The 56,534-nt window shown below is 55.5% G+C and carries 57 protein-coding genes (1 of these 57 running past the window's edge); 30 read left to right on the top strand and 27 right to left on the bottom strand.

Annotated features, from left to right (window positions below; translation table 11 throughout):
- Positions 1 to 1,050 carry the 5' portion of a macrolide transporter subunit MacA gene (macA, locus tag RDN66_RS18715; protein WP_202216147.1) on the bottom strand. It extends 66 nt beyond the left edge of the window, so 1,050 of the gene's 1,116 nt are visible here — the first part of the coding sequence; its start codon is at positions 1,048 to 1,050; the stop codon falls past the left edge of the window.
- A 161-nt stretch (positions 1,051 to 1,211) separates the two neighbouring features.
- On the opposite strand from macA, the gene RDN66_RS18710 reads away from it, so the two are divergent.
- Positions 1,212 to 2,162, top strand: a complete 951-nt coding sequence (locus RDN66_RS18710) for a VirK/YbjX family protein (RefSeq protein WP_035894676.1) — start codon at positions 1,212 to 1,214, stop codon at positions 2,160 to 2,162.
- On the opposite strand, the gene RDN66_RS18705 is transcribed toward RDN66_RS18710, so the two are convergent.
- Positions 2,159 to 3,817, bottom strand: coding sequence for an ATP-dependent endonuclease (locus RDN66_RS18705; RefSeq protein ID WP_308538103.1), 1,659 nt, complete (start codon positions 3,815 to 3,817; stop codon positions 2,159 to 2,161). The genes RDN66_RS18710 and RDN66_RS18705 overlap by 4 nt on opposite strands.
- A gap of 377 nt (positions 3,818 to 4,194) precedes the next feature.
- Here RDN66_RS18705 and aqpZ point away from each other — a divergent pair, with 377 nt between their 5' ends.
- From aqpZ to RDN66_RS18680, 5 genes are all read left to right on the top strand, one after another.
- The gene (aqpZ, locus tag RDN66_RS18700) at positions 4,195 to 4,887 is read left to right on the top strand and encodes an aquaporin Z (protein ID WP_035894674.1); all 693 of its coding nucleotides are present in this window, start codon (positions 4,195 to 4,197) and stop codon (positions 4,885 to 4,887) included.
- 189 nt (positions 4,888 to 5,076) lie between these two features.
- Entirely contained in the window at positions 5,077 to 5,976 is a 900-nt protein-coding gene (locus RDN66_RS18695) for a lysine exporter LysO family protein (protein WP_202216149.1), read from the top strand.
- Between the two features lie 145 nt (positions 5,977 to 6,121).
- On the top strand, positions 6,122 to 7,774 hold the full coding sequence (gene hcp / locus RDN66_RS18690) for a hydroxylamine reductase (RefSeq protein WP_035894671.1): 1,653 nt from the start codon (positions 6,122 to 6,124) through the stop codon (positions 7,772 to 7,774).
- 10 nt (positions 7,775 to 7,784) lie between these two features.
- The gene (hcr, locus tag RDN66_RS18685; RefSeq protein ID WP_035894670.1) at positions 7,785 to 8,753 is read left to right on the top strand and encodes an NADH oxidoreductase; all 969 of its coding nucleotides are present in this window, start codon (positions 7,785 to 7,787) and stop codon (positions 8,751 to 8,753) included.
- Positions 8,754 to 8,946: 193 nt separating this feature from the next.
- On the top strand, positions 8,947 to 10,563 hold the full coding sequence (locus RDN66_RS18680; protein ID WP_202216150.1) for an FAD-NAD(P)-binding protein: 1,617 nt from the start codon (positions 8,947 to 8,949) through the stop codon (positions 10,561 to 10,563).
- A 59-nt stretch (positions 10,564 to 10,622) separates the two neighbouring features.
- On the opposite strand, the gene RDN66_RS18675 is transcribed toward RDN66_RS18680, so the two are convergent.
- A complete protein-coding gene (locus RDN66_RS18675; protein WP_035894668.1) occupies positions 10,623 to 11,057 on the bottom strand; it encodes a DoxX family protein in 435 nt (144 codons plus the stop codon).
- A 152-nt stretch (positions 11,058 to 11,209) separates the two neighbouring features.
- Here RDN66_RS18675 and poxB point away from each other — a divergent pair, with 152 nt between their 5' ends.
- The 4 genes from poxB to RDN66_RS18655 all read left to right on the top strand — a co-directional run bounded on the left by poxB (position 11,210) and on the right by RDN66_RS18655 (position 16,521).
- Positions 11,210 to 12,928: a ubiquinone-dependent pyruvate dehydrogenase gene (gene poxB / locus RDN66_RS18670; protein ID WP_202216151.1), complete on the top strand. Its 1,719-nt coding sequence runs from the start codon at positions 11,210 to 11,212 to the stop codon at positions 12,926 to 12,928.
- A 37-nt stretch (positions 12,929 to 12,965) separates the two neighbouring features.
- Entirely contained in the window at positions 12,966 to 13,967 is a 1,002-nt protein-coding gene (gene ltaE, locus RDN66_RS18665; RefSeq protein ID WP_308538102.1) for a low-specificity L-threonine aldolase, read from the top strand.
- A gap of 10 nt (positions 13,968 to 13,977) precedes the next feature.
- A complete protein-coding gene (locus RDN66_RS18660; RefSeq protein ID WP_035894665.1) occupies positions 13,978 to 15,420 on the top strand; it encodes a DUF2867 domain-containing protein in 1,443 nt (480 codons plus the stop codon).
- Between the two features lie 87 nt (positions 15,421 to 15,507).
- Entirely contained in the window at positions 15,508 to 16,521 is a 1,014-nt protein-coding gene (locus RDN66_RS18655) for an NAD(P)-dependent oxidoreductase (RefSeq protein ID WP_035894678.1), read from the top strand.
- Positions 16,522 to 16,524: 3 nt separating this feature from the next.
- Here the strand turns inward: RDN66_RS18655 and RDN66_RS18650 are convergent, their stop codons facing one another.
- Together RDN66_RS18650 and RDN66_RS18645 are read right to left on the bottom strand one after the other, a co-directional pair.
- Positions 16,525 to 17,361 (bottom strand): N-acetylmuramoyl-L-alanine amidase, encoded by an 837-nt coding sequence (locus RDN66_RS18650; protein WP_035894664.1) that lies wholly within the window; start codon positions 17,359 to 17,361, stop codon positions 16,525 to 16,527.
- Positions 17,358 to 17,681: a heavy metal-binding domain-containing protein gene (locus RDN66_RS18645; protein ID WP_035894663.1), complete on the bottom strand. Its 324-nt coding sequence runs from the start codon at positions 17,679 to 17,681 to the stop codon at positions 17,358 to 17,360. The genes RDN66_RS18650 and RDN66_RS18645 overlap by 4 nt, the downstream gene beginning before the upstream one ends.
- Before the next feature lie 170 nt (positions 17,682 to 17,851).
- Between RDN66_RS18645 and RDN66_RS18640 the strand changes: the two genes are divergently transcribed.
- The 6 genes from RDN66_RS18640 (at position 17,852) to artJ (ending at position 22,454) form a co-directional block, all read left to right on the top strand.
- Positions 17,852 to 18,367, top strand: coding sequence for a lipoprotein (locus RDN66_RS18640; RefSeq protein ID WP_202216153.1), 516 nt, complete (start codon positions 17,852 to 17,854; stop codon positions 18,365 to 18,367).
- Between the two features lie 311 nt (positions 18,368 to 18,678).
- A complete protein-coding gene (artP, locus tag RDN66_RS18635; RefSeq protein WP_035894661.1) occupies positions 18,679 to 19,407 on the top strand; it encodes an arginine ABC transporter ATP-binding protein ArtP in 729 nt (242 codons plus the stop codon).
- Between the two features lie 17 nt (positions 19,408 to 19,424).
- A complete protein-coding gene (artI, locus tag RDN66_RS18630; protein WP_035894660.1) occupies positions 19,425 to 20,156 on the top strand; it encodes an arginine ABC transporter substrate-binding protein ArtI in 732 nt (243 codons plus the stop codon).
- Positions 20,157 to 20,162: 6 nt separating this feature from the next.
- Entirely contained in the window at positions 20,163 to 20,879 is a 717-nt protein-coding gene (artQ, locus tag RDN66_RS18625) for an arginine ABC transporter permease ArtQ (RefSeq protein WP_035894658.1), read from the top strand.
- On the top strand, positions 20,879 to 21,547 hold the full coding sequence (gene artM, locus RDN66_RS18620) for an arginine ABC transporter permease ArtM (RefSeq protein ID WP_035894657.1): 669 nt from the start codon (positions 20,879 to 20,881) through the stop codon (positions 21,545 to 21,547). The genes artQ and artM overlap by 1 nt, the downstream gene beginning before the upstream one ends.
- A gap of 175 nt (positions 21,548 to 21,722) precedes the next feature.
- Positions 21,723 to 22,454, top strand: coding sequence for an arginine ABC transporter substrate-binding protein ArtJ (gene artJ / locus RDN66_RS18615; protein WP_202216154.1), 732 nt, complete (start codon positions 21,723 to 21,725; stop codon positions 22,452 to 22,454).
- Between the two features lie 82 nt (positions 22,455 to 22,536).
- Here the strand turns inward: artJ and rlmC are convergent, their stop codons facing one another.
- The 10 genes from rlmC to RDN66_RS18565 form a co-directional block, all read right to left on the bottom strand.
- Positions 22,537 to 23,664: a 23S rRNA (uracil(747)-C(5))-methyltransferase RlmC gene (rlmC, locus tag RDN66_RS18610; protein WP_202216155.1), complete on the bottom strand. Its 1,128-nt coding sequence runs from the start codon at positions 23,662 to 23,664 to the stop codon at positions 22,537 to 22,539.
- 42 nt (positions 23,665 to 23,706) lie between these two features.
- Positions 23,707 to 24,192, bottom strand: coding sequence for a YbjO family protein (locus tag RDN66_RS18605; RefSeq protein ID WP_035894654.1), 486 nt, complete (start codon positions 24,190 to 24,192; stop codon positions 23,707 to 23,709).
- Between the two features lie 60 nt (positions 24,193 to 24,252).
- On the bottom strand, positions 24,253 to 25,098 hold the full coding sequence (gene potI, locus RDN66_RS18600) for a putrescine ABC transporter permease PotI (protein WP_035894653.1): 846 nt from the start codon (positions 25,096 to 25,098) through the stop codon (positions 24,253 to 24,255).
- A complete protein-coding gene (gene potH / locus RDN66_RS18595; RefSeq protein ID WP_308538101.1) occupies positions 25,095 to 26,048 on the bottom strand; it encodes a putrescine ABC transporter permease PotH in 954 nt (317 codons plus the stop codon). The genes potI and potH overlap by 4 nt, the downstream gene beginning before the upstream one ends.
- A 10-nt stretch (positions 26,049 to 26,058) precedes the next feature.
- Complete coding sequence (gene potG / locus RDN66_RS18590; RefSeq protein WP_156105150.1) at positions 26,059 to 27,192, bottom strand: putrescine ABC transporter ATP-binding subunit PotG; 1,134 nt, start codon at positions 27,190 to 27,192, stop codon at positions 26,059 to 26,061.
- A gap of 141 nt (positions 27,193 to 27,333) precedes the next feature.
- A complete protein-coding gene (potF, locus tag RDN66_RS18585; protein WP_035894649.1) occupies positions 27,334 to 28,446 on the bottom strand; it encodes a spermidine/putrescine ABC transporter substrate-binding protein PotF in 1,113 nt (370 codons plus the stop codon).
- Positions 28,447 to 28,852: 406 nt separating this feature from the next.
- Entirely contained in the window at positions 28,853 to 29,332 is a 480-nt protein-coding gene (locus RDN66_RS18580) for a YbjN domain-containing protein (RefSeq protein ID WP_035894648.1), read from the bottom strand.
- 128 nt (positions 29,333 to 29,460) lie between these two features.
- Positions 29,461 to 30,363 (bottom strand): 30S ribosomal protein S6--L-glutamate ligase, encoded by a 903-nt coding sequence (gene rimK / locus RDN66_RS18575; RefSeq protein ID WP_115074617.1) that lies wholly within the window; start codon positions 30,361 to 30,363, stop codon positions 29,461 to 29,463.
- A 96-nt stretch (positions 30,364 to 30,459) separates the two neighbouring features.
- Positions 30,460 to 31,182, bottom strand: a complete 723-nt coding sequence (nfsA, locus tag RDN66_RS18570; protein ID WP_202216158.1) for an oxygen-insensitive NADPH nitroreductase — start codon at positions 31,180 to 31,182, stop codon at positions 30,460 to 30,462.
- On the bottom strand, positions 31,166 to 31,444 hold the full coding sequence (locus RDN66_RS18565) for a DUF1418 family protein (protein WP_115074616.1): 279 nt from the start codon (positions 31,442 to 31,444) through the stop codon (positions 31,166 to 31,168). Before RDN66_RS18565 ends, nfsA begins: the two co-directional genes overlap by 17 nt.
- Before the next feature lie 210 nt (positions 31,445 to 31,654).
- Here RDN66_RS18565 and RDN66_RS18560 point away from each other — a divergent pair, with 210 nt between their 5' ends.
- Positions 31,655 to 31,918 carry a GrxA family glutaredoxin gene (locus RDN66_RS18560; protein ID WP_035894505.1) on the top strand — a complete coding sequence of 88 codons (264 nt, stop codon included), beginning with the start codon at positions 31,655 to 31,657 and terminating at the stop codon, positions 31,916 to 31,918.
- Between the two features lie 21 nt (positions 31,919 to 31,939).
- Here RDN66_RS18560 and RDN66_RS18555 read toward each other — a convergent pair whose 3' ends face one another.
- Positions 31,940 to 32,326 carry an inner membrane protein YbjM gene (locus RDN66_RS18555; protein ID WP_035894510.1) on the bottom strand — a complete coding sequence of 129 codons (387 nt, stop codon included), beginning with the start codon at positions 32,324 to 32,326 and terminating at the stop codon, positions 31,940 to 31,942.
- 385 nt (positions 32,327 to 32,711) lie between these two features.
- On the opposite strand from RDN66_RS18555, the gene RDN66_RS18550 reads away from it, so the two are divergent.
- Positions 32,712 to 34,400, top strand: coding sequence for an aspartate:alanine antiporter (locus RDN66_RS18550; protein WP_202216159.1), 1,689 nt, complete (start codon positions 32,712 to 32,714; stop codon positions 34,398 to 34,400).
- A 233-nt stretch (positions 34,401 to 34,633) separates the two neighbouring features.
- Here the strand turns inward: RDN66_RS18550 and RDN66_RS18545 are convergent, their stop codons facing one another.
- Together RDN66_RS18545 and RDN66_RS18540 are read right to left on the bottom strand one after the other, a co-directional pair.
- The gene (locus RDN66_RS18545) at positions 34,634 to 35,017 is read right to left on the bottom strand and encodes a GFA family protein (RefSeq protein WP_202216160.1); all 384 of its coding nucleotides are present in this window, start codon (positions 35,015 to 35,017) and stop codon (positions 34,634 to 34,636) included.
- A 43-nt stretch (positions 35,018 to 35,060) separates the two neighbouring features.
- Entirely contained in the window at positions 35,061 to 35,609 is a 549-nt protein-coding gene (locus RDN66_RS18540) for a TetR/AcrR family transcriptional regulator (protein ID WP_035894502.1), read from the bottom strand.
- 81 nt (positions 35,610 to 35,690) lie between these two features.
- Between RDN66_RS18540 and RDN66_RS18535 the strand changes: the two genes are divergently transcribed.
- Positions 35,691 to 36,893, top strand: a complete 1,203-nt coding sequence (locus RDN66_RS18535) for an MFS transporter (RefSeq protein WP_035894501.1) — start codon at positions 35,691 to 35,693, stop codon at positions 36,891 to 36,893.
- Positions 36,893 to 37,705 carry a Cof-type HAD-IIB family hydrolase gene (locus RDN66_RS18530; RefSeq protein ID WP_202216161.1) on the top strand — a complete coding sequence of 271 codons (813 nt, stop codon included), beginning with the start codon at positions 36,893 to 36,895 and terminating at the stop codon, positions 37,703 to 37,705. The genes RDN66_RS18535 and RDN66_RS18530 overlap by 1 nt, the downstream gene beginning before the upstream one ends.
- 86 nt (positions 37,706 to 37,791) lie before the next feature.
- On the opposite strand, the gene RDN66_RS18525 is transcribed toward RDN66_RS18530, so the two are convergent.
- Positions 37,792 to 39,024: an MFS transporter gene (locus tag RDN66_RS18525; RefSeq protein ID WP_308538100.1), complete on the bottom strand. Its 1,233-nt coding sequence runs from the start codon at positions 39,022 to 39,024 to the stop codon at positions 37,792 to 37,794.
- 272 nt (positions 39,025 to 39,296) lie between these two features.
- On the opposite strand from RDN66_RS18525, the gene ybjG reads away from it, so the two are divergent.
- Together ybjG and deoR are read left to right on the top strand one after the other, a co-directional pair.
- Complete coding sequence (ybjG, locus tag RDN66_RS18520) at positions 39,297 to 39,905, top strand: undecaprenyl-diphosphate phosphatase (protein WP_202216163.1); 609 nt, start codon at positions 39,297 to 39,299, stop codon at positions 39,903 to 39,905.
- 70 nt (positions 39,906 to 39,975) lie between these two features.
- Entirely contained in the window at positions 39,976 to 40,734 is a 759-nt protein-coding gene (deoR, locus tag RDN66_RS18515; RefSeq protein WP_202216164.1) for a DNA-binding transcriptional repressor DeoR, read from the top strand.
- 7 nt (positions 40,735 to 40,741) lie between these two features.
- Here the strand turns inward: deoR and dacC are convergent, their stop codons facing one another.
- The gene (gene dacC / locus RDN66_RS18510) at positions 40,742 to 41,944 is read right to left on the bottom strand and encodes a serine-type D-Ala-D-Ala carboxypeptidase (RefSeq protein ID WP_035894507.1); all 1,203 of its coding nucleotides are present in this window, start codon (positions 41,942 to 41,944) and stop codon (positions 40,742 to 40,744) included.
- Positions 41,945 to 42,175: 231 nt separating this feature from the next.
- Between dacC and RDN66_RS18505 the strand changes: the two genes are divergently transcribed.
- On the top strand, positions 42,176 to 42,796 hold the full coding sequence (locus RDN66_RS18505; RefSeq protein ID WP_035894497.1) for a glutathione S-transferase family protein: 621 nt from the start codon (positions 42,176 to 42,178) through the stop codon (positions 42,794 to 42,796).
- Positions 42,797 to 42,801: 5 nt separating this feature from the next.
- On the opposite strand, the gene RDN66_RS18500 is transcribed toward RDN66_RS18505, so the two are convergent.
- On the bottom strand, positions 42,802 to 43,812 hold the full coding sequence (locus RDN66_RS18500; RefSeq protein WP_270502049.1) for a LacI family DNA-binding transcriptional regulator: 1,011 nt from the start codon (positions 43,810 to 43,812) through the stop codon (positions 42,802 to 42,804).
- A 143-nt stretch (positions 43,813 to 43,955) separates the two neighbouring features.
- Here RDN66_RS18500 and RDN66_RS18495 point away from each other — a divergent pair, with 143 nt between their 5' ends.
- Both RDN66_RS18495 and RDN66_RS18490 read left to right on the top strand, forming a co-directional pair.
- The gene (locus RDN66_RS18495; RefSeq protein WP_202216166.1) at positions 43,956 to 45,035 is read left to right on the top strand and encodes a cellulase family glycosylhydrolase; all 1,080 of its coding nucleotides are present in this window, start codon (positions 43,956 to 43,958) and stop codon (positions 45,033 to 45,035) included.
- A gap of 24 nt (positions 45,036 to 45,059) precedes the next feature.
- Positions 45,060 to 46,346, top strand: coding sequence for an ABC transporter substrate-binding protein (locus tag RDN66_RS18490; protein WP_202216167.1), 1,287 nt, complete (start codon positions 45,060 to 45,062; stop codon positions 46,344 to 46,346).
- 41 nt (positions 46,347 to 46,387) lie between these two features.
- Here RDN66_RS18490 and RDN66_RS18485 read toward each other — a convergent pair whose 3' ends face one another.
- Positions 46,388 to 46,771, bottom strand: coding sequence for a biofilm formation regulator BssR (locus RDN66_RS18485; protein WP_035894492.1), 384 nt, complete (start codon positions 46,769 to 46,771; stop codon positions 46,388 to 46,390).
- 296 nt (positions 46,772 to 47,067) lie between these two features.
- On the opposite strand from RDN66_RS18485, the gene RDN66_RS18480 reads away from it, so the two are divergent.
- Genes RDN66_RS18480 through RDN66_RS18470 form a run of 3 tightly spaced genes read left to right on the top strand, consistent with a single transcriptional unit; the run spans position 47,068 to position 47,775 of the window.
- Positions 47,068 to 47,307: a type II toxin-antitoxin system RelE/ParE family toxin gene (locus tag RDN66_RS18480; RefSeq protein WP_308538099.1), complete on the top strand. Its 240-nt coding sequence runs from the start codon at positions 47,068 to 47,070 to the stop codon at positions 47,305 to 47,307.
- Positions 47,198 to 47,449, top strand: a complete 252-nt coding sequence (locus tag RDN66_RS18475; protein WP_308538109.1) for a type II toxin-antitoxin system RelE/ParE family toxin — start codon at positions 47,198 to 47,200, stop codon at positions 47,447 to 47,449. Before RDN66_RS18480 ends, RDN66_RS18475 begins: the two co-directional genes overlap by 110 nt.
- A complete protein-coding gene (locus RDN66_RS18470) occupies positions 47,446 to 47,775 on the top strand; it encodes a DNA-binding transcriptional regulator (protein ID WP_202216168.1) in 330 nt (109 codons plus the stop codon). The genes RDN66_RS18475 and RDN66_RS18470 overlap by 4 nt, the downstream gene beginning before the upstream one ends.
- A gap of 49 nt (positions 47,776 to 47,824) precedes the next feature.
- Here RDN66_RS18470 and gsiD read toward each other — a convergent pair whose 3' ends face one another.
- From gsiD to iaaA, 5 genes are read right to left on the bottom strand one after another with little or no spacing between them, the layout of a single operon-like run.
- Complete coding sequence (gene gsiD, locus RDN66_RS18465; protein WP_035894491.1) at positions 47,825 to 48,736, bottom strand: glutathione ABC transporter permease GsiD; 912 nt, start codon at positions 48,734 to 48,736, stop codon at positions 47,825 to 47,827.
- A gap of 1 nt (position 48,737) precedes the next feature.
- Positions 48,738 to 49,658 (bottom strand): glutathione ABC transporter permease GsiC, encoded by a 921-nt coding sequence (gene gsiC / locus RDN66_RS18460; RefSeq protein ID WP_123651360.1) that lies wholly within the window; start codon positions 49,656 to 49,658, stop codon positions 48,738 to 48,740.
- 52 nt (positions 49,659 to 49,710) lie between these two features.
- Positions 49,711 to 51,249, bottom strand: coding sequence for a glutathione ABC transporter substrate-binding protein GsiB (gene gsiB / locus RDN66_RS18455; protein ID WP_202216169.1), 1,539 nt, complete (start codon positions 51,247 to 51,249; stop codon positions 49,711 to 49,713).
- A 23-nt stretch (positions 51,250 to 51,272) separates the two neighbouring features.
- On the bottom strand, positions 51,273 to 53,132 hold the full coding sequence (gene gsiA, locus RDN66_RS18450) for a glutathione ABC transporter ATP-binding protein GsiA (protein WP_202216170.1): 1,860 nt from the start codon (positions 53,130 to 53,132) through the stop codon (positions 51,273 to 51,275).
- An 11-nt stretch (positions 53,133 to 53,143) separates the two neighbouring features.
- Entirely contained in the window at positions 53,144 to 54,085 is a 942-nt protein-coding gene (gene iaaA / locus RDN66_RS18445; RefSeq protein ID WP_035894487.1) for a beta-aspartyl-peptidase, read from the bottom strand.
- Positions 54,086 to 54,388: 303 nt separating this feature from the next.
- Between iaaA and moeA the strand changes: the two genes are divergently transcribed.
- Both moeA and moeB read left to right on the top strand, forming a co-directional pair.
- Positions 54,389 to 55,624 carry a molybdopterin molybdotransferase MoeA gene (gene moeA, locus RDN66_RS18440; protein ID WP_202216171.1) on the top strand — a complete coding sequence of 412 codons (1,236 nt, stop codon included), beginning with the start codon at positions 54,389 to 54,391 and terminating at the stop codon, positions 55,622 to 55,624.
- Positions 55,624 to 56,385: a molybdopterin-synthase adenylyltransferase MoeB gene (moeB, locus tag RDN66_RS18435; RefSeq protein ID WP_202216172.1), complete on the top strand. Its 762-nt coding sequence runs from the start codon at positions 55,624 to 55,626 to the stop codon at positions 56,383 to 56,385. Before moeA ends, moeB begins: the two co-directional genes overlap by 1 nt.
- The last annotated feature ends 149 nt before the right edge of the window (positions 56,386 to 56,534 follow it).

Raw genomic sequence — 56,534 nt, 5'->3', positions numbered from 1 at the left:
AATTTCAACGTCGGTGTCATTACGCGCGCCAATGACCACCTCACGCGTTTTCACTTCGCCATTACGCAGCAGGCGCACGTTATAGCGGTTTTCACCGACGCTATCGCCGAGTGCGGAAAGCGGGATAGTCAGTACATCGTTTACGCCACTCAGTTGGATATGCACCTGAGCCGTCATATCAAGACGCAGCACCGCCTGCGGGTTAGGGACTTCAAAACGGGCATAATAGAAGATGGCGTCGTTGACCTTTTCCGGGGTAGGCAGAATATCTTTTAGCGTGCCCTCATAGCGGGTCATTGGGTCGCCAAGTACCGTAAACCAGGCTTTCTGACCCGGTTTGAGATGAATAACGTCAGCTTCGGACACCTGAGCTTTAACCAACATCGTACGGAGATCCGCCAGCGTCAGAATATTAGGAGCCTGCTGGGCCGCGATAACCGTCTGTCCCTGTAAGGTGGTAATCTGCGTCACTTCGCCCGCCATCGGCGCCACAATGCGCGTGTAATCGAGGTTGGTTTTTGCGGTATCAAGAGAAGCCTGGTTACGCTTAATCTGCGCGTCAATCGTGCCTATTTGCGCCTTTTTAACCGCCATTTCGGTGGCTGCGGTATCGAGATCCTGACGTGAAACCGCCTGGGTTTTTGCCAGCTGCTGCTGACGTGAAAAGGTCACGCTTGCCAGCTTCCATTCGGCTTCCGCTTGCTGGCGCTGCGCCCGCAGCTCCATCAACGTCGCTTCCACCTCTTTTATCTGGTTCTGCGCCTGCTCCGGGTCGATAACCCCCAATAGCTGGTCTTTCACCACTTTGTCGCCGATATTCACCGACAGCGTTTTCAACTGACCGCTCACCTGCGCGCCGACGTCCACTTTGCGCAGCGCATCGAGTTTACCGGTGGCCAATACGCTTTGTTCAAGAGAGCCCTTGCGAACAATCAACGTCTGGTAGTTGGGTAATGGCGCATTCAGCGTTTTCCAGACCGCTACCATAGCGATAACCACGACGATAGCCGCGATCGCATAGCGTTTTTTAAACTTTCCCTTGATGTTCATAAAAATCCTGAATTCCCCAGTGTATTCGACAGAATGTAAAAGCAAGCGTAAACCAAAGATAAACAACTTCTAAAGAAACCTAAGATTTATCTGATGATTGAGATTCGGTTTAATTTTCCAATTGTAAACTTTTTAAAAGTTTATAACTCAGGTCGTCAGCTATGTCTCAGCTCAGTGATAATTCGCTCACCCCAACTCGTTCATTTACCAGCCTTGGCCTATTTTTCAGCCTATTGAGTGGACAATGGCGCCCAGGGGAACACTGGCACCAACGCAGCTTTCGGCGGAAGTTTATGCTGCGCTCTCTATTAATGCCACGATTAAGCCGTGACTTAATGCGTGAGCTTTCACAGTGGCCGAATCTTAGCGCCGTGATGGCCCGTCAGCCGCGCCTTCCTGTTCGGCTGCATCGCCCCTACCTGGCGATGAATTTTGATCGCCATATGGTGCTGGATGCCCTGCGTTATCACTATAAGCTGTTATCAGAGACAATGTCCCCAGAAGAGTTTGGGACCTATCTGAATTCGCAGTATTTACCGCTCGCCAAAGTCGAGGGGAAAAACGGTGAGATATTCAGCTTTGAAATGACCATGGAAATTAACCTGGACAAAGAAGGCGAGAGTACGCTCATTGTCCGTAACAACGACGGTGAAACGCTAGCGGAAATGACCTTCACCGTCCTCAACTACAATGCTAAGCGGACGCTGTTTATCGGCGGGTTACAGGGAGGCAGACGCGACCTTCCTCATGAAGCCATTCAGGAGGCCACCAAGGCTTGTCACGGATTGTTCCCTAAACGCGTGGTCATGGAAGCTGTGTGCCAATTTGCCAAGCGTCTGCAGGTTGAGCAGATCCTTGCCGTCAGCAATGAAAAACATATTTTCCGCAGCGAACGTTACCACGATAAGAACAAAAAAGTTCTCTCAGATTATGATGTGTTCTGGGAAGCCGTCGGGGGGATCTGCGATGAAGAGGGATACTTCCATATCCCTCTTGAGATACCTCGCAAGGATATTGCGGATATCGCCAGCAAAAAACGTGCGGAATACCGTCGTCGCTATGCGCTACTGGATGAAATCCAGCAGCAGATTCAGTTCACCGCTCAGCGTTAATCCGCTTTCCCGCGCGCCAGCCAGACGACGCGGGAAAACATTTTCTTCAGCAGCGGCGGCACGGCTTCGGTTCCGCGTCGGCCTGCCTCCATTGCCACCTCAATCGCCAGATCCGGCTTCGACGATCGGTGAATCGCCTTGGTAATCACCCGCCGCATATTCATCGGAATATTTTCCGGCAACTGCGCTACGCGATGATAAACGCTGGAAAACCCTTGTTTGTACATGAAGTGTTCCATATCCAGCGCCGGTAGCGTGGTCAGATGATGGTGCTCCTGGTCCCGGTCGTTGTTCACTAAACTGCGCACGGTCGCCGCATACTTTTTCCCCGCTTCATCGCCATCGACCAGCACGTGCCACTCGATACCCATTCGGCTGGCAAACTTAATCAGCGGTTTTAATCCCGACTGGGCAAACTCAATAACCTTCACCCCTTCAGCATCAAAGTGGTGGCCGCACTGACGCGCGAGTTCGTTGATGACCCAGGTTTCAGTCTCCCCTTCTACCAGCAACCAGCAGCGGGCAAACAGAGAGGAAGCACGATTAAAGCGGATATGGAAAGAGATACGTCGGCTGTCTTCGGCGTTCATGCCTTCCGGACCTAAGCGCCAGGCGGATACGCGAGAGGATTCGCGCACCAGCCGACAGACGTACTGCATCGGCGTCAGTGACAGGAGTTCGCCTGAGTTAGTGGTGGCAATACGCTGCAAAGGCAGCAGGTTCAGCAGGCTCCAGGCGACGGATAGCATAATCGGGTGCAGTCGCGTTTCCGGGTCCTCCACCAGCAGCAGCGGCCGGGCATCTTTGTCCAGCCTGACCGTCCCTTTCGCCTGAAGCAGAGTAGAAAACATGCCCAGCAGAATCACCCGGTGATTACGCGCACCGGGCTTGTCTATCATTCGGTTAATCAGATCAAGATAGCGCCAGCTCCGCTGTTCATCATGGGAACGACGGCGCATTAAGCGCTGAATTGCCGGGCCGGAACCCTGCTCAGAAAAGTAGTGTTCCAGCAGTTGCCCCATTGCCGAGAGGCCCTGACGGATTTGCCCGTCGCTCAAGTTTTGCGGGCTGGTGACCAGTTCGCGTGACAGAAAATCCAGCTGGCGGGCGGTAATTTCCACATCCGGGACGTTTGGCACCGTACCATTACGAATGCGCCGCATAAAACGGGCATCGCGCAGGCGCAGCACCGGCATCAGGCGAATTAACTCGCGAGCACAGGCATCGATATCATCAAGCTCCAGCGCCTGGCCGTCACAGTCAATAAAACTGCGCAGGGTCAACACGCTGCCGTCTGCGCCAAGCTCACCCTCAAGACGATAGAAAATTCGCTGGTAGCCATCGGGACATAACGACCAGCAACCAGATAACCCTCGGTAACGTCGCCCACGATAACGACCGGGTTCGTTCTCGCGAAAGGTCAGAATAATATGCAGATGGTGTTCGCGCCCCTGGATATCCCCCGGAGGGAACCAGAAATCATTACGGACGAAGTGGTAAAGCCCTTCATGCGGGGAAAGCAGCAGCGTTAATGCATCCAGCAGGCTCGATTTACCCCAGGCATTTTCGCCGATTAAGACATTATTTTGCTCCAGCATTAACGACAAACGGTTAATGCCGCGAAATCCTGCAATCTCGGTGCGTTCAAGAAGCATAACTCCTCCGTAACACAGGGCGCGCCTGCACTCCTTTCATCTTCGCAGTATAGCGGGATGCAGTGTCGTTGACACCCGCTTACCGCCCCACTTTCAGACGGAGTGATGCTTTATTAACCTCTAAAAGTAATAAAGTGCGCTCTCAATCACTCTTCACGATTATTCCGAAAATAATCCACTACACTCTAATTCAATGAATGGATTGTCTAAGGATTAACACCACATTGTTTTGCATCAAAGTTCGCGTATTTATTTAACTGGTTAAGGGATGACGTTAGTTTTTAAAATAACGCTGACTATACCTGCCGCTCATTTAAGGTCGGTATAAATTCAGTCGTCATCCTTTATGACGATGATATTTTTGATTCGAGGTGGTTATGTTTAGAAAATTGGCAGCAGAGTGCTTTGGCACCTTCTGGCTAGTATTTGGTGGTTGCGGTAGCGCGGTTTTGGCTGCGGCATTCCCAGAGTTAGGGATTGGCTTTGCGGGTGTTGCGCTGGCGTTCGGTTTAACCGTTCTCACCATGGCTTTTGCCGTAGGGCACATTTCTGGCGGTCATTTTAACCCGGCAGTGACGCTGGGCCTTTGGGCGGGCGGTCGTTTCCCGGCTAAGGATGTTATCGGTTATATTATTGCTCAGGTTGTTGGCGGGATTATCGCCGCGGCTATTCTGTACCTCATCGCCAGCGGTAAAGCCGGCTTTGATGCAGCAGCCAGCGGTTTTGCGTCTAACGGCTATGGCGAACACTCACCAGGCGGCTACTCCATGCTGTCTGCTATCGTGATTGAAATTGTGCTGACCTGTGGCTTCCTGCTGGTTATCCACGGTGCAACCGACAAAAATGCGCCTGCTGGTTTTGCGCCAATTGCTATCGGTCTGGCGCTGACCCTGATCCACCTGATCAGCATTCCTGTGACGAACACCTCCGTTAACCCGGCGCGTAGTACCGCTGTGGCTATCTTCCAGGGCGGCTGGGCACTGCACCAGCTGTGGCTCTTCTGGGTAATGCCAATTATTGGCGGTATCCTGGGTGGCCTGATTTATCGCACTCTGCTGGAAAAAAAATAAGTAGCCTGTAGGCCTGATAAGCGTAGAGCCATCAGGCAGCGACAGACACATTGCCGGATGGCGGCGTTGCCTTATCCGGCCTACAAAGACCCGCTCCGCCGGGTCTTTCTTTTTTCGTGGCTTTACTCAGAATGGGGTTTTCGGTAGTGTCTGTGCGCTATTTCAAAACTGCAAGGAACTGAGTCAGTCATGTTATCGGGATTGCTAATCATTCTGGTGCCGCTAATTATCGGCTACCTCATCCCCCTTACCCATCGCAGCGCACTGCAAATAATCAACCGTCTGCTGAGCTGGATTGTTTACCTTATTCTCTTTTTCATGGGGATCAGCCTGGCATTCCTGGATAATCTGGCCGAAAACCTGTTAGCCATTTTCCACTATTCTGCTATTAGTATTGTGGTTATTTTATTGTGCAATACGCTGGCGCTTTTCTGGCTTGAAAAAGCCCTGCCTTGGGGACATCCTCACCACCAGGAAAAATTACCATCGCGTTTAGCCATGGCGCTGGAATCATTAAAGCTATGCTTTGTGGTTATTGCCGGTTTTGCGGTTGGACTCAGCGGATTCTCTTTTTTACAGCACGCGACCGATGCCAGCGAATATACCCTTATCTTCCTGCTGTTCCTTGTAGGTATTCAGCTAAGAAATAGTGGTATGACATTACGGCAGATAATTCTCAACCGCCGCGGCATGGTCATTGCGCTGGTTGTCGTCGCCAGCTCGATGGTAGCCGGAGTGATTAACGCTTTTCTGCTCGGGTTACCGATTAAAACCGGGATGGCGATGGCGTCCGGATTCGGCTGGTATTCGCTTTCAGGTATTCTTCTGACTGATGCTTATGGCCCGGTCATCGGCAGCGCCACCTTCTTTAACGATCTGGCGCGCGAACTACTCGCCATCATGTTAATTCCAGGATTGGTTCGCCGAAGCCGCTCCACCGCGCTGGGGCTTTGCGGCGCAACCTCAATGGACTTTACCCTACCGGTGCTGCAGCGCTCTGGCGGCGTCGAAATGGTGCCTCCCGCTATTGTCCACGGCTTCCTGCTGAGCCTGCTGGTTCCTCTGATGATGGCCTTCTTCACCGCCTGATACCTCTATGGCGGTAGCGCTCGCTGCCGCCAAAATTGCGCTAAATCAACCTCCCTGTAAGTTGCACTAAAAATGCCTTTTCAAGGCTTAGCACCAGGCTTACCCTTAAACATGTATATTAAATATAACTTTAAAAGGTGTAACCATGTTTTGTGTGCAATGTGAACAAACCATCCGTACTCCGGCAGGGAACGGCTGCTCTTATGCACAGGGTATGTGCGGTAAGACCGCTGAAACATCCGATCTGCAGGATTTGCTGATTGCGGCCCTGCAGGGTCTGTCCGCATGGGCGATTAAAGCCCGCGAATACGGCATCATCAGCCACGATGTCGATAACTTCGCCCCGCGCGCGTTCTTCTCTACCCTGACTAACGTTAACTTCGATTCCCCGCGCATTGTCGGCTATGCCCGTGAAGCGATCGCCCTGCGTGAAGCGCTGAAAGCGCAGTGCCTGGCCGTAGACGCCAACGCCACCGTTGATAACCCAATGGCTGACCTGCAGCTGGCGAGCGACGATCTGGGTGCCCTGCAGCAGCAGGCCGCTGAGTTCACGCCAAACAAAGATAAAGCCGCTATCGGCGAAAATATTATGGGCCTGCGTCTGCTGTGCCTGTACGGCCTGAAAGGTGCGGCTGCCTATATGGAGCACGCCCACGTACTCGGCCAGTACGACAACGACATCTACGCGCAGTACCACAAAATTATGGCGTGGCTGGGTACCTGGCCTTCCGACATGAACGCTCTGCTGGAGTGCTCAATGGAAATCGGCCAGATGAACTTCAAAGTGATGAGCATTCTGGACGCGGGTGAAACCACCAAATACGGTCACCCAACGCCAACTCAGGTCAACGTGAAAGCGACCGAAGGCAAATGCATCCTGATCTCCGGCCACGATCTCAAAGATCTCTACAATCTGCTGGAGCAAACCGAAGGCACCGGCGTTAACGTCTATACCCACGGTGAAATGCTGCCAGCACACGGCTACCCTGAGCTGCGTAAATTCAAACATCTGATCGGTAACTACGGCAGCGGCTGGCAGAACCAGCAGGTGGAATTCGCCCGCTTCCCTGGCCCAATCGTGATGACCTCTAACTGCATCATCGACCCAACCGTGGGCGCCTACGACGACCGTATCTGGACCCGTAGCATCGTCGGTTGGCCGGGCGTGAGCCACCTCGAAGGCGACAACTTCGGTCCGGTTATCGCTCAAGCGCAGCAGATGGCAGGCTTCCCATACAGCGAAATCCCGCACCTGATCACCGTCGGTTTTGGCCGTCAGACCCTGCTGGGCGCTGCGGATACCCTGATTGACCTGGTGAGCCGCGAAAAACTGCGTCACATCTTCCTGGTCGGCGGCTGCGACGGCGCACGCGGTGAACGTAACTACTTCACCGATTTCGCCACCAGCGTACCGGACGACTGCCTGATCCTGACCCTGGCGTGCGGTAAATACCGTTTCAACAAGCTGGAGTTTGGCGATATCGAAGGCCTGCCGCGTCTGGTCGATGCCGGTCAGTGTAACGATGCTTACTCAGCCATCATCCTGGCGGTCACGCTGGCAGAAAAACTGGGCTGCGGCGTGAACGACCTGCCACTGTCTCTGGTGCTCTCCTGGTTCGAACAGAAGGCGATTGTTATTCTGCTGACCCTGCTCTCTCTGGGCGTGAAAAACATCGTCACTGGCCCAACCGCACCAGGCTTCTTCACGCCGGACCTGCTGGCAGTGCTCAACGAGAAGTTCGGTCTGCGTTCCGTGACCACCGTTGAAGAAGATATGAAGCAGCTGCTGAGCGCGTAAGGAGTACAGAATGACCATGCCAACAAATCAGTGCCCGTGGCGGATGCAGGTTCACCATATCCATCAGGAAACGCCGGACGTCTGGACAATTTCGTTGCTCTGTCACGATTATTATCCTTACCACGCCGGGCAGTACGCACTGGTCAGCGTGCGCAACTCAGCGGATACGCTGCGTGCCTACACCCTCTCTTCGACCCCGGGCGTCAGCGAGTACATTACGCTGACCGTCCGCCGTATTGACGACGGTGCCGGTTCACAGTGGCTGACCCGCGACGTGAAGCGCGGCGACTATATCTGGCTGTCCGATGCGATGGGTGAATTTACCTGTGAAGATAAAGCCGACGACAAATTCCTGATGCTGGCCGCTGGCTGCGGCGTTACGCCGATTATGTCGATGCGCCGCTGGTTGGCGAAGTACCGTCCAGAGGTCGATGTGCAGGTTATTTTTAACGTGCGCTCACCGCAGGATGTGATTTTTGCCGAGGAATGGCGGCAGTATCCGGTCACGCTGGTTGCAGAAAACAACGCCACGCACGGCTTCGTTTCTGGCCGTCTGAGCACCGAACTGCTGAAAAGCGTACCGGACCTCACCTCTCGTACCGTGATGACCTGTGGCCCTGCGCCATACATGGATATGGTCGAGAAAGAGGTGAAGGCGCTTGGCGTAACGCGCTTCTTTAAAGAGAAATTCTTCACACCGGTGGCTGATGCTGCAACGAGTGGCCTGAAGTTCACCAAGCTGCAACCGGCGAAAGAGTTCTACGCGCCGGTGGGCACCACGCTGCTGGACGCGCTGGAAAGCAACAAAGTGCCGGTAGTGGCTGCATGCCGCGCGGGTGTTTGCGGCTGCTGCAAAACCAAAGTGGTTTCCGGCGAGTATACGGTCACCAGCACCATGACGTTAACCGAGGCGGAAATCGCCGATGGTTACGTGCTGGCGTGCTCCTGTCATCCGCAGGGCGATCTGGTACTGGCGTAAACTGCGCTATGATGTAAAAAAGCCATCCGGTAAAAACGGATGGCTTTTTTTTTGCTTGTGAGAAAAGGATAGTGATTTGCGTGTTGTGTATATTGAGAAGGTTGTCTGCAATGTGTGCATGAAGCAGATATAAATTATTCACAAACGAGTCAATACCCCCGACCCTCCGTCAAGCGTTTCAAAAAGGAGCCCCATGAAAAAAGTCGCTATCGTCGGCGTCGGCCCCACCGGGATCTACACCTTTCATGCGCTGGTAGAACGTGGTGAACCGCTGGCAGTACTGCTCTATGAGAAAGCCGAACAGGCGGGCGTCGGTATGCCCTACAACAACGAAAACAACTCTGAACATATGCTGGCAAACATCGCCAGTATTGAGATCCCCCCCATTGAAATCACCTATCTGACGTGGCTACAAAACCAAAGCGATGATTACCTCGCGCAATTTGGCGTAGAACGTACCGCTCTCCACGAGCGACAGTTTTTGCCACGCGTGATCCTCGGCGACTATTATCACGATCGCTTTTTAGCCCTTGTCGACAAGGCTCAGGGATTGGGCTTTGAGGTTTCCGTAAATGAATCCAGCGAAGTCACCGATCTACGTGCGAACCCGGAAGGGGTCTCACTGTGGATAAACCACTCATCGCAGCCCGTTGATGTCGATTTTGCCGCCGTCGCCACCGGCCATCTGTGGCCTGGAACGAGTCCGTCGCCACGTCAATATTTCCCCAGCCCGTGGACCGGCCTGATGGACGCGCAAATTAACGCCTGTCGGGTAGGCATTCTGGGCACCTCCCTAAGCGCTATCGACGCGGCGGTCGCCGTGGTGTGCCAACATGGAAGCTTCATTACCGATACGGATGGCGCAATTCGCTTTACACGCAAACCGGGCAGCCAAAACCTGAAGCTGACCCTGATGTCTCGCACCGGTGTGCTGCCAGAGGCTGATTTTTACTGTCCTCTTCCCTATGAGCCGCTGACTATCGCCACCGTAGACACCATTGAGCGCACTATTGCACAAGGTCAAAACGGACTCCTGGACCGCATCTTTGAACTTATCGTGAAGCAGTTGCAGGAAGCGGCTCCGCAATGGAGCGAGCAAATATGCCTCGAAGCGCTCACCGCCGATACGTTCTCTGACGCCTGTTTTGCCGACCGCATTCACCACGATCCATTTGACTGGGCGAGGCTTAACCTGCAGGAAGTTGAGCGCAACAAACAGCAGCAGCACACCGTGGCATGGCGCTATACCCTGCTGCGGCTACATGAGGTTATCGAAGATATCGTGCCGTATCTCGATGAGACTGACCGCGCACGGTTCAAACGCGGGCTATCGCGGGTGTTCATCGATAACTATGCTGCCATTCCTTCTGAGTCCATTCGTCGGGTGCTGGCGCTGCACGATGCCGGGCTGATTGAGATAGTGGCGTTAGGGGCAGATTATGAACGCAAGAATGATCGGGACAAGACGGTTATTTCTCACGGCAACCAGCGCCATGAATTTGATGTGTTTATTGATGCTCGTGGGCAGAACGCATTGAAAAGCAAAGATATCCCTTTCCCCACCTTGCGCAACCAGCTTCTCGCCTGTGGTGATGACATCCCGGATATCGGCGAAGATTATACGCTGCAAGCGCCGGAGGATGCCCGTGGACGCATTGCCTTCGGTGGGCTGCCGTGGTTAATGCACGACCGTCCGTTTATTCAGGGCCTGGTGGTCAGCGCGGAGATTGGCGCAGCAATGAGCAATGCGCTGATGCAACATGCGGTCAGACGACGGAAAAAACGGTGGTTGAGTGATGAAGATGATTAACGTTGTTTTTTAGACAGAGGCGAGCGAACTCGCCTCTGCATGATGTTTTTAAAGAGCGGCTACTGCCAGGCTGACTTCCCGCCCAGCGCATATTTCCCCGCGCCGAGAAACGCAATTGCCAGCGCCGCAACGAAGAAGTACACCAGGCTCTCAATTGCCCATGCACCGGTTTTATCCAGCGCACCGGTCTCACCCAACCCGACCATCAGCCATGCGACCACCATGGTAAACGCTAACACCAGCGCCGCCGGGCGCGTCAGCACGCCGAGGATCAGCAAGATAGGCGCCACCACCTCACCCACCAGCACGCCATAGGCGATAAAGCCCGGCAGCCCTTTTGCCACCAGCATGGCGCTGATGCCATCAACCCCGCCAAACAGCTTGTGCAGCCCGTGGAACAGCATCAGCCCCCCCACGACAAAACGCAGTAATAATTTGCCGAAATCTTCGTGCGACAACGCGCGGTTTACTGCCTGGAGCAATTTTATAATCATTTTAATTTTTCCCTGTTTATCCCTGTAGAACATCTACGGTACTGCTTCTCATTTACTAAATATACCCGCCGAAAATAAGGGTATATTTCCAGCGAAACGACGAGTTTCATCTAAACTTGTAACCGGTATCACAATTCCGGAGATGGAAAACCATGAAACAAACCGTAGCCAACTACATTGCGAAAACATTAGAACAAGCAGGAGTGAAACGAATCTGGGGCGTGACGGGCGATTCGCTCAACGGCCTTAGTGACAGCCTGAACCGAATGGGCACCATTGAGTGGATGCCGACACGACATGAAGAGGTGGCCGCTTTCGCCGCTGGCGCGGAGGCACAGCTCACCGGCGAACTGGCTGTATGTGCCGGTTCCTGCGGGCCGGGAAACCTGCACCTCATCAACGGACTTTTTGACTGCCACCGCAACCACGTACCGGTGCTTGCCATTGCCGCGCATATTCCGTCGAGTGAAATCGGCAGCGGCTACTTCCAGGAAACCCATCCACAGGAGCTGTTCCGCGAATGCAGCCACTACTGTGAACTGGTGTCTACGCCGGAACAAATCCCGCAGGTGCTGGCCATTGCGATGCGCAAAGCGGTGCTGAACCGCGGCGTGTCTGTGGTGGTTCTGCCTGGCGATGTCGCGCTGAAGGCCGCGCCAGAAAGCGCCAGCACAAACTGGTACCCAGCGCCTCATCCTATCGTCACACCGCCACAAAGCGAGCTGGAGAAGCTGGCCGAGAAGCTCAAGTCTTCGCGTAATATTACCCTGCTGTGCGGCAGCGGTTGTGCGGGAGCGCATGAAGAGCTGACCGCATTTGCCGGTAAGCTCAAGTCCCCTATCGTTCACGCGCTGCGTGGCAAAGAGCACGTGGAATATGACAACCCGTATGATGTCGGCATGACCGGGCTTATCGGTTTCTCATCCGGTTTCCACGCCATGATGAACGCCGACACGCTGATCCTGCTCGGTACCCAGTTCCCCTACCGCCCGTTCTACCCGACCGAAAGCACCATCATCCAGATAGACATTAACCCGGCCAGCATCGGCGCGCACAGCAAAGTGGATATGGCGTTAGTGGGCGATGTGAAAGCCACGCTGGCGGCGCTGCTGCCGCTGTTAGAAGAGAAAAGCGATCGTAGCTTCCTCGATAAAGCGCTGGAGCACTATCACAGCGCGCGCAAAGGATTAGACGATTTAGCCAAGCCGAGCGATAAGGTCATCCACCCGCAGTATCTGGCGCAGCAAATCAGCCACTTTGCCGCTGAAGATGCCATCTTCACCTGCGACGTGGGCACGCCAACCGTATGGGCCGCGCGCTACCTGCAAATGAACGGCAAACGCCGCCTTCTCGGGTCGTTTAACCACGGCTCCATGGCTAACGCGATGCCGCAGGCGCTAGGCGCGCAAGCTACTGAACCCGGACGTCAGGTCGTGGCGATGTGCGGCGATGGCGGTTTCAGCATGCTGATGGGCGATTTCCTCTCGGTCGTGCAAATGAAGCTGCCGGTGAAAATTGTGGTCTTTAACAACAGCATACTGGGCTTTGTGGCGATGGAGATGAAAGCCGGGGGTTATCTCACCGACGGTACGGAGCTTGGCGACACCAACTTTGCCCGCATTGCTGAAGCCTGCGGGATAACCGGTATTCGCGTCGAGAAATCCGATGACATCGATGCCGCCCTGCAACGCGCCTTCAGCATCGATGGTCCGGTGCTGGTCGACGTGGTTGTCGCGAAAGAAGAACTGGCAATTCCACCGCAGGTTAAACTTGAGCAGGCCAAAGGTTTCAGCCTGTATATGCTGCGTGCCATCATTAACGGACGCGGGGATGAAGTAATCGAACTGGCGAAAACCAACTGGCTCAGGTAAAAATGGAGGCATTATTCTGAGTTAAAAAGGAAATGCCGTGATCGACCTACGCAGTGATACCGTAACCCGCCCGACGCGCGCCATGCTGGAAGAGATGATGGCCGCGCCGGTCGGTGACGACGTTTATGGCGACGACCCTACCGTTAACGCCCTTCAACAATACGCCGCCGAGCTTTCTGGCAAAGAGGCGGCGCTGTTTCTCCCTACCGGCACCCAGGCCAACCTGGTTGCCCTGCTAAGCCATTGCGAGCGCGGCGAAGAGTATATCGTCGGCCAGGGTGCGCATAACTATCTCTACGAGGCAGGCGGCGCGGCGGTGCTGGGTAGCATTCAGCCGCAGCCGATTGATGCCGCTTCAGACGGTACGCTGCCGCTCGATAAAGTCGCGGCAAAAATTAAAGCCGACGATATCCACTTTGCGCGTACCAAACTCCTGAGCATCGAAAACACCCACAACGGTAAAGTGCTGCCGCAGGCCTACCTGAAAGAGGCGTGGGAATTTACCCGCGAGCGTGGCCTGGCTCTTCACGTAGACGGCGCACGTATCTTCAACGCCCTGGTCAGCTACGGCTGCGAGCTGAAAGACATTGCCCAATACTGCGATTCTTTCACCATTTGTCTTTCAAAAGGCCTCGGCACGCCGGTCGGTTCACTGCTGGTCGGCAACCATGACTACATCAAACGTGCTAACCGCTGGCGCAAAATGACCGGCGGCGGTATGCGTCAGGCAGGTATTCTGGCAGCCGCCGGGCTGTATGCGCTGAAAAATAACGTTGCGCGCCTGCAAGACGACCACGACAACGCCGCATGGCTTGCCGCGCAGCTGCGTGAAATTGGCGCAGATGTTATGCGCCACGACACCAACATGCTGTTTGTGCGCGTCGGCGACGCTCACGCCGCAGCGCTGGGCGAGTTTATGAAAGCACGCGGCGTATTGCTTAACGCCTCGCCTATCGTGCGCCTGGTCACTCATCTGGACGTTAATCGTCAGCAGCTCGAAGACGTTGTCTCACACTGGAAAGCCTTTTTAGCCCGTTAAGGAGGCTGACGTGCCACGTACTATTCTGGTTTTTGGTGCCAGCGGCTATATCGGCCAGCACCTGGTGTCTGAATTAAGCCAGCGCGGGTATACCGTGCGGGCGGTGGCACGTCGCATTGAGCGGCTGCAAAAGCTACAGCTTCCGGGCGTGACCTGCTATTCGGTCGACCTGGAAAAAACCACCGATGTCGCACGACTGCTCAACGGCGTCGATACCGTCTACTACCTGGTGCACGGTATGGGCGAGAGTAAGGACTTTATTAAGCACGAGCGCCGCGTGGCGGAAAACGTACGCGACGCGCTTCTAATAACCCCGGTAAAACAGCTGATCTTCTTAAGCTCGCTGCAAGCACCGGAGCATGAACAGTCACCGCACCTGCGCGCTCGCCAGCTCACGGCGGATATTCTGCGCAGCGCAGAAGTCCCTGTCAGCGAACTTCGGGCCGGGATCATCGTCGGCGCGGGCTCTGCCGCTTTTGAGGTGATGCGCGACATGGTCTATAACCTACCGGTGCTCACCCCACCGCGCTGGGTGCGTTCACGCACGACCCCTATCGCACTGGAAAACTTGCTGTTCTACCTGGTCGAACTGTTAAACCATCCGTCACCAGAACACCGTGTATTTGAAGCCGCAGGCCCGGAAGAACTGACCTATCAGCAGCAGTTTGAACATTTCATGGCGGTCAGCGGTCGCCATCGGCCGCTTATCCCCATTCCGCTGCCCACCAGTTGGATCTCGGTATGGTTCTTAAATGTGATTACGTCCGTGCCACCCACAATCGCCAAAGCGCTGATCCAGGGACTGAAGCACGATCTGCTCGCGGACGATCGCACGCTACGTGCGCTGATCCCTCAGCAACTGATCCCCTTCGATGAAGCGGTTCGTCGCACACTGGAAGAAGAAAAAAAGCTCGCCAACTCCAGCGACTGGGGTTACGACGCGCAGGCTTTTGCGCGCTGGCGGCCCGAGTACGGTTTTTTTGCCAAGCAGGCCGGTTTTACGGTTCAAACATCGGCAAGCCTTTCTGCGCTGTGGCAGGTGGTAAACCGTCTGGGCGGTAAAGAGGGCTACTTCTTCGGAAACGTGCTGTGGAAAACGCGCGCGGCGATGGACCTGCTGGTCGGACACCGACTCGCCAAAGGCCGCCCGGAACGAGCGATGTTGCAGGTGGGTGATACCGTCGACAGCTGGAAGGTCATCATCGTAGAACCTGAAAAAGCGCTCACTTTACTGTTCGGCATGAAAGCACCCGGCCTCGGTCGTCTAAGCTTTACCATGGTCGATAAAGGCACGCATCGTGAACTTGACGTACGCGCCTGGTGGCATCCGCACGGTATGCCAGGATTACTCTACTGGCTGTTGATGATCCCGGCGCATCTGTTTATCTTCCGGGGAATGGCGCGGCGTATTACCCGTCTGGCAGAAGAAGCGACAGGAAAAAGTGCGCAATAACCCTTTTTCGTCTTAGTTTCCCATTGCATACAAGTGAAATAAACGGAAGAATGCGCACGAAACTCTTTTTTAACACTGTGGATGATTATGAAGGTACTGGTCACCGGCGCCACCAGCGGGTTAGGCAGAAACGCGGTTGAATATCTGCGTAGCAGAGGCATCAGCGTCAGAGCGAGCGGTCGCAACGAAGCGATGGGCAAACTGCTGGAGAAAATGGGCGCGGAGTTCGTCCATGCTGACCTGACTGAACTGGTTTCCTCCCAGGCAAAAGTGATGCTGGCGGGCGTTGACACGCTGTGGCACTGCTCCAGCTTCACCTCACCGTGGGGCACCCAGGCCGCCTTCGACTTAGCCAACGTTCGTGCCACCCGCCGTCTTGGCGAATGGGCCGTCGCGTGGGGCGTACGCAACTTCATCCACATCTCTTCGCCGTCGCTGTACTTTGACTACCATCACCATCGCGATATTACCGAAGATTTCCGCCCTCACCGTTTCGCCAACGAGTTTGCCCGCAGCAAAGCGGCAAGCGAAGAGGTGATCCAGCTGCTGGCACAGGCCAACCCGAATACCCGCTTCACTATTCTTCGTCCGCAGAGCGTCTTTGGTCCCCACGATAAAGTGTTTATTCCGCGTCTGGCGCAGATGATGCACCACTACGGCAGCGTGCTGTTGCCGCGCGGCGGCCATGCGATGGTGGATATGACCTACTACGAGAATGCGGTTCACGCCATGTGGCTCGCCAGCCAGCCGCGCTGTGACGACCTGCCTTCCGGCCGCGCCTACAACATCACCAACGGTGAACCGCGCACCCTGCGCAGCATCGTAGAGCGTTTGATTGACGAACTGGATATCCCCTGCCGCATCCGCTCAGTCCCTTATCCAATGCTGGATATGATTGCCCGCAGCATGGAGCGCTTTGGTGATAAAAAAGCGAAAGAACCTTCGCTCACCCACTACGGCGTTTCAAAGCTGAACTTCGATTTTACGCTGGATATCAGCCGCGCTCGCGAAGAGCTGGGCTATGAACCCATTGTCTCATTAGACGACGGTATTGTGCGTACCGCCGCCTGGCTGGAAGATCACGGTAAACTGCCGCGCTAGGGCTTAGCCCTGGCCGTATTTCTCCAACAGCGCCTCAGCAATCGCCAGGCTTTCTGCGTCGGCAACGCCGTCATAGCGCGTCGGGCGGAAGTGCATCTGGAAGGCGGCAATTACCCTGATTTGCTGCATTCTGGTCATCCCCGGTTTCACCTCATAACCATATCGCGCCAGCAGGTCGAGCAGATTATTCGTCGCCACCGGCGCGTTAGGTGAGCGCCCGTTCAGGTAGAACGCCACCCGATTTTCATCCGGCCATGCGCCAATCCCCTGCTGCGCCAGCGACTTCCAGGGGAACAGCGGCCCCGGATCGTCTTTACGCTGCGGCGCAATGTCGGAGTGAGCAACCACGTTCTGCGGCTCAATGTTGTAGCGCTTGATGATATCTTTCGCCAGCGGCACCAGCGCCTGGATCTGCGCCGGTTCAAACGGCGTGAAGAACTTGGCGCCGTCGGCTTTCTGCCAGCCGCGGTTCTCAAGCTCAATGCCGATAGAAGTATCGTTGATGCGCGTTGCGCCGCGCCAGAAGCTGATGCCCGCATGCCAGGCGAGCTTCGACTCGGGCACCAGTTGCCAGATTTTCGGCTTGCCGTGCAGCAGCGGTGGTACTGCCGGAATCAGGTAATGCACGCTCACCTGCTGGCCGATTAACGTCGCGAGCGAGACATCAAAATCATCCGCCGTGTAATGAATCACCAGCTCTTTAACGCGCGGATACGCCTGCGGCGATGACTGGCTGGTATCCAGCACATAATTTTGCTTTTCAACGACGGCCTTTTTGTCTTCTCCAGCACAGCCCGCCAGCACCATTGCCAGCACCACCACGGTGAGTAAGCGTTTCATCGGCGCGTTTTGACCGCCGTACCGCTCACGCTCACCATTAGCATACTGCTGTCTTTGCCGACGGTTTCATAATCAATATCAATCCCGACCACCGCATCGGCACCCAGCGCTTTGGCCTGCTCGCCCATCTCCTTGAACGCAATTTCTCGCGCCGAACGCAGCTCTTTTTCATAAGCACCAGAACGGCCGCCGACGATGTCACGAATGCCGGCAAAAAAATCGCGGAAAATATTGGCCCCTAAAATCGCCTCGCCGGTGACCACACCGCAGTATTCAGTAATCGGTTGCCCTTCAAGGGTGGGGGTCGTAGAAAATTGCATGGACTGCTCCTTCGTTAACGTTCAATGCCTTAGCTCTCTGCGCTAAACGCATTATCGGACCGATACGCTATGCTTGAAAAGGGAATACTCCATTATCGTATACATAAATCGCGCCCGCTGCATGGCGGCATATGGGCGATGAATGTTGAGACTGCTAACAAGGAATCACTATGCGTTACACCAACCTTGCACTTCTTCTTCCCGCAGCACTGCTATTAAGCGCCTGTACCACCGTAACCCCGGCCTACAAAGATACCGGAACCCGTATGGGACAGTGCGTAGAGGGCGGGCCAGACGCCGTCGCTCAGAAGTTTTACGACTACCAGATACAGCACCACAGCACTGATTTCACCGCCCTTCGCCCTTACCTGAGCGACGGTCTGGCGAAACTACTGAGCGATAGCAGTCAGGATCCCGACAAACGTGCGTTGCTACAGTCTAACCCGTTCTCCAGCAGCGCAACGACGCCTGGCAGCGCTGACGTGGCTAGCGCATCGACCATCCCGAATACCGACGCCCGTAATATCCCGCTGCGCGTTGAGTTAAAACAGGGGACTCAGAGCTGGAAAGATGAAGTGCTGATGATCCGCGAAGGCAGCTGCTGGGCCGTTGATGACGTGCGCTACCTTGGCAACAATACCCACGCACCGGCAGGTACTTTGCGTCAATCTCTTGAAAAACGTTAATAAATTGTAACGTAATTCTGTCAAATGCCTTATCCCGGCAAAATGTCTGGCATTCCCCGTGGAATGCCGACATTTATACCCCGCGCCCACCCCGACCGTTATTTTGTGCTAACTTTAAAAGAAAAGTTGGTTTATATTTAAGTTTTAACGCACAAATATTGCATAACTATTCTGTCAAAGGTACTATTTGCGGCCTCAATTGCTGATAATTCTCTATGGGCTGATACCTTCAGCGGAGAAATCCAAAAACGACAGCAGAGCATGCACCTGGCCTTTCCAGGGCGAGAACAACACATTCGTGACGGGTATCAATGAGCATTAAATTAGACGGCATTAACTGCTTTTATGGCGCGCATCAAGCGCTGTTCGACATCACGCTGCAATGCCCTGAGGGCGAAACGCTGGTACTGCTTGGCCCAAGTGGTGCAGGTAAAAGCTCACTCCTGCGCGTGCTGAATCTGCTGGAAATGCCGAAATCCGGTACTCTGGCGATTGCGGGTAACCACTTCGATTTTGCTAAAACCCCGTCAGACAAAGCCATTCGCGAACTGCGTCAAAACGTGGGCATGGTTTTCCAGCAGTACAATCTCTGGCCTCACCTGACAGTAGTACAAAACCTGATTGAAGCACCGTGCCGCGTGCTGGGCTTGAGCAAAGACCAGGCGATGGCGCGTGCGGAAAAACTGCTGGAGCGTTTACGCCTCAAGCCGTTCAGCGACCGTTATCCGCTGCACCTTTCCGGCGGCCAACAGCAGCGCGTAGCCATTGCACGTGCGCTGATGATGGAGCCGCAGGTTCTGCTGTTTGATGAACCAACCGCCGCCCTTGACCCGGAAATCACCGCCCAGATAGTCAGCATCATTCATGAACTGGCTGAAACCAACATTACCCAGGTTATCGTCACCCACGAAGTGGAAGTGGCGCGTAAAACGGCCAGCCGCGTGGTGTACATGGAAAACGGTTATATCGTCGAACAAGGCGATGCAAGCTGCTTTAACAGCCCACAGACTGATGCATTTAGAAGTTATCTTTCTCACTGAGATTCAGGACAATGACGATGAAAAAAGTACTGATTGCCGCGCTGCTTGCTAGCGTCAGCCTCTCCGCTGCCGCCGCTCAAACTATCCGTTTCGCGACCGAAGCTTCTTACCCTCCGTTTGAATCCATGGATGCCAACAATAAGATCGTCGGCTTCGATGTGGATCTGGCTAACGCCCTTTGTAAAGAGATCGACGCGACCTGTACCTTCAGCAACCAGTCTTTCGATAGCCTGATCCCAAGCCTGAAATTCCGTCGTATTGACGCGGTCATGGCCGGTATGGATATCACCCCTGAGCGTGAAAAGCAGGTACTGTTCACCACTCCGTACTACGACAACTCCGCGTTGTTCGTTGGCGTGAAGGGTAAATTCACCAGCATCGACCAGCTGAAAGGCAAAAAAGTCGGCGTGCAGAACGGTACCACGCACCAGAAATTCATCATGGATAAACATCCGGAAATCACTACCGTCCCTTACGACAGCTATCAGAACGCCAAGCTGGATCTGCAAAACGGGCGTATTGATGCGGTCTTTGGTGACACCGCTGTCGTTACCGAATGGCTGAAAGCCAACGACAAGCTGGCCGCCGTCGGCGATAAAGTGACCGATAAAGGCTACTTCGGTACCGGCCTGGGTATTGCTGTCCGTCAGGGCAACACCGAGCTGCAGCAGAAATTCAACGCTGCGCTGGAAAAAGTGAAGAAAGATGGCACTTACGAAACCATCTACGCTAAATGGTTCCAGAAGTAAGACTTGATGAACGAAATGTTTCCTTTAGCAAGCGCCGCCGGCATGACCGTCGGCCTTGCCGTTTGTGCACTGATAATCGGTCTCGCGCTGGCGATGTTCTTTGCGGTATGGGAGTCAGTTAAATGGCGCCCTATCGCATGGCTCGGCTCCGCGCTGGTTACCGTGCTGCGCGGCCTGCCGGAAATTCTGGTGGTGCTGTTTATCTACTTCGGCTCTTCGCAGCTGCTGCTGACGCTGTCCGACGGTTTTAATATCAACCTCGGTTTCGTACAGATTCCCGTGCAGATGCAGATCGAAAACTTCGACGTCAGCCCGTTCCTGTGCGGCGTCATTGCCCTCTCCCTGCTCTACTCCGCCTACGCTTCGCAGACCCTGCGCGGCGCGCTGAAAGCGGTGCCAGCGGGTCAGTGGGAGTCCGGCCAGGCGCTGGGGATGTCGAAAAGCGCAATCTTCTTCCGTCTGGTTATGCCGCAGATGTGGCGACACGCGCTGCCGGGCCTCGGCAACCAGTGGCTGGTACTGCTGAAAGATACCGCGCTGGTATCGCTGATTAGCGTGAACGATCTGATGCTGCAAACCAAGAGTATCGCCACCCGCACCCAGGAGCCGTTTACCTGGTATATCGTGGCGGCGGCTATCTACCTGGTGATTACGCTACTCAGCCAGTACATTCTCAAACGCATTGACCTGCGTACCACTCGCTTTGAACGGAGACCAGGCTGATGCTCGAGTATTTACCGGAACTGATGAAAGGGCTGCACACCAGCCTGACGCTGACCGTGGCCTCCATCCTGGTGGCGCTGGTGCTTGCGCTGATTTTCACCATCATCCTGACGCTGAAAACGCCGGTGCTGGTATGGGTGGTTCGCGGCTACATTACGCTGTTCACCGGTACGCCACTGCTGGTGCAAATCTTCCTCATCTACTACGGCCCGGGCCAGTTCCCGACGCTGCAGAACTATCCGGTGCTATGGCACCTGCTCTCTGAGCCGTGGCTGTGCGCGCTGATTGCTCTGTCGCTGAACAGCGCCGCCTACACCACTCAGCTGTTCTTCGGAGCCATTCGAGCCATTCCGGAAGGCCAGTGGCAGTCCTGTAACGCGCTGGGGATGAGTAAGAAAGATACGCTGGCCATTCTGCTGCCCTACGCCTTTAAACGCGCGCTCTCTTCCTATTCCAACGAAGTGGTGCTGGTGTTTAAGAGTACGTCTCTGGCCTACACCATCACGCTGATGGAAGTCATGGGCCACGGTCAGCTGCTCTACGGGCGCACCTACGACGTGATGGTTTTCGGCGCTGCCGGGCTGGTTTATCTGGTCGTTAACGGCCTGCTGACGCTGATGATGCGTTTAATCGAGCGCAAAGCGTTGGCCTTCGAGCGTCGCGACTAGCTTCTGCATAAACTGCGTTTGCAAAAAACGGATAAGCCATTGGCCTATCCGTTTTTTTTCGCAAGCCATAAAATATTTAATCAAATATATTGCATATAAATTCACAAGGTGGCATTGTAGCTCCATGCCACACGCAGGGCAGCACCCAATAAGCGAGACAGACAGGAGCTCATCCATGAAAAAATTAGTATTGGCCGCCTTACTTGCCACCGTCGCCGTAGGCGCCCAGGCCGCAGATAAAATTAGTTTTGGCGTTTCCGCCACCTACCCGCCATTTGAATCCATGGATGCCAACAACCAGATTGTCGGCTTTGATATCGATCTCGCTAACGCGCTCTGTAAGCAGATGCAGGCTGAATGTACGTTCACCAACCATGCGTTCGATAGCCTGATCCCGGCGCTGAAATTTAAGAAATACGACGCAGTTATCTCCGGTATGGATATCACTCCTGAGCGTAGCAAACAGGTTGCCTTTACCGATGCCTACTACGCTAACTCGGCGCTGGTGATTGCTAAAAAAGGCGAGTTCAAAACCTTTGACGATCTGAAGGGTAAACGTATCGGGATGGAAAACGGCACGACCCACCAGAAATACCTGATGGATAAGCACCCGGAAGTGAAAACCGTGGCCTATGACAGCTACCAGAACGCGATTATCGACCTGAAAAATGGCCGTATCGACGGCGTGTTTGGTGATACCGCGGTGGTGAACGAATGGCTGAAAACCAACCCGCAGCTGGGTGCCGCCACTGAGAAAGTGACCGACCCACAGTACTTCGGCATTGGTCTGGGGATTGCGGTACGTCCAGACAACAAAGCGCTGCTGGAAAAACTGAACGGCGCGCTGAAAGCGATTAAAGCTGACGGTACCTATCAGAAGATTAACGATAAGTGGTTTGCTGAATAATCAGCCGTTCCCAGGGTCGCTAACGCTCGCCCGGGCTACATAAAGCTCATCCGTAGCCCGGCCAAGCTAAGCGCCGCCGGGGCTATCTCCGCACCAACAGCGTCAATACCTCGTAATGCGCCGTGTGCGGGAACATATCAAACAGCTGCACCTTCTCTACGCGATACCCTGCCAAATGGGCAAAATCCTTCGCCATCGTCTGCGCATTACAGCTGGAATAGATAATGAATTCCGGTGCCATCTCGCTTAAATAGTCACACAGCGCCTTGCCAATGCCGCGACGCGGCGGATTGACCAGCACCAGTTGAGGAATATCAGCCTGAGCGGTAGCAAACTGGGTCGAGTCCAGCGCCTGGAAATGAAGCTTTTCCAAGCCCAGCGCCGCCGCCGACTGCTTAGCACAGGCGATAGCTTCCGGCGCAATTTCAATACCGGTCAGCGTCATTTCCGGCGTAGCGCAGTGCAGACCAAAACCACCCACGCCGCAGAACAGATCCCACATATGGTTAACCGGCAGCGCCCTCACCCAATCGCGCGCGGTCGCATACAGCGCGCTCGCCACCGTCGGGTTGGTCTGGAAGAAGCTCTGCGGACGGATCCACAGCGGCACGTCGTTAAAGCTTTCCGCCAGCGCCTGTTGCTCGGTAAAGAAAATTTCCTGCTCGCCTTCCATAATCGCCATATGTACCGGCTGGATATTGGCGGTAATCACCTTTAACTGCGGCAACTGCGCCTGTAGCCACGGCAGCGCCGCGCGAAGCTGGTCCAGCTTGGCTTGTGAGCGCAGAACGAAACGCAGCATCATGCCGCCGTCCAGCTGGCTTTCGGTAAGCAGCAGATATTTAAGCTCGCCGCGCTTGCGCGCCACGTTATAAGGCGTTAAACCCGCACGGGCAATAAACGGCTTCAGCGCGGCAAAGACCGGAGCAAACGCATCAGGATAAAGCGGGCAGTCGGTTAAGTCTTCCGGCGTACCGTCGCGGTGCAGCATGCCGAGTAGCGGGCGTTCTACGCTACCGCTGACCACCATTTTGGCTTTATTACGAAAACCCTGTTCCGGGCCGGATACCGGTGCGCACCAAGCGTTAACGGAAAAATCCACCAGCAAACTCTGGAGATCGGCCATTTTGGCCGTAAGCTGCTCGTCTATCGGCTGCTCAATCCACTGACAGGAACGGCAACGATGGGCATCATAAAGTGCGCACTGCATAGAAAGACCTTGAGAAAATCGGGGGCGTGGATTGTATCACCGTTATTGTAAGCGGAAAAATCGTCGGGAGGCTGCGGGCACAAAAAGCAGGCATAAAACCAGCAGGTCCGGCATTTTTTGCATTACCAGCGAGCGGAAAATCTCCCGCTTTGATTCGCCCGCGATGCTGAACAGCTCGGGATAACCATAACCCAAGGATGCGGCCCACAGATAGCTGGCAGCAATCACCTGCGTCAACAGATAGACCCAGCGCGCCCAGTTACGCCCTTTTACGAGCGAAAACGCGCAGCCTATCTCAACAAAAACCAGCACCAGGCTACTGAGAAAAACCAGCGTCAGCGTCCAGGTTTGTACGCTGCGATGAATAAACTCGCCAATGCCGTGTAGCCCGAGCAGGTTGATTATCATAATCAGGTCGAGACAGCGGATTAAAATAATGGCGAGCGCCGCCACCTGCACCACTGCAGGAACATTCAGGCGAGCATGCGAACGGCTTCGAGTAAACAGATCCAATGTATTGCCTTCCATGAAAACGATGCCGCGAACGCTCGCGGCATCGACTACATATCCGTATCGATTTTAAGAGGATTATCCGCGTCTTGCACGTTGGATATCGCGTACCCGTTGTTTTTCTGCGCGCGCCATCAGATACCAGGCGATAAATCCGACAATTCCGACTACGCCGAGGATAAGCGTTGCCAGCGCGTTAATCTCCGGATTCACCCCCATACGCACGCTGGAGAAGACCAGCATCGGCAGCGTTGTCGCCCCCGGGCCCGAGACAAAGCTAGCAATCACCAGATCGTCGAGCGACAGCGTGAAGGCAAGCAGCCAGCCAGAGACCACGGCGGGCATGATCATCGGCAGCGTAATGATGAAAAAGACCTTCAGCGGCGTCGCACCAAGATCCATCGCCGCCTCTTCAATCGAACGGTCAAGTTCACGCAGGCGCGAGGAGATCACCACCGCCACGTAAGCCGTACAGAAGGTCACATGCGCCAGCCAGATGGTCAGCATGCCACGGTCGGCAGGCCAGCCAATCGCGTGACCCAGCGCAACAAATAGCAGCAGCAGCGACAGCCCGGTGATGACATCTGGCATAACCAGCGGCGCCGTTATCATAAAGGCAAAGCCAGTGGACCCGCGGAAACGGCCAAAGCGCACCATCACCACGGCAGCAATGGTACCGAGGATGGCCGCCATGGTCGCCGCACAGGCCGCAATCGTCAGGCTGAGCCCCACGGCGCTCATCATTGCATCATCGCGGAACAGCTCGCCGTACCAGCGCGTCGACCAACCCGCCCAGACGGTGACCAGCTTCGAGCTGTTAAACGAATAGACCACCAGCATCAGCATCGGTGCATAGAGGAAGGTAAAGCCAATCACCAGGATCAGAATGCGCCACGGCGATCTTACGACAGGCAGGTTGTTCATCCGTGGTCTCCCATCTGTTTTTGCTGATGTTTATGGAACCACATGATCGGCACGATCAGCAGCAACAGCATGACAATCGCCACCGCCGAGGCTACCGGCCAGTCGCGGTTGTTAAAGAACTCCTGCCACAGCACGCGGCCGATCATAATGCTGTCCGGGCCGCCCAGCAGTTCCGGAATCACAAACTCCCCAACCGCCGGGATAAATACCAGCATCGACCCGGCAATAATCCCGCCTTTGGTGAGCGGCACAATTACGCTGAAGAAAGTTTTCAGCGGGCGAGCGCCCAGATCCAGAGAGGCTTCCACCAGCGAATAGTCGATGCGAGTCAGCGCGGTATAGATTGGCAGCACCATAAACGGCAGATAGGCGTACACAATGCCAATATAAACCGCCAGGTTGGTATGCAAAATCGTCAGCGGCTGATCGATAACGCCTAACCACATCAGGAAGTTATTCAGAATGCCGTTATTTTTCAGGATCCCCATCCACGCATAAACGCGGATTAAGAACGAGGTCCATGACGGCAGAATCACCAGCAGCAGCAAAATATTGCGCGTTGACGGTTTACTGTGCGCCACCGCCCACGCCAATGGGTAGCCGAGCAGCAAACAGCAGAGAGTCGAGATCCCCGCCACCTGCAATGATTGCAGATAGGCCTCAAAGTAAAGCGGATCGTCGGTAAGCTGCAGGAAGTTACCGAAGTTCAGCGCAACGGTGAGCTGACCGTCGGCCCACTCCATCAGATCGGTATACGGCGGGATCGCGCGCGCCATCTCCGCCAGGCTGATTTTAAAAACAATCAGGAATGGCAGCAGGAACAGCAAAATCAGCCACACGTACGGCATAGCGATAACCAGCTTGCGCCCGTGTTTCATATTGATGCGCGCCAGCCACAGCACGAAGCCGCCCGGTTTACGCGGGCCGGCCGGTGGTTCAAACGTACTCATAGCCCCCTCCTTAAACCGTCAACACCACGCAGCTATCGGCATCCCAGCACAGACGCACCTCGTCACCCCAGGTGGGTAATCCTTTCTGGTAGCGATGGGCGTTCTGCAACTGGGCGCTGATCATCTGCCCGCTCTGGAGCCGCACGTGGTAAATGGAGAGATCGCCCAGATAGGCAATATGCACCACTTCGCCGACAGCAAAGTTATAACCGTCCGCAGGCGGCTCTTCGCAGAGCATGATTTTTTCCGGGCGCAGCGCAACGTACACCGGCACGTTGTCGACAACTGAGGCATCCGGGTCCACTTTCAGCGGGTGAACCAGCCCCGGAGAGTCAATCACCAGACCATCGTCCTCGCGCGACTTCAGCAGCCCCTCGAAGACGTTGACCGAGCCGATAAACTCAGCGCTGTAGCGTGTGGTTGGGTGCTCGTAAATCTCTTCCGGCTCGCCAATCTGCACAAACTTACCGCGGTTCATAATGGCGATACGCCCGGCCATGGTCATCGCCTCTTCCTGGTCATGGGTCACCATCACGCAGGTCACGCCGACGCGCTCCAGAATATCGACCACTTCCAGCTGCATACGGTCGCGCAGCTTTTTGTCCAGCGCGCCCATTGGCTCATCCAGCAGTAGCAGCTTAGGGCGTTTCGCCAGACTGCGGGCCAGTGCCACGCGCTGACGCTGTCCGCCGGAAAGCTGATGCGGTTTACGCTTGGCAAATTCCTGCATATGCACCAGCGCCAGCATTTCAGCAACGCGGGCGGTAATTTCAGCTTTCGGCAGTTTGTCCTGCTTGAGACCGAAAGCGATATTCTGCTCCACCGTCATATGCGGGAAAAGCGCATAGGACTGGAACATCATGTTAATCGGGCGCAGATAAGGCGGCACGTGCGCCAGGTCGACGCCGTCCAGCATAATCTGCCCGGCAGTAGGCTGCTCAAAGCCCGCCAGCATACGCAGCAGGGTTGATTTACCACAGCCGGAAGCGCCCAGCAGCGCAAAAATTTCGCCTTTATAAATGGTGAGGTTAACGTCGTCTACGGCGTGCTGGCCGTCGAAAGATTTGGTCAGGTTACGGATTTCCAGCAGCGGGGTAAGCGCTTTGCGGGTTTTCGCCTGTGGGCGGGGAATAGCGTCGTTCAATCTGGTGCTCTCCGGCAAAATACAAATATCGATATGACCCGGTTGTCATATCAACCTCTGGACACCGACCGTAGAGCCGGTGTCCAGATTGGGGCAGATGCACTGCCCCGGTGCATATTCATCACATAATGAGTGAATGAATTATTTCCCGCTTTTCACTTTGGTCCACGCACGCGTTCTTACGCGGTCGATTTTTGGATCCTGGACCTTCAGCGTAAACAGCTTGGAGAAGACATCCGCTGGCGGATAAATTGCCGGGTTGTCACGAATTTCAGCGCTCACCAACGGCGTTGACGCTTTGTTGCCGTTCGCATAAAACACGTGGTCGCTGATATGAGCAATCACATCCGGACGCATCAGATAGTTAAGGAACTGGTAGGCTTCGTCTTTATTCTTCGCATCGGCTGGCATCGCAAAGACATCAAAGAACGCCAGTGCGCCCTCTTTCGGAATGAAGTAGGAAACATTCACGCCATTTTTCGCTTCTTTCGCGCGATTTGCCGCCTGCCACACATCACCGGCCCAGCCGATAGCGACGCAGATATCGCCGTTTGCCAGGTCGTTAATGTACTGAGAAGAGTGGAAGTAGCGAATGTTAGGACGCAGTTTCAGCAGCAGATCGGTCGCCGGGCCGGTGTAGTCATCGGCCTTGGTGCTGTTCGGATCTTTGCCTAAGTAGTTAAGCACGGTCGCGAAGATTTCTTCTGGTGCATCGAGGAAAGAGACGCCGCAGCTTTTCAGCTTCTCCAGGTTTTCCGGCTTCATCACCAGATCCCAGCTGTTCAGCGGCACATCTTTGCCCAGTACGGCTTTGACCTTGTCGACGTTATAGCCGATACCGGTCGTCGCCCACAGGTAAGGCATCGCGTATTTGTTGTCCGGGTCGTGTTTAGCCACCAGCTTCAGCACGTCGGGGTCGAGGTTTTTCCAGTTTGGCAGTTTGCTCTTATCGAGCGGCTGGAACACACCGGCGGTGAGCTGACGCTCCAGGAAGCTTGCCGACGGTACCACCAGGTCAAAACCGGTGCTGCCCGCCATCAGTTTGCCTTCCAGCACTTCGTTGGAATCAAACACGTCATAGACAACTTTAATCCCGGTCTCTTTTTCAAAATTCGCTACGGTGTCCGGCGCGATATAGTCAGACCAGTTATAGATATGCAGCGTTTTTTGTTCCGCAGCGAGCACGCTTGCCGAGGCGACCATCAGCGCCCCTGTCACCAGACCTGTTAACCATTTTTTATTTAAGGCGGCCATATCTCTTATCCTTCTTATCGCCCGTTAACAAACGGGCCAAATATACGCAATTTAGAGTATGCAGAAATCATGCATATTTTTTCGTACTGCATGAAAGAGAAGAGACCGGGCTCCCCTGCAGTCATTGCTCGCTTTATCAATGCAAGAACCTCGCCAACAAAGGAAATTGCCAGCAATAAATAGGGGGGGCATCGATATGTCGCAAGAATAACTGTAGCCCGCACCGGAGGCTATAGGTCAGTGTAAAAAACGCCTTTTATCAATTTTTTATGCAAGATCACTCTATCTGATAAGCCAAAAGGGGCAATCAGGTAGTGAATGAATCTTTAAAAATAGGTTAAATGCAGAATAAAAGCAGGTAATACGCAGCCACTATGGCAGTGACTGCGTTAATTCACGGGGATGGTTAGTGAAGAAAATGGTATTGAATATCTTCCGGCGGCTGCTCTTCGTCTTCCGGCTTATAGAGCAGCTGATGCGCGTTTGCCTCGAGGATCACCATCGACACCTGCTCTTCGCTCTGCGTCGCGAACGCGGCGAACTGTTCGAAAGTCACCCCTACGCCGACGGATAAAGACTGGCAAACCACCAGCTTTGGCAGATTATCATCCTGCATATCGAGAAACGCCTTCACCGTCAGCGAACTGGCGTTGATAGCGGAGAGATCGGCCCCCAGCGCCAGCAGCGCGGATGGCTTGACCTCAGCCAGCGCCGAGAAAAGCACGACGTTATCAATGAGATCAATTTTGGCATCGAAGACGCCTTCAAAATTTTGCATATGCGGCAGGTGCAGCGCCTGACAGGTGTCGCACTCAAAAAAGCTCATGCCCATTTCGTCGAGCCACTGACGTAACGTATCCAGACTCGGGACGACGAGAGAATCCATATTGCCTATGACCTCATGCGGTAAAGTAAAACATTCCAGACAAACAAATGACCGGGCAGCAGCCCGGTATCAGTACGAGAGTAGCGCATAGCTTACGCAAAAAAGGTGTCACATACCATGAAAGCGCGCTATCCGCCGATTTTCAGACAAAAACCAGGGTGTGCCTGACGCTCAATCCATTCGATCATTTTTCCGGCAATATCGATGCCGGTGGTGGTCTCAACCCCTTCCAGCCCCGGCGATGCATTGACTTCCATTACCAGCGGGCCGCGGTTGGCGCGCAGAATATCTACCCCTGCGACATCCAGGCCGAGCGTTTGCGCCGCCTTAATGGCTATCGTCCGTTCAGCCGGCGTGATCTCGGCGACTGTCGCCACGCCACCACGGTGCAGGTTAGAGCGAAAATCGCCTGATTTCGCCCGGCGTTCAATCGAGGCGACCACTTCATTGCCAACCACCAGGCAGCGAATGTCGCGCCCTTTGGCCTCTTCGATATACTCCTGCACCAGGATATGCGCGTTCAGCCCACGAAACGCATCAATCACGCTTTCCGCCGCCTGCCGCGTTTCGGCAAGTACCACGCCAATCCCCTGAGTGCCTTCTACCAGTTTGACCACCAGCGGCGCACCGCCGACCATATCGATAAGGTCGCTGGTGTCATCCGGTGAATGGGCAATGCCGGTCACCGGCAGGTCGATGCCCTGACGCGCCAGAAGCTGCAGCGAGCGCAGCTTATCGCGAGCGCGGGTAATCGCTACCGATTCATTGAGCGGGTAGCTGCCCAGCATCTCGAACTGACGCAGGGTTGCCATGCCGTAGTAGGTAATCGCCGAGCCAATCCGCGGGATCACCGCGTCGTAGTGCGGTAATTGTCGACCTTTGTAGTGAATCGACGATGCTGCCGGGTCGACGTTCATGTAGCAAGACAGCGGGTCCAGCACTTCAACAATATGGCCGCGACGCTGGGCGGCTTCGCGCAGACGCTTACACGAAAAGAGCGTTCCATCCCGGGACAATATGGCAATTTTCACCCTTTACCTCTCCAAAAATGCCGCTAAAAAAACCGGCGTATCATACGCTTTTCGCATTCACGGGGGATTGAGCCCTGACACAGATTCAGTAATGAATCAGCGCGTAGCAAACCCCTGCTGGTGCAGGTAATCAAGAATAAACGGGCGACTTTCTTTGATAAGCGTACGGCGAATATGGTCGCTCCAGGTATCACGGCGCGCGTTGGTGCTGCGCGATAAATAGTACTGCGCAAGTTCTTCGTCGTACTGCGCCAGCACTTCAGGGTCCATCGGCTGATAGTGATTTTCATGCACCACCAGCGCGGCGGGCAGGCGCGGCTTGAGATCCGGATGGCTGGCAGGCCAGCCAAGGCACAGGCCAAATAGCGGCAGTACATGCTTTGGCAGCTTCAGCAGTTCGGTCACCTGCGCAATATTGTTGCGCAGGCCGCCAATATAGACGCCGCCTAATCCCAGCGATTCCGCAGCGGTCAGCGCGTTTTGCGCCATCAGCGAGGTATCCACCACGCCAAGCAGCAACTGCTCCGCCAGGCCCAACTGCGCCTCAGGGCAAATCTGCAGATGGCGGTTAAAATCGGCGCAAAACACCCAGAACTCAGCGGCCTGGGCAACGTGCTCCTGCCCGCCGGTCAGAGCAACCAGCTGTTTGCGCTTGTCGCTATCGGTGATGCGAATAATCGAGCTGCATTGTAAAAAGCTGGAGCTAGAGGTGGCCTGGGCGCTGGCGATAATCGCGCTGCGCTGTTCGTCGCTTATCGGCTCGCCGGTAAACTGACGAATTGAGCGATGGTTAAGCAGAACCTCAATGGTCGGAGTCATCTTTTTTTTCCTTATCTCGCGGCAGGCCAGGATTCATCAGCTGTGGCGCAACGGCACGGGCTACTCCCCAAAAGAGCACGCCAGCCGCAGGCAGCATCAGCGCAATTCCGATAAAGATCATCACCACCGCAGCCAGTTGGCTGGCAAACGGCGCGGGCAGGGTGATGTACTGATTGAGCGATAGCCACGCCACCGCCAGTACAACCATGCCAATGGTCTCCAGAATTAAAACGCTTTTGGGTAGTGCTCCAAGCGAACGCATGCTTCTCCTCCTGTGAATCCTTAGCGCATTTTGATTACTTATTTACGACGAGTATAACGGCAAGCCGATGAAAAATATTTACCCAAACATAGCCAGAATGAATCAGAACAACAGGTAGAACCTTCTTTTCCCTACGCGCTGCACGCGGCATGATAAGTGCCATTCGCCGACAGGCACGTTGATTATTCCGCTCGTTTGAGGAGAGACACTATGTTTACCGTAATTTTTGGTCGTCCAGGCTGCCCTTACTGCGTTCGTGCAAAAGAGCTGGCGGAAAAACTGACCCAGGAGCGTGATGATTTCAACTACCGTTACGTCGATATCCACGCGGAAGGCATCACCAAAGCCGACCTGGAAAAAACCGTCGGTAAACCCGTTGAAACCGTGCCACAGATTTTTGTCGATCAGAAACACATTGGCGGGTGCACAGACTTTGAAGCCTGGGCAAAAGAAAATCTTGGACTGTTTGCCTGATAGCATCATCAACGCCCGCGCTTATAGCGGGCGTTTGTTTATCCGGCGTTTGTCGTGCAGCAGTGAACTGATAAACAGATAGCACAGCGCGCCGAGCGCGCACCAGAACACCGCGCTAAACAACCATGCCAGCTCCTGCCAGAACGAACGATCGCTGCTGAAAAAAAGACGCGTCAGGACAAGACAGAGCGGCGCGGCAAGAATAGCGCCAACCAGCGGACGCAACACGCGACGACGCGAAGAAAGAAAGCTTGAAACCACGCCCGGAATAATAAAAAACAGCAGCCCCAGCTCAGGACTTCCGCTCGCGCGAAACGCACCCTTCACGTTCAGAACCAGTGAAAAAAAGACCACTATAAAGAGTAAGAAGCAGCAAATAACCCCTGCCCAACCGCGTTCAGATTTCACACGCATCTCCTGAAAATATCTCTATCAAACCCCAGACTTCGCCCTTACGGACACCCAGTCAGATAAAGTTGTTGGCCTTCCCTGCCAAAACTTCGCTACATTTTATCTATCAGTACTTTTGGAGCGTTCTCGCGGGCAAAAAATAACGTGCGCCCGATGATTCGCTCTCTGACCGTCGCGATGCAGACTGATAGATCATATGTAATGTGTATTTAAAGCGATTGTTGCTAGCCGTAGCTATCAGGAACGATTAAACTACTGACCGCTATTTTCTGGTTATTCTTCGGGTTCCGGATAGCAAAACGCATACCCTAGCCCGTGGTAAACAGTAGACCAAATAACCATTCCTTTCAACACGTTACTGGTAAACGATAAGTTAGACTCCGTGAATATAAACGTCGCAGATTTGTTAAACGGGAATTACATCCTGTTATTATTCGTGGTATTAGCGCTGGGGCTTTGTCTTGGCAAATTACGTCTGGGCTCCATCCAACTCGGTAATTCCATTGGCGTTTTAGTGGTTTCTCTCCTATTAGGGCAGCAACACTTCAGTATTAACACCGATGCGCTGAATCTGGGCTTTATGCTGTTTATTTTCTGCGTTGGTGTCGAAGCCGGGCCGAACTTTTTTTCTATTTTCTTCCGCGACGGCAAAAATTATCTGATGCTCGGTCTGGTGATGGTCGGCAGCGCACTGCTGATTGCATTAGGCCTTGGTAAGCTATTTGGCTGGGACATCGGCCTGACGGCCGGTATGCTCGCCGGTTCAATGACCTCCACCCCGGTGCTGGTCGGCGCGGGCGATACGCTACGCCACTCCGGAATGGAAGCCAGCCTGCTGGCGCAAGCGCAGGATCATTTAAGCCTAGGCTACGCCCTAACCTACCTGATTGGTCTCGTGAGCCTGATTGTCGCGGCCCGTTACATGCCAAAACTCCAGCATCAGGATCTGCAAACCAGCGCCCAGCAAATCGCCCGCGAGCGCGGTCTGGACACCGACACCAATCGTAAAGTCTATCTGCCGGTTATCCGCGCCTACCGCGTAGGCCCAGAACTGGTGGCGTGGGCCGACGGTAAAAACTTACGCGAGCTTGGCATCTATCGCCAGACCGGCTGCTACATCGAGCGTATCCGCCGTAACGGCATTCTCGCCAACCCTGACGGTGACGCCGTGCTACAAATGGGCGATGAAATTTCGCTGGTAGGCTACCCGGACGCGCACGCGCGCCTCGACCCAAGCTTCCGTAACGGCAAAGAGGTGTTCGACCGTGACCTGCTGGACATGCGCATCGTCACCGAAGAGATTGTGGTTAAAAACCACAATGCCGTAGGCCGCCGCCTGGCGCAGCTGAAGCTGACCGACCACGGTTGCTTCCTTAACCGCGTGATCCGCAGCCAGATTGAAATGCCAATCGATGACAACATCGTGCTGAACAAAGGCGATGTGCTGCAGGTGAGCGGCGACGCCCGCCGCGTGAAAACCGTTGCCGACCGTATCGGCTTCGTCTCCATTCACAGCCAGGTCACTGACCTGCTGGCCTTCTGCGCCTTCTTTATCGTCGGCCTGATGATCGGCATGATCACCTTCCAGTTCAGCAACTTTAACTTCGGCATCGGCAACGCCGCCGGTCTGCTGTTTGCCGGTATCATGCTCGGCTTCCTGCGTGCCAACCACCCGACCTTCGGCTATATCCCGCAGGGCGCGCTGAATATGGTGAAAGAGTTCGGCCTGATGGTCTTTATGGCTGGCGTCGGCTTAAGCGCGGGCGGCGGCATCGGTAAGAGTCTCGGCGTGGTCGGCGGTCAGATGCTGGTCGCCGGTCTGCTAGTCAGCCTGATCCCGGTAGTGATTTGCTTCCTGTTCGGCGCCTACGTGCTGCGCATGAACCGCGCGCTGCTGTTCGGTGCCATCATGGGCGCACGCACCTGCGCTCCGGCAATGGAAATCATCAGCGATACCGCGCGCAGCAACATTCCCGCGCTGGGCTACGCGGGTACCTACGCCATCGCCAACGTGCTGCTAACCCTTGCCGGTACGCTTATTATCATCATCTGGCCAGGGCTAGGCGGCTAGCCCTGCGCCGGGGAAACAAAGAAAAGAAAAATATTTTTGCGCAACGCAGAACTTTTCATCAGGGTGCGAGTCTTAATTAGTGCCACTGCTTTTCTTTGATGTCCCCATTTTGTGGAGCCCATCAACCCCGCCATCTTTGGTTCAAGGTTGATGGGTTTTTTGTTGCCTGAAATTCACGTTCCCTCTAAAAATCAATCCATTACACTCATCAACATCACGACTATCACCAAGCGTCACGCATCCGCAAACAGCGCCCGCCACCACTGCGGCTTCATATCTTCAAACGAGTGAGAAGCAGGCGCAAACCGTGCATCCTGATTCTGGTCGAAAACGCCGCTCAGCAGCGCGATAATCGGGCCATCGTCAATCGCCCCCAGCGAGCTGCCGCAGCGCGGGCAGAAGGCGCGGCTGGAATCTTCAGAAGAGCGCCAGACCGCAGGCTTTCCCCCCTCGCCGTTCCACTGTACATCGCCTTTGGCAAACTCCAGCCAGATAACCGACTGGGCGCCGGTATGCTTCTGGCATAAATCGCAGGAACAGCTGTGGGAAGCGCCGGGATTAGTGGCGATAAAAGTGATATGGCCGCACAGGCAGCCGCCGGAAAGCAGGGTTGTCATCGCGAGATCTCCGTTTTGCATTCTCGCTAAGCGTACACGCTTTTCAGGTGCTCTCCCCTGCTATCCGCCCTACCATTTTTCGAATAGTGTTGCGATCGAGCGGCTGGCGGTCGGTGACAAAATGCAGCGTCATTCCTTCGATAAAAGCATCCAGCGCGCGGGCGGTCGCCGGGTCGAACCACTGCTCCAGCGTCTGCTGGCTGCGCTGCATCCAGCGTTGCATCACCGCTTTCATGGCCGGTGAACTGCTCGCCAACGCATAGAACTGGTACATCAGCGTCATATTTTTCGGCGTCGTCACCTGGCTGCTGAAGATAAGCTCCGCCACCGAATCGCAGGCGTCACCTGTCGTTTCTACGCCCTCAAAGAAGGCGGTGTACTCCAGCGACATTCGCTCGGTAAAGGCACTGAACGCTTCGCCCAGTAGTGCTTCGATGCCCTCGAAATAGTAGGTCATCGAGCCGAGCGGTACATCGGCACAGCTAGCGATTTTGCGGTGAGTTACCGCGCTGATCCCGTGTGTCGCAATGGTCTCGAGCGTCGCATCAAGGATGCGCTCCCGGCGCTGCGGGTCATTCGGTCGGCGAGCCATAATTCTCCTCTTTCTGGTTATGTACAAATGTACACAACCTTGTTAGTGTTGTCTGCACACTTTCCGACCCGACGCGAATGGATGACAACGTTAACCTCCCGTAAAGCCCTGCAGCTACGCATGTGGGCGCTCTTTATGTTCTTCTTTTTACCCGGTTTGCTGATGGCCTCCTGGGCCACGCGCACACCGGCAATCCGCGATATTTTATCGGTCTCAACGGCTGAGATGGGCATCGTCCTATTTGGCCTGTCGATAGGCTCGATGAGCGGCATTCTTTGTTCCGCGTTTCTGGTGAAACGATTCGGGACGCGTAAAGTCATCCGCACCACCATGTCATGCGCGGTCTTTGGTATGTTGATTTTAAGCCTGGCGCTGCACTTCAGCTCCGCGTGGATCTTCGCCATCGGTCTGGCGATTTTTGGTGCCAGCTTTGGCTCTGCCGAAGTTGCCATCAACGTCGAAGGCGCGGCGGTTGAGCGTGAGATGAAAAAAACCGTGCTGCCGATGATGCATGGCTTTTACAGCTTCGGGACGTTAGTGGGCGCGGGCGTCGGTATGGCGGTCACCGCGTTTGGTTTACCGGCGATGTGGCATATTTTCGTGGCGGCGCTAATAGGCATTGCGCCTATCGCCATTGCCATTAAAGCTATCCCTGAAGGTACCGGTAAAAACGCGGCGGAAGACGCGCACCATCAAGAAAAAGGCGTACCGTTCTGGCGCGATATGCAGCTGATGCTGATTGGCGTCGTGGTGTTAGCAATGGCCTTTGCCGAAGGCTCCGCTAACGACTGGCTGCCGCTGCTGATGGTTGACGGCCACGGCTTTAGCCCAACCTCCGGATCGCTCATCTATGCCGGGTTCACGCTGGGCATGACGGTCGGGCGCTTCACCGGTGGCTGGTTTATCGACCGCTACAGCCGTGTTACCGTGGTTCGTGCCAGCGCATTAATGGGCGCGCTGGGCATTGCCCTGATTATCTTTGTCGACAGCGCCTGGGTTGCCGGCGTGTCGGTTATTCTGTGGGGACTTGGCGCATCGCTCGGCTTCCCGCTGACCATTTCCGCCGCCAGCGACACCGGACCGGATGCCCCTACCCGCGTGAGCGTTGTTGCCACCACCGGGTATCTGGCCTTCCTCGTCGGCCCGCCGCTGCTCGGCTTCCTCGGCGAACATTACGGCCTGCGCAGCGCGATGCTGGCCGTACTGGCGCTGGTTCTTGTTGCCGCTCTGGTGGCGAAAGCGGTGGCAAAACCTGAGCCCCGCGTTGTAATGGAGAGTCATTGATGAGCGTTAAACTGATCGCCGTCGACATGGATGGTACGTTCCTGAACGATAAAAAAACCTACAACCGCGAGCGTTTTCATCAGCAATATCAGCAGATGAAAGCACAGAACATCCACTTTGTGGTGGCCAGCGGCAACCAGTATTACCAGTTGGCCTCGTTCTTCCCGGATATCGCCAATGAAATCGCCTTTGTCGCCGAGAACGGCGGCTGGGTTCAGGACGCAGGCGAGGACGTGTATAACTGCGCCATGCCGCGCGACCACGTTGATAAAATTACCGCCTTCCTGCTCACTCGCCCGGAAGTCGAGATTATTGTCTGCGGTAAAAAGAGCGCCTACACGCTGAAAAGCTACGACCAAAGCTTCCACGATATTGCCGTGCGCTACTACCACCGCCTGGAACTGGTAGACAATTTCGATAACCTCGACGACACCATTTTGAAGTTCGCGCTGAATATCCCGGACGAGAAAGTGCCACAAATGCAGGCGCTCCTCGATGAGAAGCTCGGCCATATGCTGACCGCCGTGACCACCGGACACGGCAGTATTGACCTGATTATTCCAGGCGTCCATAAAGCCAACGGCCTGCGGTTATTGCAGGCGCGCTGGGGCGTTAACGATGACGAAGTCGTGGCCTTTGGCGACAGCGGCAACGATATTGAGATGGTGAAACAGGCAGGCTACGGTTTTGCAATGGCGAACGCCAACGACGCGGTGAAAGCCGTGGCGGGCTATCATGCGCCGCACAACAATGAAGAAGGCGTGCTGGAGATGATTGATAAGGCGTTGAAGGGTGAAGCGCCGTTTGCGTGATTGAGCTATTCCCGGCGGCGCTTCGTTTGGCCGGGCTACGTGTTGGGTAGCCCGGACGAGGTGCGAAGCACCGACTCCGGGGTTATTTACTGCGGCTGCAGCCCGCTGCCTACCGCTTTATCCCGCAGGAACATCGTCATCAGCCCCAGCCACAGCAGGCCACCCGCCAGGTTAAACAGGCTGAACAGCCCAATGCCACCCAACTCGTAGCAATGCTTACTGAGCTCAATCCCCACCGTAAAGATCAGCATTTGCAGCATTCCCATCGCCGCAGAAACCGTGCCTTTACTCATATCGCTGGCAAACAGCGTCAGGCGCACTAGTCCGGCGTTGGCAAGACCAATCCCGAAGGCGTAGAAGCTTAACCCGGCGGTCATCCATAAATAAGCATGGGACGACACCACCGTCGCTGCCGCGGCCAGCACCAGACCAAACATAATCGGGTAACCACCGGCAATAATCTGCGCACGCACCGTAAGGCGTGAGGTCAGACGCGCCAGCACCAGGTTGCCGAGGATCAATGCACCAAAAATCGGCACCTGCAGCAGGCCATATTCATAGCTACTGGCGTGCTCGCCGCTGATGATAATGACCGGTGACTGCGCAATCCACGCCAGCAGCGGTAAACTAACAAAGCCCGTCGCCAGCGCGCCGGCAACGAAACGGCCGTTTTTCAGCACTTCACGATAATCACGCCCCAACGTCTTGAGCGACAGCGTTTCACCTATGCGGGTCGCCGTTTCCGGCATCGATTTAAACAGCCCGACGAAAGCAATTGCCGACAGCGCCGCGAAGAGCACAAACATCCCTTCCCAGCGCGCCACGTGGATCCACGCCGCGCCCACCAGCGGCCCCAGCAGCGGAGCAATCAGCGCCACGTTGGCCATTAGCGCCGTAATCTTGATACAGGTTGCCTCGTCGAACGACTCCTGGATTGCCGCATAACCCACCGCGCCGATAAAGCACAGGCTCACCCCCTGCAAGAAGCGCAGGAACGTAAACTGCTCAATATTGTTCACCAGCAGCGTGGCAAGGCAGGTAACGATAAACCAGATAACGCCGGTCAGCATCACCGGGCGGCGGCCGATGCGGTCCGACAGCGGCCCAAGCAGCCATTGCAGGAACATCCCGCCTGCCAGATAAGCCGTCATCGAGGTCGGAACCCACTCGTTGCCCGCGTTGAATTCTTTGACGACCGCAAGCATGCCCGGCTGGATCATATCGTTGCCGATATAAGTGGAAAATTCGTAGAGCACCAGACAAAGCGGGAACAGAATCGCCTTGCGCCCTAAGCGTTTCCGGGAAGAAGAAGTGTCCATATAGCTCGCATCCATCATAAAAACGCGCAAGTTTAATCAATGCGCAGTAGTGGTGATAGTTAATTATCACGCAGCTTAACAATTTCGCACAAATTGACGTTGTTAAGATTCGCTTAAGGTAGCGGGCGTTATACTCTACGCCACTTAATGCTGCACCTTAATGACAGACGCTTGTACACCGATGGCGCGATTCAGACAATGCCGCTTTACGGTCCAGGATTGGCTTCTTAAGGTGGCTGTCATAAAACCGTCATTTGCGAAACCGGAACGTTATGCTGGAAAATCTGAACAACTCGCTGTTTTTGCTGATCAACGCAACCCCAGCCTCAGCCCCATGGGCAATTTCATTTGCCACATTTATTGCTCAGGATTTGATCCTGATTGTTCCCCTGCTGGCTGCGGCTATGTGGCTCTGGGGCGAACGTCGTCAGGTTCAGGCGCAGCGCCATCTGGTGATTAAAGTCGCACTGGCCATCGCCGTCAGCCTTGCGCTGTCGTGGATGATTGGTCAGCTGTTCCCGCACGAACGTCCGTTCGTTGAGAATATCGGTCATACCTTCCTGCACCACGCGCCGGATAACTCCTTCCCAAGCGACCACGGCACGGTGATCTTCACCTTTGCGCTGGCGTTTTTGTTCTGGCATCGCCTGTGGTCTGGGCTGGTGCTGATGGTGGTTGGCGTGGCGATTGCCTGGTCTCGCGTCTATCTTGGCGTCCACTGGCCGATGGATATGCTCGGCGGCTTCCTGAGCGGCCTTGTCGGCTGCATGGTATCGCAAATGCTGTGGCAGTATATCGGTGCGACGGTTTACCCGCGCCTACAGCAGCTGTACCGTATTGTTTTCTCTGTACCTATTCGTAAAGGCTGGGTGCGTGACTAGACCTGCGCTCGCAGGTAAAATAACGCGCTGACCCCGGTATCCTTACCGGGGCATTTCCGGTAGAGGAACTATGGAAACACGACGCGACGAGCGATTGGGTCAACTGATTCAGGCACTGAAACGCAGCGATAAGCTGCATCTCAAAGAAGCGGCAGCTCTGCTTGGCGTTTCTGAAATGACGATTCGTCGCGATCTGAACAGCGAAAGCGGGCCCGTTGTGCTGCTCGGCGGCTACGTGGTGCTGGAACCGCGCAGCGTTCCACATTACCTATTAAGCGACCAGAAAACCCGACTGGTTGAAGAGAAAAAGCGAGCAGCAGGTCACGCGGCAAAGTTACTCAAACCTCATCAGATGGCCTTCTTCGACTGTGGCACCACCACGCCGTGGATTATTGACGCCATTGATAACGACCTGCATTTCACCGCCGTCTGCTATTCGCTGAACACCTTCCTGGCATTGCAGGATAAACCCAACTGCCGCCCCATTCTTTGCGGTGGCGAATTCCACGCCAGCAACGCCATTTTCAAACCGCTGAGCGAGCAGGATACGCTTTCACATCTTTGCCCGGACATTGCTTTCTATTCCGCAGCGGGTATCGATATTGAAATGGGCGCGACCTGTTTTAATCTTGAAGAGCTGCCGGTGAAACACTGGGCGATGCGCCAGGCGCGCTACCATGTGCTGGTAGCGGATCACAGCAAGTTTGGCAAAGTGCGCCCGGCCCGTATGGGTGAGCTGACGCGCTTTGATGTGATTGCCAGCGATACCTGCCCGGATGATGAGCTGGTCGCGCTGGCAAAACAGCAGCAAATTTCGCTGCTGTATTAGCGGGATATTACGAGAACCAGCTACCAAACCATTCGTGGAATTTCATCAGCACGAAGTCCATCATGCGGCTGAAGAAGCCGCCCTCTTCGACCGCTTCCATGACAATCAGCGGACGCTGTTCAATGGTTTTGTCGTTAAGCTTGAAGTCGATAGTGCCGACAACCTGGCCTTTGGTTAACGGCGCGGTCAGCTGCGGCTGCGTCAGGGTGTAGCTGGCCTTCAGGTTTTTGAGCTGACCTTTCGGAATGGTCACCGAACCGGCTTCCCCTGCTCCCAGATTCACCTCGTTCTTATCACCAAACCAGACGCGCTGGCTGATGAAAGTGGCATCCGGCTTGATTGGCGTGACGGTTTCATAGAACCGGAAGCCCCAGGTCAGCAGTTTTTCCGACTCATTAAAGCGCACACGGTCGCTCTTGGTACCCAGCACCACCGCAATCAGGCGCATATCGCCCTGAGTGGCCGACGACACCAGGTTATAGCCCGCCCCCGCCGTGGTACCGGTTTTCACGCCGTCGACGTTAAGGTTAGAGCTCCACAGCAGACGGTTACGGTTCGGCTGGCGGATATTGTTGAAGGTGAACTCTTTCTCTTTATGTACCGCGTACTCTTCCGGTACATCGTGGATCATCGCTTTGGTCAGCAGCGCCATATCGCGCGCGGTGCTGTACTGCCCCGGCGCATCCAGGCCGTGAACGGTTTTGAAAGTGGTATTAGTGAGGCCAATTTTCTGCGCGTAGCCGTTCATCAGGCTGACGAAAGAGTCCTGGCTGCCGGCAACGTAGTCGGCAATGGCGATGCTGGCATCATTGCCCGACTGGATAATCACCCCTTTATTGAGGTTCTCAACCGACACCTGCTCGCCTGGCTTAAGGAACATCACCGAAGAGCCGCGTAGCGCCGGGTTGCCGGTGGCCCACGCGTCGCGTCCGATGGTCACCATATCGGTCAGCTTGATTTTATTCGCCTTCAGCGCCTGACCGACCACGTAGCTGGTCATGATTTTTGTCAGGCTGGCCGGATCGAGCTTCTCATCGGCATTGCCCTCTGTCAGGACCTTACCACTGGCGTAATCCATTAATATAAAGGCACGAGCGTCGATTGCTGGCGCGTCCGGAAGTTGTTCCGCCGCCTGCACCGCCGGTGCCACTAAAAGTAAAAGCGCTGAGCCTGCCATCAGGCTCTTGAAGGAGTTAGCGTTACACATCATAAAAGCCACCCAAGTATCCATTCCCAAAAACGCGCCACGACAGTACCGTGCTGCACCAGGCCGTGAGTAATAACGTAGAAACTCTCTTAAAGAAACAGTGAGTTGGTAAAGTTTTTTAAGTTTACGCAAGATCCCCTGGTTGTGCTGAAAACCTGACATTTTTTTGATCGAGATTGCGTAAGCGTTTACTTTGGCCCACATTTAATCTCTGCTAAAAAAACGGGAGTCGATATGCTAACGCTGTGGGGAAGAAATAACTCAACGAACGTGAAAAAAGTGCGCTGGACGCTGGCTGAGCTTGGCCTGCCGTATGAGCAAATTATGGCGGGCCAGGGATTTGGCGTGAACCGCGACGCGGCCTATCTGGCGCTCAACCCTAACGGCCTGGTACCGATGCTGAAAGACGGCGACGACGTGCTGTGGGAATCGAACTCCATCGTACGCTACCTGGCGGCACAATACGGCGCAGAGAGTCTGTGGCAAGCGCAGCCTGTTCAACGGGCGAAAAGCGAAAAGTGGATGGACTGGGCCAACGAAACCCTATCTCCGGTGCACCGTAAAATTCTCTTCGGGCTGGTGAGAACCCCGGTAGAGCAGCGCAACATGGATGAAATCAACGCGGCAATTGAAGCCTGCGAACCGCTGCTGGCTATCCTGGATAACACCCTGGCAAACCAAACCTGGCTTTCCGGCGACCAGTTTGGCGTGGGCGATATCGCCGTCGCGCCGTTTGTCTATAACGTGCTGGAAACCGTCAAAACCTGGCAGCCGCGGCCGCACCTGGCGCGCTGGTATCAGCAGTTGGCCGAGCGTCCCGCCTTCCGCGACGTGGTGATGATCCCGGTCAGTTAATCCTCTCAGGTGCGCTGGCTACTCCCACGCACCTGCAATTTCCCTACCAGCCGGACATGCGCCGCCGTATCATCCCCTTCGCACAGGTAGTTCACCGCCATTCTGCCCAGTTCGCTATAGGCTAGCTGTACGCTGGTCAACGCCGGGGTCAACTGATGCGCAATGCGCTGATCGTCATAACCACACACCAGCACGTCGCGCGGAATGGCAATATTGAGCGTGGCGAGCGCCTGATAGCAGCCGAGGGTCATCCAGTCACTGGCGCAGAAAATCGCCTGCGGCGGCTCCGGCAAACGCATCAGTTCAAGCGTGGCGTTAAAGGTGGCATTGAGCGACCAGTCGGTCTGTTTAATCAGCGCCTCGTCCACCGCAATACCGGCCTGCTCCAGCGTCTGGCGATAGCCTTCCAGGCGCAGCACGCTGGCATCCATCCAGTCATCGCCCATGATATGCGCAATGCGCGTAATGCCCTGCGACAGCAGATGGTTGACTATCTGGCAGGCGTTGGCGCGGTCATCAGGAAGAAAGGTCGGCAGCAGCGGGCGCTGCGGGTCGTACTGGTTTAACAGCACCACCGGCTTATGTATAAGCGCGTCGAACGGCGAAAAATCAAAGGCACGAGTCACCGGACTTGCCAGAATCACCCCTGCGCAGGGGCGCTGGTCAAGCTGGCGCAAAATGTGCGCCGCCATCTCCAGATCGTCGCCGTAGTCATAAACGGTCAGCAGGGTATCCCGCTGCCAGGCGGCGGAAACCGCGTCGCTGATGGCCTCAACGAAGGGATCGTAGTTCGGCATCCCGCACAGCAGCAGGGCAATTTCTTCCTGCCCTTCCTGACGATGAGGCACAATGATCTTTTGATAGCCCAGCGCCGTCGCCGCGGCATAGACGCGTTCGCGGGTAGCCTCACTCAGGCGAATCGCCCGGCTATTGTTGAGCACCAGAGAAACCGTCGCCTGCGAAACGCCCGCCTCCCTGGCAATATCACTCATCGTTATTTTGTTTTTCTTCGCCATGTTCGCTCCTTGTCGCCGCCGACTATAGCACAGTTATCACACGCTTTTTTTGTGAACAGCCCAACACTTCAACCGCATCAGGATTGCGCCTTGTGCCATAGTTAATAAATATTAGCTAATAATTATTACCAAGGAGAAAAACTATGCACTCGCAATGGCGCGAATCGCAGGCGCAGGCCTGGTATCAACAGCACGGCTGGGCATGCGGCTTTAACTATTTGCCGCGCAGCGCGGTCAACTGGACTGAGATGTGGCAGGCAGAGACTTTCGATGCGGCGACCATCGACCAGGAGCTGGGCTGGGCGCATGACTACGGCTACAACGCGCTGCGTACCAATCTGCCGTTTATCGTCTGGGAAGCCGACCGCGACGGCCTGCTGACGCGCATCGACACCTTTTTGACGCTGGCGAAAAAGCACCAGATTCAGGTGATGCTGACGCTGATGGACGACTGCGGTTTCTCCGGCGACGAGCCGTACCTCGGCCCACAAAAACCACCGCGCGAGGGGGTGCACAACAGTCAGGCAGCGGCGAGCCCCGGCCGGGCCATCGTAATGGACCCGGCACAATGGCCGCGCGTAGAAGCCTACGTCCGCGACGTGCTCAGTCATTTTAAAAACGACAAGCGCATCACCATTTGGGATCTCTATAACGAACCAGGCAACCGCGGCATTAACCTGTCCCCCACCGAATCGACCGAGTATGACGAAGCGCTGGAAGCCTTCGCGCTGGAGCTGATGACTGCCACCTTTGGCTGGGCGCGTGAAGTTGGCCCGAGCCAGCCGCTCACCGTAGGCGCGTGGCACATTGACCATCCGCAGTACGGCACGCTACAGCACCCGATTGATATTGCGGCGCTGCGGTTATCCGACATCATCAGCTACCACAACTACAACAATGCCGCCCGCCAGCTCGGCGTACTGGAAAGCCTGACGGCATACCAGCGCCCGGTGCTCTGCACCGAATGGCTAGCGCGGCATATGGACTGCACGTTCAGCGAGCAGCTGCCGCTGTTCTGCGCTTTCGATACCGGCTGCTATCAATGGGGGCTGGTACAGGGCAAAACGCAGACCTGGATCCCATGGACCAGCGTCAATAGAGATCACCCCGATCCTCACTCGCTGTGGTTCCACGATGTGCTGACACCCGACGGCAAACCATGGTGTGAAGAGGAAATGCAGTTGGTGAAAGCGCTCACTGGCTACCGCCAGACGCGTCGTTAATTGTGATACACGGAGGGTTCATCCATGAAAAAATCAGCCTTGTTCCTGCTTGCCTGCTGCGGTTTCGGTGCGATGCCCATCGCGCACAGCGCCGATCAGGTGGAACTCCGTTTTGCCTGGTGGGGCGGTAAGGCCCGTAACCAGGCCACCTTAAAAGCGCTGGATGCTTTTGAAGCCAAATACCCGAACATTAAAGTGAAGGCGGAGTACACCGGCTGGGACGGTTTCTACTCGCGCCTGACCACCCAGATTAATAGCAACACCGAAGCCGACGTCATCCAGACCAACTGGAACTGGCTGACGCTGTTGTCGAAAACCGGCGATGGTTTTTACGATCTCAACAAACTGCGCCAGCCCATTGGCCTCGACCAGTACTCTCCCGCCGCGCTCGCCAGCACGACGGTGAACGGAAAGGTCAACGCCATCCCGATTTCCGCCAACGTGATGCTGTTTTACTACAATGCCGCCACCTGGCAAAAAGCTGGCGTGCCGCTGCCGAAAAGCTGGGACGATTTGCTGAAAGCCGGGCCGGTATTTAAAGAAAAGCTCGGCGATAGCTACTATCCGCTGATCCTGACCGAGCAGGACTCGCTGTTACTCCTGAACTCCTGGGTCTATCAGGGCAACCAGAAGCCGATGGTGGATGAGAAAACCCGTAAGCTCGGCTGGAACCATGACGATCTGGTGCAGGCCTTCACCTTTTACCGCCAACTAGTAGCGGCACACGCCGTACCGGATGCCCGCACGATGGCCTCATACGGTAAAGGCGTCGCTTATGAAATGAAGCCGTGGATTAACGGCGAATGGGGCGGCATCTATAACTGGAACGTCCTGTATACCGCCGAGTCGCAGAACCTGAGTCATCCCGACGACCTGGTGATGGGTGATTATCCGATGCGCGAAGGCGCCAAAGATGCCGGGCAGTTTAATAAGACTGCGCTGATGCTTTCCATCAGTAAAAATACCCGCCATCCGCAGGAAGCGGCGCTGCTGATTAATTTCCTGATGAGCGAAAAAGAAGGCGTGGTGCCTGTGGGTCTGGAGCGCGGCGTGCCGCTGAGCAAGGCCGGGGCGCAGATTTTACGCGACGCGGGGCTGCTAAAAGAGGATGACCCGGTACTCACCGGGCTAACGCAATCGGCTTCATTACCGAATCACGCGAAGGCACTCCCCTATCTTGAAGACCCGCAGTTCACCGCCCTCTTCCTGGCCGCGCTGCAAAGCATCGACTACGGCAAGGCAACCGTCGACCAAGCGGCAACCCGTTTCGAGGAACAGGCAAACCGTATTCTGCGGCGAATCATGCGTTAAGGGAGAGAATCATAGACAGGGGGACAAACGTCCCCCTGATGTTAAGCGTGAGTCATTGGTGATTCAGCATCCAGCTTACGAATGCTGTTCGTCAACGCCGTCAGGCAGCGCTCAAGCGTTTCCACGTTAACCGCAATATATGACGGGCAGTCGTAACGCCCCGTCATCAAGCACACGGCCGCGGAAGCGATAGCCTCGCCCGCCTGCCGCATCATTTCCAGTTCTTTACGCGAACTACACCGCGTAAGCGGTACAACGTTACCCCGTAGTTCGCAACACAGTTCGAGCAGGTTAGTACGCAGATGATCGTTATCACCGACTGACATATACCCCTTTGCCTTTCTGAGCTGCAAATAGGCATCAAGGTCAATTCGCGCATTGATGAGTCGCCTCATCATCTGGCGTTTCAGTTTGCTATCCGTCATGCATTTACCTCCCTTGCCACCCATTGGCTCTTTCATTATGAGATTACTTAACGGAAGGAATGCTGCGCGATATCAACAATTCATCATTCATAACACTTTTAACAAAATAGTAATGAATTCGGCAAGAATGGTTTGTGGGGTGGTCGGGTCGAATCTCCACGAACCGCCTTGCTTCGCCGGACTACTTGTTACGGTAGCCCGGTTATATTCTGTATTTTTTCACTATCTATCCTACCCTCCTTGCATGAAAACACCGTAATGTTTACTATAGTAACCGTTACCAGGTGAGGTGAATCATGACTATCTATAAGGCAAAACGATTCAACCAAAACACCAAAAAGCTTGGCATCACGGACGACGTGCTATTGAAAGCTGCCGAAGATATCAAACAGGGTGTTTGGGAAGCGAATTTAGGCGGGGGGGGTAATCAAAAAGCGCCTGCCTCTGCAGCAAGGCAAAAGCGGTGGCGCAAGAACCGTCATCTTTTTCAAATACGATCGACATATTTTTTTCTACGATGGTTGGGCGAAAAATAGTGTCAGTAGTGGAAATGGTAAAGAAATAGAGGATGACGAACTTATTGCTTATCGAAAGCTGGCTAGCGCTTTTTTAGCATTCACTGATAAGGATATCGCAAAACTCCTGATCACCGGTTTTTTAGTTGAGGTAGATAAATGACTAACAAACTCAAAACAATACTTGATGACGCTAAAGAGCTTAACGCACTTGGCCTGATGCCAGAGAACGATGTTGCTGAAATCAATAAGCTTTTAAAAGCGCGCGAGCTTAAAACACGTATCGCCGCCGTTAAGATGATGTCTGGTGAAGAGATTAAGGCGGTTCGTGCTCGTTTCGGTATGTCGCAGTCTATTTTGGCGCACACGCTGGGAATGTCTAAAGAGAGCGTGTCCAAATGGGAGCGCAACGAAATCAAACCCAGCGGTCCAGCGTTACGTATTCTCAATACTTTGGCCGCCAAAGGCCCGGAAGTATTCACTAAGTAAAACAACGCTAGCCCGGCCAGGTATTTGCAAGACCGGGCTAGCGTATAAACTATCCTTTCAATTTCGGATCCAGCGCATCGCGCAGACCGTCACCCAACAGGTTAAACGCCAGCACCGTCAGGAAGATCGCCAGCGCCGGGAAGACCGCGACGTGTGGCGCAATCACCATATCCGCGCGCGCTTCGTTGAGCATCGCTCCCCATTCCGGCGTGGGCGGCTGGGCGCCGAGGCCGAGGAACGACAGGCTGGCGGCGGAGATAATCGACACCCCAATGCGCATGGTGAAATAAACCACGATGGAAGAGACCGTGCCGGGCAGAATATGCTGGAACAGGATCACGCGGTCGCTGGCGCCGATGCTGCGCGCCGACTCGATAAAAGTCTGCTGTTTCAGCACCAGCGTGTTACCACGCACCAGACGCGCAAAGGCCGGAACCGAGAAAATCGCTACCGCGATTATCACGTTGGTCATGCCGCTGCCCATAATCGCCACCACGGCAATCGCCAGCAGAATGCCGGGGAAGGCAAACAGCACGTCGCAGATGCGCATGATGATGCGGTCCCACCAGCCTTCGTAGTAGCCCGCCAGCAGCCCAAGCACGGTGCCAATCAGCGAACCAATCAGTACCGCAAACACGCCCGCGGTGAGTGAGATTTGCGCGCCGACCAGTACCCGGCTGAAAATATCCCGCCCCAGCGAGTCTACGCCGAACCAGTGGATCAGCGACGGGCCGTCGTTCAGACGGTCGTAATCGAAGTAGTTTTCCGCATCAAACGGCGCAATCCACGGTGCGACCACCGCCACGATAATCAGCAGCAAAACGAAAATACCGGAAGCCATCGCCACCGGCTGCTGACGAAAGCGCCGCCAGAATTCTCGCCACGGCGTGCGCGGAACGCCCGCCTGCATCACCGGCATGGCGTTAAGTACAGCCTGTCGACGCCAATTGAATAATCGCACGTTATTTATACCTGATAGCCGGGTTAATGGCGGCGTAGAGCACATCCACCACTAAGTTGATAAGAATAAACTCCAGTGAGAACAGCAGCACCTCGGCCTGAATCACCGGGTAATCGCGCATCTCCACCGAATCCACCAGCAGGCGTCCAAGCCCCGGCCAGTTAAAGACTTTTTCCACCACAATCGAGCCGCCGAGCAGGAAGCCAAACTGCAGCCCCATCATCGTCACGACCGGGATCATGGCGTTACGTAGCCCGTGCTTTAGCACCACCACTTTTTCACTCACCCCTTTGGCGCGGGCGGTACGCATATAGTCTTCATTGAGCACGTCAACAAACGAGGCGCGGGTAAAGCGCGCCATCACCGAGGCCACGGCGGCACCGAGGGTGATTGACGGCAGAATGTAGTGCCGCCAGCTGTCGGCACCCACGGTGGGCAGCCAGCCAAGCTCAACGGAGAAAATTTGCATCAGCAGCATACCCAGCGCAAACGCCGGGAAGGAGATTCCGGTGACCGCCAGCGCCATCCCAAGACGATCCGGCCAGCGGTTGCGCCACACGGCGGCGGCAATCCCGGCGGCCATACCAAAGATCACTGCCCACATCATGCTGGCGAGGGTCAGAAAAAGCGTTGGCAGGAAACGGCTCGCTATCTCTTCAGATACCGGACGGCGTGACACCATCGACATGCCAAAATCGCCCTGAACGGCGTGGGTAATGTAGTGCCAGAACTGAACGTACAGCGGCTGGTCCAGCCCTAACTGCTGGCGAACCATCGCGATAACCTGCGCGTCGGCCTCCGGCCCGGCAATCAGCCGTGCAGGGTCACCGGGAAGCATATGGACAAATAAAAACACCAGCACCGCCACGATAAACAGCGTCGGGATCAGGCCGAGCAGGCGTTTGATAACATAGTTAAGCATGACTCTCCTTGCCGTAAGCTCCCTGCGCCATTATGACGCAGGGAGACCTCGCTTACTTCAAATCCGCATCGTCAAAGCTAAAGCCCGTGTCCGGCATAATATAGAACCCGGTCAATGACTTGCTGTGCGCCGATACCAATTTCTCTACCACCAGCGGCACCCACGGCGACTCTTTCCAGATAATATCCTGAGCCTCTTTATAAAGCCGCGCTTTTTCTTTCACATCCGTGGTTTGCAGCGCCGCCGTCAGGTCTTTATCCACCTGCGGGTTGCTGTAGAACGCGGTATTAAACTGCGTTGGCGGCCAGTTTGAAGAAGCAAACAGCGGCGACAGCGCCCAGTCGGCTTCGCCCGTTGAGGCGGACCAGCCGGTGTAGAACATTCTCACCCCGCTCTCTTTCTGCCCTTTGGCTTCCACTTCCGCCGCGCGCTGACCGGCATCCATCGCCGTCACCTGCGCCTTAATGCCAATTTGCGCCAGCTGCTGTTGGGTAAACTGCAGTACTTTCTGCGCGGTACTGTGGTTGTGCGACGACCACAGCGTGGTGCTAAAGCCGTTCGGGTAGCCCGCCTCTTTCAGCAACGCTTTGGCTTTTGCCGGGTCGTACGGCCACGGCTGATACTGCTGAGCGTAGGCGATTGACGGAGGTACGACACCGGTCGCTGGCGTGGCGTAGCCCGCGAAGGCCACCTTCACCAGCGCCTGGCGGTTGATGGCGTAGTTAATGGCCTCGCGCACCTTCGGGTTATCAAACGGCTTTTGCGTCACGTTCATGCTGATATAGCGCTGCATGATAGACGGGCTGGCCACCAGCTCAAGCTGGCTGTTTTTAGCCAGCAGCGCTGCCTGCTCGTAAGGGATTGGGAAGGCAAACTGCGCTTCGCCGGTTTGCAGCATCGCCGCGCGGGTATTGTTATCGACAACCGGACGCCAGGTAATGGAATCCAGCTTCGGCAGCCCTTGCTGCCAGTAGCCAGCAAATTTACTGACCTTCACAAAGTCGGTCTGATTCCAGGTGTCGAGCTTATACGGCCCGGTCCCCACCGGATGGAAGCCAATCTCGTTGCCATATTTTTTCAGCGCCGCAGGCGAAATCATCGCCGTCGCCGGGTGGGCGAGAATGTTAATAAACGCCGAGAACGGCTGCTTTAAGGTCACTTTTACCGTATGGTCATCAACGACCTCAGTTTTATCGATATTTTTGTATAGGTTATAGCGCTTAAGGTGGCTATCCGGGTTGCTGGCGCGATCGAGGTTAATCTTCACCGCTTCGGCGTTAAAATCGGTGCCGTCCTGGAATTTCACCCCCTGACGCAGCTTAAGCGTGTAGACCTTGCCGTCATCAGAAACGGTATAGCTCTCAGCCAGGACGTTTTGCAGCTTCATCTCTTTATCGAGGCCAAACAGCCCCTGATAGAACGATTTCGCCACCGCCTGCGAGAGCGTGTCGTTGGCATCATATGGATCAAGCGTGGTGAAATTGGAGCCTACCGCCACGACCACATCTTTTGCCGCGAATGCGGGAGAAGCCGCCAGCGCGGAAGCCACGCCCAGTGCGACCAGCCATTTACGTGAAACGCGTTGTGTCATGTTGTCCCCTGCCTATGGTTTTATTATCGATTTATCAGCGCACTGCTTGCCGGTTCACGGGCCACATAGTGCCCCGGTGAAACCTGCTGCAAATTAATGGGTTCGACTTCTTCACCCCGTTTATAGATATTGCCCGGCAGTTCGTCCGACAGCAGCACGCGCTGCGGCCGCCGATGCGCCGGGTCCGCCACCGGAACGGCGGAGAGCAGCTTGCGCGTGTACGGATGCTGCGGGTTTTCAAACACCGCGCGGCGCGGGCCAATTTCCACGATGCGCCCGCGATACATCACCGCCACACGGTGGCTGATACGCTCCACCACCGCCATATCATGTGAAATGAACAGAAACGCGATGCCCATTTCCCGCTGCAATGACAGCAACAGGTTGATGATTTGCGCGCGAATCGAGACGTCCAGCGCCGAGACCGATTCATCGGCGATCACCACCTTCGGGTTCAACGCCAGCGCACGGGCAATGCAGATGCGCTGCCGCTGGCCGCCGGAAAACTCGTGCGGGTAGCGCCAGGCATGCTCAGGTTGCAGACCGACGCGCTGCAATAGCCACTCCACCCGCTGCTGCAGCGCCTCGCCTTTCAACTCGCCATGGATACGCAGCGGCTCCATAATCGAGAAGCCCACGGTGTGGCGCGGGTCGAGCGAGGCGTACGGGTCCTGGAAGATAAACTGAATATCGCGGCGCAACGGCTGAAGCTGATGGGCTGAAAGCGTATCAATGCGCTCGCCGTTAAAGGTAATGGTGCCGCTTTGCGACTCAACCAGTCGCAGCAGCGCCCGCCCGGTGGTTGATTTCCCGCAGCCGGACTCGCCCACCAGTGACAGCGTCTCCCCCGGCCATAAATCAAAGCTGACGTTCTCTACCGCGTGTACTTCGCGGGTGACGCGGTTCAGAATGCCGCCGCGCAGCGGAAAACGCGTCACCAGGTTACGCACCTTGAGAATCGGCCGCCCCTCAACAACGGTGTCTTGCTGCTGCGGTTCACTTTCCGGTGTATTGAAATCCGGGAAACTTTTAGGATAGTCGCTGCCGCGCATTGCGCCCAGGCGTGGTACAGCCGCCAGCAAACGACGCGTGTACGGGTGCTGGGGCGCGGTAAAGATCTCGTCCACCAGCCCGCTTTCGACCACTTCGCCCTGATGCATCACCAGCACCCGGTCGGCAATCTCCGCCACTACGCCCATGTCGTGAGTGATAAAAATCACCCCCATCGACATCTCTTTTTGCAGTACATCTATCAGTTGCAGGATCTGCGCCTGAATGGTCACGTCCAGTGCGGTGGTCGGCTCGTCGGCAATCAGCACCGCCGGGCGGCACGACAGCGCCATCGCAATCATCACTCGCTGACGCATCCCGCCGGAGAGCTGATGCGGATAGCGCGACAGCATGGCCTGCGCTTCCGGAATTCGCACCTTATCGAGCATTTTCTTCGCCTCGGCCAGCGCCTCTTCGCGCCCGAGCCCCTGATGCAGGCGAATCGACTCGGCAATCTGTTCACCGATGGTAAACACCGGGTTCAGCGAGGTCATCGGCTCCTGGAAAATCATGGCGATATCGGCACCGCGCACGCTGCGCATTTGCGCCGACGTCTGCTCCTGAAGATCAATCACTTCTCGATTGCGGCGGCGCAGCAGCAGGCTATCAATGCTCACCTGGCTGCCGGACTGCTCCAGTAGGCGCATTAATGAGAGCGCCGTGACCGATTTCCCCGAGCCGGATTCCCCCACAATCGCCAGCGTTTCACCGCGATTAAGATGAAAAGAGAGCTGATGCACGGCGCGCACGGGCTGCCCGTCCTGACGAAACGTCACGTTCAGGTTATCAACGCTCAGCACCTGCGCGTTATCAAGCTCATCGGAATGCGGCACGGTAACTCCTTCTATTCCTTATAGATACCAATCGTCGGCGTATCACCGGCGTAGGCCCAGGCGCGGTACATGCCTTCGCTGTTAAACGGCAGCACCACGTTGCCTTCGCGGTCGATGGCGATGAGGCCACCGCTGCCGCCAAGCGCAGGCAGTTTTTCCATCACCACGCGCTCGCAGGCCTCATAAAGGCTAAGGTTGCCGTACTCCATCAGCGCGGCAATATCGTACGCCGCGAGCGTACGGATAAAAACTTCGCCCGTGCCGGTACAAGAGACCGCGACGCTGGCGTTGTTGGCATAACAGCCCGCCCCCACCAGCGGGCTATCGCCCACCCGGCCGGGCAGTTTATTGGTCATCCCGCCGGTCGAGGTAGCCGCCGCCAGGTTGCCGTTGAGATCCAGGGCGACAGCGCCCACCGTGCCCATCTTTTGCTGTTCATCCAGCGGAGCGGCATCGTGGTCGAGAATAAAATCGCCGTTGCTGCGCGCCACCAGCAGCTGCTGGAAGCGCTCGTCGGTGGAGAAGAGTGAATTGTTCACCAGCTCCATCCCCTGTGACTGCGCAAAGGCTTCCGCCCCCTCGCCAATCAACATCACGTGTGGACTATTTTCCAACACGCTTCTGGCCGCCAGCACTGGGTTGCGCAGATGTTTTACCCCGGCAACGGCTCCCGCCTGCAGCGAGTACCCGTCCATCACGCAGGCGTCCAGCTCATGCGTTTCATCTGAGGTAAACACCGCGCCAATCCCGGCGTTAAACAGCGGGCACTCCTCAAGCTGACGTACCGCTTCGGTGACCGCATCCAGCGCGCTCGTGCCCGATTCAAGCATCTTTTGTACGCTTTCCACGATGTCGGAAAGCGCCGTGACGTATTGTTGTTCTTTTTCTGCCGAAAGCTGGCTGCGGCTAATCGCGCCTGCCCCACCGTGTATTGCAATGACTGCCTTGCCCATTGAGCCATCCCTTACGTCATTTTCTTTATATACACTTCATCCTTCAAACTGCCTCTGCGTTGGCTGCGTTCGCTCACCCCAGTCACTTACTTTAGTAAGCTCCTGGGGATTCACTCACTTGCCGCCTTGACGCAGCTTGAACGATTTTGTGTATAAATATCATTATAGTGTCTCTGTTCCTATATCAATTTTGAATATAGAAATAGCGTTCCATGTAGTGAGGTACACCACAGGTGGCATACTGTCGGTAAGGCTTTTCTGCCATAATGTGCGCATTCGAACGTTTCCCGCAGGAGTTTACCCATGGATTTTACCGCCGGACTGATGTCGCTTGATACCGCGTTGAGCCAAATGCTAGATCAGATTACCCCGCTGCACGAGCGCGAGTCGGTACCGCTGCTGAAGGCTTTTGGTCGCATTACCGCGAGCGATGTTGTCTCCCCGTTGGACGTACCGGGTTTTGATAACTCGGCGATGGATGGCTACGCGGTACGTCTCGCTGACCTCGCGGCGCAAACGCCGCTCGCGGTGGCAGGTAAGGCTTTTGCCGGACAACCCTTCCACGGTGAGTGGCCAGCCGGTACCTGTATTCGCATTATGACCGGTGCGCCGGTGCCCGCGGGTTGCGATGCGGTGGTGATGCAGGAAGAAACCGAGCAAACCGACGACGGCATTCGTTTTACCGCCCACGTTAAAGCCAACCAGAACATTCGTCGTCGCGGCGAAGACATCGCAAACGGCGCGGTAGTGTTCCCGGCCGGAACCCGTTTAACCGTCGCCGAACTGCCGGTGCTGGCGTCGCTCGGCATTGCCGAGGTGGACGTGGTACGTAAAATTCGCGTCGCGCTGTTCTCCACCGGCGATGAGCTGCAACTGCCGGGCCAGCCGCTGGGCGACGGGCAAATCTATGACACCAACCGTCTGGCGGTGCACCTGATGCTGGAACAGCTGGGCTGCGAGGTGATTAACCTTGGCATCATCCGCGACGACCCGGAACAGTTGCGCCAGACCTTTATCCAGGCGGACGAGCAGGCCGACGTGGTTATCAGCTCCGGCGGCGTTTCCGTTGGTGAAGCCGACTACACCAAAACCATCCTCGATGAGCTCGGTGAAATCAGCTTCTGGAAGCTCGCCATCAAACCAGGCAAACCGTTCGCCTTTGGTAAACTCAACCACAGCTGGTTCTGCGGCCTGCCGGGCAACCCGGTCTCCGCCGCGCTAACCTTCTATCAGCTGGTGCAGCCTTTGCTGGCGAAACTGAGTGCCGGTAGCGTAGCAACCCAGGCACCGCGCCTGCGCGTACGTACCACCGACCGTCTGAAAAAATCGCCGGGCCGCCTCGATTTCCAGCGCGGCCTGCTGACCCGCAATGAAAACGGCGAACTGACCGTGTCTACCACCGGTCATCAGGGTTCCCACATCTTCAGCTCGTTCAGCCATGGCAACTGCTTTATCGTGCTGGAGCGCGAGCGCGGTCACGTTGAGCCGGGCGAATGGGTAGAGGTGGAGCCGTTTAACCATCTGCTGGGAGGCCTGTAATGGCGGAGGAGCTTAGCGACTCAGAGATGATGCGCTATAACCGGCAAATCATCCTGCGCGATTTCGATTTTGATGGGCAGGAGCGGCTGAAAGCGGCTCGCGTACTGGTCGTCGGCCTCGGCGGGCTAGGCTGCGCGGCCACGCAGTATCTCGCTGCCGCAGGCGTGGGCGAGCTGACGCTGCTCGATTTCGATACCGTTTCGCTCTCCAACCTACAGCGCCAGACGCTGCACAGCGATGCCACTATCGGTCAGCCGAAGGTGGACTCCGCTCGCGAGGCGCTGGCGCGCATTAACCCACACGTTAAGCTGAATACGTTGAATGCAATGCTGGAAGACGCGGCGCTGTGGGCGCAGATTGCCGAACACGACCTGGTGCTCGACTGTACCGACAACGTGGCCATTCGCAATCAGCTTAACGCGGGCTGCTTCCAGCACAAAATTCCGCTGGTTTCCGGAGCGGCAATTCGTATGGAAGGCCAGATCAGCGTCTTTACGTATCAGAATGGCGAGCCGTGCTACCGCTGCCTGAGCCGTCTGTTCGGCGAGAACGCGTTAACCTGCGTGGAGGCAGGCGTGATGTCACCGTTGGTTGGCGTGATTGGCGCGATGCAGGCGATGGAAGCGATTAAAGTACTGGCGCATTACGGGGTGCCCGCAGCGGGGAAAATCGTGATGTACGACGCGATGCGCTGCCAGTTCAGAGAGATGAAGCTGATGCGTAGCCCGACGTGCGAGGTGTGCGGGAAGGCTTTGGCGTAATCCCCGAATCAATTGTAGCCCGGCCGAGCGAAGGTACAAACCGGAAACATAGGTAACACTTTAGACCGGATACATGGGTAACAGTTATAACTGGCATAGAAGAGGAGACTCGCTATGCCCTGGACTGAGACCCGACCTATGCAACGCCT

Origin of the sequence: uncultured Kluyvera sp. (assembly GCF_902485085.1) — a bacterium.
Taxonomy (GTDB): Bacteria; Pseudomonadota; Gammaproteobacteria; order Enterobacterales; family Enterobacteriaceae; genus Kluyvera; species Kluyvera ascorbata.
Note: the sequence above shows the minus strand (reverse complement) of the source record. Positions and strands in the feature narration are given on the sequence as shown.

Excerpts from the sequence above, each read along its gene's own strand:
- dacC (WP_035894507.1), bottom strand. The coding sequence starts at position 41,944 with ATGATGTGTAACGCTAACTCCTTCAAGAGCCTGATGGCAGGCTCAGCG.
- deoR (WP_202216164.1), top strand. The coding sequence starts at position 39,976 with ATGGAAACACGACGCGACGAGCGATTGGGTCAACTGATTCAGGCACTG.
- RDN66_RS18535 (WP_035894501.1), top strand. The coding sequence starts at position 35,691 with ATGACAACGTTAACCTCCCGTAAAGCCCTGCAGCTACGCATGTGGGCG.
- gsiC (WP_123651360.1), bottom strand. The coding sequence starts at position 49,658 with ATGCTTAACTATGTTATCAAACGCCTGCTCGGCCTGATCCCGACGCTG.
- artI (WP_035894660.1), top strand. The coding sequence starts at position 19,425 with ATGAAAAAAGTACTGATTGCCGCGCTGCTTGCTAGCGTCAGCCTCTCC.
- iaaA (WP_035894487.1), bottom strand. The coding sequence starts at position 54,085 with ATGGGCAAGGCAGTCATTGCAATACACGGTGGGGCAGGCGCGATTAGC.
- potI (WP_035894653.1), bottom strand. The coding sequence starts at position 25,098 with ATGAACAACCTGCCTGTCGTAAGATCGCCGTGGCGCATTCTGATCCTG.
- RDN66_RS18500 (WP_270502049.1), bottom strand. The coding sequence starts at position 43,812 with ATGGCGAAGAAAAACAAAATAACGATGAGTGATATTGCCAGGGAGGCG.
- RDN66_RS18605 (WP_035894654.1), bottom strand. The coding sequence starts at position 24,192 with ATGGAAGGCAATACATTGGATCTGTTTACTCGAAGCCGTTCGCATGCT.
- artJ (WP_202216154.1), top strand. The coding sequence starts at position 21,723 with ATGAAAAAATTAGTATTGGCCGCCTTACTTGCCACCGTCGCCGTAGGC.
- RDN66_RS18485 (WP_035894492.1), bottom strand. The coding sequence starts at position 46,771 with ATGACGGATAGCAAACTGAAACGCCAGATGATGAGGCGACTCATCAAT.
- RDN66_RS18675 (WP_035894668.1), bottom strand. The coding sequence starts at position 11,057 with ATGATTATAAAATTGCTCCAGGCAGTAAACCGCGCGTTGTCGCACGAA.
- RDN66_RS18645 (WP_035894663.1), bottom strand. The coding sequence starts at position 17,681 with ATGCAATTTTCTACGACCCCCACCCTTGAAGGGCAACCGATTACTGAA.
- RDN66_RS18560 (WP_035894505.1), top strand. The coding sequence starts at position 31,655 with ATGTTTACCGTAATTTTTGGTCGTCCAGGCTGCCCTTACTGCGTTCGT.
- RDN66_RS18480 (WP_308538099.1), top strand. The coding sequence starts at position 47,068 with ATGACTATCTATAAGGCAAAACGATTCAACCAAAACACCAAAAAGCTT.
- hcp (WP_035894671.1), top strand. The coding sequence starts at position 6,122 with ATGTTTTGTGTGCAATGTGAACAAACCATCCGTACTCCGGCAGGGAAC.
- moeA (WP_202216171.1), top strand. The coding sequence starts at position 54,389 with ATGGATTTTACCGCCGGACTGATGTCGCTTGATACCGCGTTGAGCCAA.
- aqpZ (WP_035894674.1), top strand. The coding sequence starts at position 4,195 with ATGTTTAGAAAATTGGCAGCAGAGTGCTTTGGCACCTTCTGGCTAGTA.
- hcr (WP_035894670.1), top strand. The coding sequence starts at position 7,785 with ATGACCATGCCAACAAATCAGTGCCCGTGGCGGATGCAGGTTCACCAT.
- RDN66_RS18505 (WP_035894497.1), top strand. The coding sequence starts at position 42,176 with ATGCTAACGCTGTGGGGAAGAAATAACTCAACGAACGTGAAAAAAGTG.
- gsiB (WP_202216169.1), bottom strand. The coding sequence starts at position 51,249 with ATGACACAACGCGTTTCACGTAAATGGCTGGTCGCACTGGGCGTGGCT.
- artM (WP_035894657.1), top strand. The coding sequence starts at position 20,879 with ATGCTCGAGTATTTACCGGAACTGATGAAAGGGCTGCACACCAGCCTG.
- RDN66_RS18525 (WP_308538100.1), bottom strand. The coding sequence starts at position 39,024 with ATGGACACTTCTTCTTCCCGGAAACGCTTAGGGCGCAAGGCGATTCTG.
- RDN66_RS18530 (WP_202216161.1), top strand. The coding sequence starts at position 36,893 with ATGAGCGTTAAACTGATCGCCGTCGACATGGATGGTACGTTCCTGAAC.
- RDN66_RS18705 (WP_308538103.1), bottom strand. The coding sequence starts at position 3,817 with ATGCTTCTTGAACGCACCGAGATTGCAGGATTTCGCGGCATTAACCGT.
- RDN66_RS18680 (WP_202216150.1), top strand. The coding sequence starts at position 8,947 with ATGAAAAAAGTCGCTATCGTCGGCGTCGGCCCCACCGGGATCTACACC.
- RDN66_RS18490 (WP_202216167.1), top strand. The coding sequence starts at position 45,060 with ATGAAAAAATCAGCCTTGTTCCTGCTTGCCTGCTGCGGTTTCGGTGCG.
- RDN66_RS18540 (WP_035894502.1), bottom strand. The coding sequence starts at position 35,609 with ATGGCTCGCCGACCGAATGACCCGCAGCGCCGGGAGCGCATCCTTGAT.
- RDN66_RS18565 (WP_115074616.1), bottom strand. The coding sequence starts at position 31,444 with ATGCGTTCGCTTGGAGCACTACCCAAAAGCGTTTTAATTCTGGAGACC.
- rlmC (WP_202216155.1), bottom strand. The coding sequence starts at position 23,664 with ATGCAGTGCGCACTTTATGATGCCCATCGTTGCCGTTCCTGTCAGTGG.
- RDN66_RS18640 (WP_202216153.1), top strand. The coding sequence starts at position 17,852 with ATGCGTTACACCAACCTTGCACTTCTTCTTCCCGCAGCACTGCTATTA.
- nfsA (WP_202216158.1), bottom strand. The coding sequence starts at position 31,182 with ATGACTCCGACCATTGAGGTTCTGCTTAACCATCGCTCAATTCGTCAG.
- artP (WP_035894661.1), top strand. The coding sequence starts at position 18,679 with ATGAGCATTAAATTAGACGGCATTAACTGCTTTTATGGCGCGCATCAA.
- potF (WP_035894649.1), bottom strand. The coding sequence starts at position 28,446 with ATGGCCGCCTTAAATAAAAAATGGTTAACAGGTCTGGTGACAGGGGCG.
- RDN66_RS18495 (WP_202216166.1), top strand. The coding sequence starts at position 43,956 with ATGCACTCGCAATGGCGCGAATCGCAGGCGCAGGCCTGGTATCAACAG.
- RDN66_RS18655 (WP_035894678.1), top strand. The coding sequence starts at position 15,508 with ATGAAGGTACTGGTCACCGGCGCCACCAGCGGGTTAGGCAGAAACGCG.
- RDN66_RS18470 (WP_202216168.1), top strand. The coding sequence starts at position 47,446 with ATGACTAACAAACTCAAAACAATACTTGATGACGCTAAAGAGCTTAAC.
- RDN66_RS18710 (WP_035894676.1), top strand. The coding sequence starts at position 1,212 with ATGTCTCAGCTCAGTGATAATTCGCTCACCCCAACTCGTTCATTTACC.
- RDN66_RS18650 (WP_035894664.1), bottom strand. The coding sequence starts at position 17,361 with ATGAAACGCTTACTCACCGTGGTGGTGCTGGCAATGGTGCTGGCGGGC.
- RDN66_RS18580 (WP_035894648.1), bottom strand. The coding sequence starts at position 29,332 with ATGGATTCTCTCGTCGTCCCGAGTCTGGATACGTTACGTCAGTGGCTC.
- poxB (WP_202216151.1), top strand. The coding sequence starts at position 11,210 with ATGAAACAAACCGTAGCCAACTACATTGCGAAAACATTAGAACAAGCA.
- potH (WP_308538101.1), bottom strand. The coding sequence starts at position 26,048 with ATGAGTACGTTTGAACCACCGGCCGGCCCGCGTAAACCGGGCGGCTTC.
- RDN66_RS18545 (WP_202216160.1), bottom strand. The coding sequence starts at position 35,017 with ATGACAACCCTGCTTTCCGGCGGCTGCCTGTGCGGCCATATCACTTTT.
- artQ (WP_035894658.1), top strand. The coding sequence starts at position 20,163 with ATGAACGAAATGTTTCCTTTAGCAAGCGCCGCCGGCATGACCGTCGGC.
- moeB (WP_202216172.1), top strand. The coding sequence starts at position 55,624 with ATGGCGGAGGAGCTTAGCGACTCAGAGATGATGCGCTATAACCGGCAA.
- ybjG (WP_202216163.1), top strand. The coding sequence starts at position 39,297 with ATGCTGGAAAATCTGAACAACTCGCTGTTTTTGCTGATCAACGCAACC.
- RDN66_RS18695 (WP_202216149.1), top strand. The coding sequence starts at position 5,077 with ATGTTATCGGGATTGCTAATCATTCTGGTGCCGCTAATTATCGGCTAC.